The 42,221-nt window shown below is 41.8% G+C and carries 31 protein-coding genes, 1 rRNA gene and 1 pseudogene; 2 read left to right on the top strand and 31 right to left on the bottom strand.

Annotated elements, in window-relative coordinates; genetic code table 11:
- The 23 genes from ABD014_RS03810 to ABD014_RS03700 form a co-directional block, all read right to left on the bottom strand.
- Positions 1-63: ribosomal RNA gene (locus tag ABD014_RS03810) — 16S ribosomal RNA — on the bottom strand; the annotation flags it as partial.
- A gap of 492 nt (positions 64-555) precedes the next feature.
- Positions 556-2,007 (bottom strand): extracellular solute-binding protein, encoded by a 1,452-nt coding sequence (locus tag ABD014_RS03805; RefSeq protein ID WP_343857663.1) that lies wholly within the window; start codon positions 2,005-2,007, stop codon positions 556-558.
- A 241-nt stretch (positions 2,008-2,248) separates the two neighbouring features.
- Positions 2,249-3,703: an ABC transporter substrate-binding protein gene (locus ABD014_RS03800; protein ID WP_343857661.1), complete on the bottom strand. Its 1,455-nt coding sequence runs from the start codon at positions 3,701-3,703 to the stop codon at positions 2,249-2,251.
- 114 nt (positions 3,704-3,817) lie between these two features.
- Positions 3,818-5,305 (bottom strand): ABC transporter substrate-binding protein, encoded by a 1,488-nt coding sequence (locus tag ABD014_RS03795; protein WP_343857659.1) that lies wholly within the window; start codon positions 5,303-5,305, stop codon positions 3,818-3,820.
- A 271-nt stretch (positions 5,306-5,576) separates the two neighbouring features.
- The gene (gene ligA / locus ABD014_RS03790; protein ID WP_343857657.1) at positions 5,577-7,601 is read right to left on the bottom strand and encodes an NAD-dependent DNA ligase LigA; all 2,025 of its coding nucleotides are present in this window, start codon (positions 7,599-7,601) and stop codon (positions 5,577-5,579) included.
- Positions 7,602-8,337: 736 nt separating this feature from the next.
- Entirely contained in the window at positions 8,338-10,704 is a 2,367-nt protein-coding gene (pcrA, locus tag ABD014_RS03785; RefSeq protein ID WP_343857655.1) for a DNA helicase PcrA, read from the bottom strand.
- Between the two features lie 614 nt (positions 10,705-11,318).
- Positions 11,319-12,017, bottom strand: a complete 699-nt coding sequence (pcrB, locus tag ABD014_RS03780) for a heptaprenylglyceryl phosphate synthase (protein ID WP_343857653.1) — start codon at positions 12,015-12,017, stop codon at positions 11,319-11,321.
- Between the two features lie 513 nt (positions 12,018-12,530).
- On the bottom strand, positions 12,531-13,424 hold the full coding sequence (locus ABD014_RS03775; RefSeq protein ID WP_343857650.1) for a phosphatidylinositol-specific phospholipase C/glycerophosphodiester phosphodiesterase family protein: 894 nt from the start codon (positions 13,422-13,424) through the stop codon (positions 12,531-12,533).
- 82 nt (positions 13,425-13,506) lie between these two features.
- Positions 13,507-14,913, bottom strand: a complete 1,407-nt coding sequence (locus ABD014_RS03770) for an undecaprenyl-phosphate glucose phosphotransferase (protein WP_343857648.1) — start codon at positions 14,911-14,913, stop codon at positions 13,507-13,509.
- Positions 14,910-15,848 (bottom strand): glycosyltransferase family 2 protein, encoded by a 939-nt coding sequence (locus tag ABD014_RS03765; protein WP_343857646.1) that lies wholly within the window; start codon positions 15,846-15,848, stop codon positions 14,910-14,912. The genes ABD014_RS03770 and ABD014_RS03765 overlap by 4 nt, the downstream gene beginning before the upstream one ends.
- 141 nt (positions 15,849-15,989) lie before the next feature.
- Entirely contained in the window at positions 15,990-16,919 is a 930-nt protein-coding gene (locus tag ABD014_RS03760) for a glycosyltransferase family 2 protein (protein WP_343857642.1), read from the bottom strand.
- A 122-nt stretch (positions 16,920-17,041) separates the two neighbouring features.
- Positions 17,042-17,914, bottom strand: coding sequence for a dTDP-4-dehydrorhamnose reductase (gene rfbD, locus ABD014_RS03755; RefSeq protein ID WP_343857638.1), 873 nt, complete (start codon positions 17,912-17,914; stop codon positions 17,042-17,044).
- Positions 17,911-18,933 (bottom strand): dTDP-glucose 4,6-dehydratase, encoded by a 1,023-nt coding sequence (rfbB, locus tag ABD014_RS03750; protein WP_343857635.1) that lies wholly within the window; start codon positions 18,931-18,933, stop codon positions 17,911-17,913. The genes rfbD and rfbB overlap by 4 nt, the downstream gene beginning before the upstream one ends.
- Positions 18,934-18,945: 12 nt before the next feature.
- Positions 18,946-19,494, bottom strand: a complete 549-nt coding sequence (gene rfbC / locus ABD014_RS03745) for a dTDP-4-dehydrorhamnose 3,5-epimerase (protein WP_343857631.1) — start codon at positions 19,492-19,494, stop codon at positions 18,946-18,948.
- 43 nt (positions 19,495-19,537) lie between these two features.
- Positions 19,538-20,281 (bottom strand): sugar phosphate nucleotidyltransferase, encoded by a 744-nt coding sequence (locus ABD014_RS03740; RefSeq protein WP_343857629.1) that lies wholly within the window; start codon positions 20,279-20,281, stop codon positions 19,538-19,540.
- Between the two features lie 73 nt (positions 20,282-20,354).
- Positions 20,355-21,968: an aldolase catalytic domain-containing protein gene (locus ABD014_RS03735; RefSeq protein WP_343857627.1), complete on the bottom strand. Its 1,614-nt coding sequence runs from the start codon at positions 21,966-21,968 to the stop codon at positions 20,355-20,357.
- A gap of 10 nt (positions 21,969-21,978) precedes the next feature.
- Positions 21,979-22,629: an acylneuraminate cytidylyltransferase family protein gene (locus tag ABD014_RS03730; protein ID WP_343857624.1), complete on the bottom strand. Its 651-nt coding sequence runs from the start codon at positions 22,627-22,629 to the stop codon at positions 21,979-21,981.
- A gap of 35 nt (positions 22,630-22,664) precedes the next feature.
- On the bottom strand, positions 22,665-24,380 hold the full coding sequence (locus tag ABD014_RS03725; protein ID WP_343857621.1) for a polysialyltransferase family glycosyltransferase: 1,716 nt from the start codon (positions 24,378-24,380) through the stop codon (positions 22,665-22,667).
- Positions 24,381-24,394: 14 nt separating this feature from the next.
- Positions 24,395-25,762 (bottom strand): class I SAM-dependent methyltransferase, encoded by a 1,368-nt coding sequence (locus ABD014_RS03720; protein ID WP_343857618.1) that lies wholly within the window; start codon positions 25,760-25,762, stop codon positions 24,395-24,397.
- A gap of 36 nt (positions 25,763-25,798) precedes the next feature.
- Positions 25,799-28,921, bottom strand: coding sequence for an HAD-IA family hydrolase (locus ABD014_RS03715; protein ID WP_343857615.1), 3,123 nt, complete (start codon positions 28,919-28,921; stop codon positions 25,799-25,801).
- Between the two features lie 49 nt (positions 28,922-28,970).
- Positions 28,971-30,977, bottom strand: coding sequence for an HAD-IA family hydrolase (locus ABD014_RS03710; RefSeq protein WP_343857613.1), 2,007 nt, complete (start codon positions 30,975-30,977; stop codon positions 28,971-28,973).
- A gap of 30 nt (positions 30,978-31,007) precedes the next feature.
- On the bottom strand, positions 31,008-31,748 hold the full coding sequence (locus ABD014_RS03705; RefSeq protein ID WP_343857611.1) for an ABC transporter ATP-binding protein: 741 nt from the start codon (positions 31,746-31,748) through the stop codon (positions 31,008-31,010).
- A gap of 18 nt (positions 31,749-31,766) precedes the next feature.
- On the bottom strand, positions 31,767-32,543 hold the full coding sequence (locus ABD014_RS03700) for an ABC transporter permease (RefSeq protein WP_343857609.1): 777 nt from the start codon (positions 32,541-32,543) through the stop codon (positions 31,767-31,769).
- A gap of 126 nt (positions 32,544-32,669) precedes the next feature.
- Here ABD014_RS03700 and ABD014_RS03695 point away from each other — a divergent pair, with 126 nt between their 5' ends.
- On the top strand, positions 32,670-35,126 hold the full coding sequence (locus tag ABD014_RS03695) for an O-antigen ligase family protein (RefSeq protein WP_343857607.1): 2,457 nt from the start codon (positions 32,670-32,672) through the stop codon (positions 35,124-35,126).
- Positions 35,127-35,157: 31 nt separating this feature from the next.
- Here the strand turns inward: ABD014_RS03695 and galU are convergent, their stop codons facing one another.
- The 6 genes from galU to ABD014_RS03665 form a co-directional block, all read right to left on the bottom strand.
- Complete coding sequence (galU, locus tag ABD014_RS03690; RefSeq protein ID WP_343857605.1) at positions 35,158-36,042, bottom strand: UTP--glucose-1-phosphate uridylyltransferase GalU; 885 nt, start codon at positions 36,040-36,042, stop codon at positions 35,158-35,160.
- Between the two features lie 155 nt (positions 36,043-36,197).
- Entirely contained in the window at positions 36,198-36,392 is a 195-nt protein-coding gene (locus ABD014_RS03685) for a hypothetical protein (RefSeq protein ID WP_343857603.1), read from the bottom strand.
- Positions 36,393-36,657: 265 nt separating this feature from the next.
- Positions 36,658-37,881 carry an FAD-dependent oxidoreductase gene (locus ABD014_RS03680; RefSeq protein ID WP_343857600.1) on the bottom strand — a complete coding sequence of 408 codons (1,224 nt, stop codon included), beginning with the start codon at positions 37,879-37,881 and terminating at the stop codon, positions 36,658-36,660.
- An 81-nt stretch (positions 37,882-37,962) separates the two neighbouring features.
- Positions 37,963-38,511, bottom strand: coding sequence for a YeeE/YedE thiosulfate transporter family protein (locus ABD014_RS03675; protein WP_193556407.1), 549 nt, complete (start codon positions 38,509-38,511; stop codon positions 37,963-37,965).
- A gap of 35 nt (positions 38,512-38,546) precedes the next feature.
- Complete coding sequence (locus ABD014_RS03670; protein ID WP_127003148.1) at positions 38,547-38,774, bottom strand: sulfurtransferase TusA family protein; 228 nt, start codon at positions 38,772-38,774, stop codon at positions 38,547-38,549.
- 174 nt (positions 38,775-38,948) lie between these two features.
- Positions 38,949-39,638 (bottom strand): YeeE/YedE thiosulfate transporter family protein, encoded by a 690-nt coding sequence (locus tag ABD014_RS03665; RefSeq protein ID WP_343857595.1) that lies wholly within the window; start codon positions 39,636-39,638, stop codon positions 38,949-38,951.
- A gap of 172 nt (positions 39,639-39,810) precedes the next feature.
- Between ABD014_RS03665 and ABD014_RS03660 the strand changes: the two genes are divergently transcribed.
- On the top strand, positions 39,811-40,698 hold the full coding sequence (locus ABD014_RS03660) for a LysR family transcriptional regulator (RefSeq protein WP_343857593.1): 888 nt from the start codon (positions 39,811-39,813) through the stop codon (positions 40,696-40,698).
- Between the two features lie 118 nt (positions 40,699-40,816).
- On the opposite strand, the gene ABD014_RS03655 is transcribed toward ABD014_RS03660, so the two are convergent.
- Positions 40,817-41,044, bottom strand: coding sequence for a sulfurtransferase TusA family protein (locus ABD014_RS03655; RefSeq protein ID WP_343857591.1), 228 nt, complete (start codon positions 41,042-41,044; stop codon positions 40,817-40,819).
- 198 nt (positions 41,045-41,242) lie between these two features.
- A pseudogene (locus ABD014_RS03650) lies at positions 41,243-42,221 on the bottom strand (U32 family peptidase); the annotation flags it as partial.

Below are 42,221 nucleotides of genomic sequence, written 5' to 3'. Positions count from 1 at the left end.
GACTTGCATGTATTAGGCACGCCGCCAGCGTTCGTCCTGAGCCAGGATCAAACTCTCCAATAAAGTGGTTACTCATTGAAAGAGCGATTAGCTCATTTTGAATCTGACGATTATAATAATCGTTGATAAATTGACGCGTTCCATTTGTTCAGTTTTCAAAGAACTTATCGTCCGTTTCAAACCAGTAAGTTTTTGTCGAACGTTTATATATAATACCAGGTTGTTAATGCTGCGTCAATAACTTTTTTCGTCATCATTTTCTCAGCTTCGACAACCGCCCTTTAAAAGCGGCAAGGAATAATTTATCACGTTAACAATGATAATGCAACACTTTTTTTTAAAATAAGATTAATCATCATAGTATCCCGTGCTCACATCTGTTTATTCAATGGCACTCACCTTCACAAAATAATAAAAGAGACCCCTTAGCTCTCCGTGTAAACATGGACGTGCAATCAAGCACTTTACACGAAGAACAAGGTTGTCTCTTATGATGTTTATTAGCAAGTCATAATGCCGAACTTCATTCCTGATAAGGAACTATTAACAATATTTCTATTCTCCAGATGTACCATCTGTAATACTAACTCCACTATCCCCACCCGCACTATCGGTGCTAGTTCCTTCTTTGCCTTTATTGGCTTCTTTATCCTTCAGGCCTTTGTCGAGGGCAGCTTGTGCCTCGGACTGAATGGTCTTAAGCGCTTCGTCCAAGGTCTTCTTATTATCCTTCACCAAACCAATTTCTCGGGTCAAGATTGAATTATACTCGCCGTAGAAATTATCAGGGAGCTTCTGCATACTGTCATAACTCTTGTTCGCCTTAGGCTTCAAGGCATAGAACGGATCCAGGCTTTGTCCTTCGAAATCCTTCTTAAAGCCCATCCGGGTCATTAGATCACCACCAGATCTTGACTTAACACGGGCATAGTCCTCACCATTAATGAACTTAACGAACTCCCAAGCTGCATCTTTATTAGGAGAAGTCGCACTAATAGCGAAAATCTCACTCAAATTAGCGTTATAAGTTGATGTAGGATCCGAAGGATCGACCGGTCCGGAGACAATGCCAATTTCAAACGGCTTATAATCCTTCAATCTTTCCTTAGCATCCTTCATATTTTGAAGCATATAAGGATAACCTACCGTCATCGCAGCTCGTCCCATCAGGAATGGTTGGCTTTGATAGTACTCTTCCATCGAACCGCCCATAAAGCCATCACCTTCTGGATTGTAGACGGCTCCGGATTTCCCGGCATCAATGGCCAGCTGGAATACTCTTTTCCACGAATCCGTATCTACCGTTACCTTCATCGTATCCGGGTTCACATACATCAGACCTTCTGAGCTCGAGATCATGCTGATCATGTTATCCATCGAGATAGGATAGTTATCGCCATACCCGTATACGCGAGTCTTCTCATCACCCTCTGTTGGGAAGCGGCGGGCCAGGTCGAGAATATCCTGCCAGGACATTCCGTCATGCGGCAAATCCACCCCATATTTATTAAACAGATCTTTGTTGTAGAACACCGCATTTCCATAGAAGGATGGAGCAAGGCCGTATAACTTATTTCCGCCCATCTCCTTTAACATTTCGATTAAACCGGGATAAATCCCCTCAAGGTTGTATTTTTCTTTCTCAATGTAAGGGTCCAGCTCCACAAGCTTGCCATCGCCAACATACTTCTCAAAATTGCTGGTGCCCAGCATCAGCACGTCTGGCTTCTCCTTCTCAACTAACTCATCGAAGGCCTCCTCGTAAGTCTTGCCTTCCGAATTGTTGTACAAGCCTTGAGTAGAGACGACTTCGAACTCGATGTTCTCTCCATTCTTCATGGTGAACAGGTCGCCATATTGTTGGTAGAACCAGCTCTCATCATTATAGAGCACTTTCAAAGTCGATTTGGTATTTTCCGTTTTCTTACCTGGCCCGCTCGTACAACCAGCCACAAGCATACAACTCACAGCGAGCAAGGCTATCTTTTGCCACGTTTTCCCCCGCATCTTTTCCTCCTATGGTTCATGAATTTTTTTAATCCAGACATTGTTAATACGTATTCATTGGATGTAAGGTTACATATTTACTGAAATTACAAAGATTTTCTGCAATCCATAAATTAGAAAAAGGCATCCCTGCTCTCAATGTAATAAAGTGCAACTTACCACTCTACACCGGAAGAGCAAAGGATGCCTTATATCCGTACTTTGAAAAAATGAATTTAACGTTGAATCTCAGCTGCCTTTGCTACTCTCCCGAAGTACTCTCTTCTGTAGCAACGCTCGAGTCCCCACTAGCACTGTTAGTACTGGAGCTCTCTTTGCCTTTATTCGCTTCCTTGTCCTTCAACCCTTTGTCGAGAGCCGCTTGAGCTTCCGCCTGAATCGTCTTCAGGGCTTCATCCAAGGTTTTCTTGTTATTTTTAACTAAATCTATCTCTTTCGTCTTAATCATATTGTAATCACTGTAGAAGTTATCGGGAAGCATATCCCAGCTGCGATAGCTCTTGCTAATTTTCGGTTTCAACGCATAGAATGGATCCAGACTTTGACCTTCGTAATCTTTGTTGAAGCCCATTCTGGACATCATATTGCTGTCGGATCTGGACTTAACACGGGCATAATCCTCACCGTTAACGAACTTAATGAACTCCCAGGCCGCATCTTTATTAGGCGAATCCGCATTGATCGCAAAAATTTCACCCATACTCGTATTATAAGTTGAGGTAGGATCTGCCGGATCAACCGGACCAGAGACGATGCCCAATTCAAACGGCTTATAGTCCTTCAATCTTTCCTTCGCTTCCTTAAGATTGCGAATCATGTAAGGATTACCGACAGTTAGCGCAACTCGCCCCATCAGGAATGGTTGGCTTTGATAATACTCTTCCATCGAACCGCCACTGAAGCCACCATCCCCTTCTGGATTGTAGACAACCCCGGATTTGTCGGCATCGATGGCCAGTTGATACACTCTCTTCCATGAATCTGTGTCTACCGTTACCTTCATCGTGTCCGGATTGACATCCACCAGTCCTTCCGCGCTAGAGATATTACTCACTAGAGTATCCAGCTGAACCGGATAATTATCGCCATACCCGTATACGCGAGTCTTCTCATCACCCTCGGTTGGGAAGCGGCGGGCCAGATCGAGAATATCCTGCCATGACATTCCGTCATGCGGCAAATCTACTCCATACTTGTTGAATAGATCCTTATTGTAGAGCACAGCATTTCCGTAAAAGGACGGGGATAGACCGTATAATTTACTGCCACCAATCTCCTTCAACATATCGATCAAACCAGGATAAATGCCCTCTAGATTATATTTATCCTTCTCGATATACGTGTCCAACTCTACGAGCTTGCCATCGCTAATATACTTCTCTAAATTACTGCTATCTAGCATTAGAACATCTGGCTTCTCTTTTTCAATGAATTCATCAAAGGCTTCCACATAGGACTTGCCTTCCTGATTGTTGTACAGGCCCTGCGTAGAGACAACTTCGAACTCTATGTTCTCACCATTCTTCATAGTGAACAGATCGCCGTATTGTTGATAGAAGTAGCTCTCATCCCAATAAACCACTTTCAAGGTTGACTTTGCCTGTTCTTCTTTCTTGCCAGCTCCACTCGTACAACCTGCAACGAGCATGCAGCTAATAGCAAGCAGTGCAATCTTATACCCTATTTTCCCCCACATAATAGCCTCCTTGATTAACTTTTTTTAATTTACTCACTAGGCTTAACGAATTAACCCGTTAAAAAGTTACGCTATTGGCAGATATCTTCCAAACTAAATACAATCTGCTCAAAATTAGTTGCTAGCGCCGGATTCTACGGAAATAACAGCGTCACCGTCCGTACTCAGATGTTCTTCATTACTATCCGTTGATTCTGGTGTCCCGGCTTTCGATGAGTCCTTTGCTGCTTTGTCCTTGAGAGCTTGATCAAGCGCAACCTGTGCTTCTTCCTCAATCGTCTTAAGCGCCTCATCAACTGATTTCTCCTTACTCTCTACCAATCCAATCTCACGAGAGTAGATGGAATAGTATTGACTATAGAACTCGGCTGGAATCTTGTCCTCAACGGAACTGGCACTATCATCAATTTGAGGTTTTAGTTTGTAAAAAGCATCCAAATTGATACCGCCGTATTCCTTCGTCATTCCCATACGGGACAACAATCCGTCGTTCATCGACCTTGACTTGATCTTGGCGTACTGCTCACCATTAATGAATTTGATCAATTCCCAGGCTGCGTCAGCATTCGGAGAATTCGCCCGAATAGCAAATATGTTGCCTAGGTATACGTCGCGAGAAATCTCCGGATTGGCAGGATCAACCGGGCCCGCGGCAATTCCCACCTGGAACGGTTTATAATCCGGCAATCTATTCTTGATTTCCTTCAACTCACGTAGATAATAGGCGCTATTGATTGTCATTGCCATGCGTCCAGTCAGGAATAACTGACTCTTATAATACTCCTCCATAGTGCCCCCTCGGAAAGAATCCTCCTTCGGATTATAGAAGGCATCCGATGCCAGCGCATCTTGGGCGAGCTTGAATACCTGCTTCCAGGCATCTGTATTGACGGTGACCTTCAAAGTATCTGGATTCACTACCTTCAATCCTTGCGGAGATGCGATGGTGGATGCCATATTATCCAGAGTCATGCCACCATAACTATCTCTACCAAATCCATATACCCTGGCATCCTCGTCCCCATCTGTCGGAAACCGCCTTGCCGTATCTATAATATCCTGCCAGGTCATTCCATCATGAGGCGGTTCAATACCATGTTCAGCGAACAAATCTGCATTATAAAAAATAACATTTCTATGAAAGGTAGGTACCAAGCCATACAGCTTCCCCTCGCCTTTCTCCTTCAAAATATCAATCAATGCGGGATAGATCGATTCAATATTATATTTATCTCGCTCAATAAGTGAGTCAAGCTCCGTCAATTTGCCTTCTGAAGCCATCTTGCTGTATGTACCCATATCCAGCATCAAGACATCGGGTTGCTCCTGATCAATAAAGTCTTGCAATGCCTTCTCATAATCTTCGATTCCACCATCATTGTACATTTTCTGCGTATTTACCAGCTCAATCTCGATGTTCTCATTTTGTATGGAGAATAAATCACCATAAGTCTGATTGAAAGAGTCCTCGCTGTAGTACATCACTTTCACCGTCATTGGTGTTTTTACATCATTCTTACCCGGACCGCTAGTGCAGCCTGCCAATAACAATCCCACCATCGCCAGAAGTACAAACTTTTGAATCCATTTGTTTCTCATCATTACCTCCCTATGATATGAATCCTACGAACATAGCAGCAACACAAAACCCAGTATAGTTATATATTGGGTGTTTGTGTTCCCAAATATTATTACATAGGATACTCGATTAATCTACCATAATCAGGAAGTTTATAGATTTAACATCGTAACTACATGGCGAATATTGCCGATTATTGTTTGCGTAGCGCAGGATCGAGCTGAATAAAAAAATCCCCAGGCAGCTCTCCATAGTACGAAAGTAGCTGCTTGGGGATACATTCGATTTCTTTGTTTAGGAACCAGATCCTCCTTCTAACAGACGGATGAACTCATCTTCATCCTCGATGACCATAATTCCGAGTGCCTGGGCCTTAGCCAGCTTGCTGCCAGCCTTCTCGCCGGCTACGACAATATCGGTCTTCTTCGACACGCTGCCGGTTACTTTCGCGCCAAGCGCCTCCAGACGATCGCCTGCTTCGTCCCGAGTCAGCTTATGCAGTGTACCTGTGAGAACAACGGTCTTGCCATTAAAGAAAGAATCTACCGGCGGAGCTACCTGCTCTTCAGGAGGTGTCGCTTTAACACCAAGCTCCAGCATTTTATCAATGCCAGCCCGGTTGAGCGGATCCGCAAAGTAGGAAACGATGCTCTCGGCAACAATGCCGCCAATATCCGGCAAAGCCGTTAGCTCCTCAACCGTGGCACTCATCACGGCTTGCAGACTGCGGAAATGATCAGCCAGCACCTTAGTGGTTGATTTTCCGGTATTCGGAATCCCTAGCGCAAACAAGAAGGCCGCCAGGTCACGTCCTTTACTCTGCTCGATAGCCTCCAGCAGGTTATTCGCTTTCTTCTCGCCGAACCGCTCTAGCTTGATCAAGTCCTCAAAAGATAATGTATAAAGATCGGCCGGCCCATGAATATGCACCTCTTCATACAACTGCTCGGCAGTCTTCTCGCTAAATGTCTCGATGTCCATCGCATCACGCGAGGCAAAATGCGTAATCCGACTTACAATTTGCGGTTTGCAATCCAGCCGATTGTTACAGAACAGATGAGCGCCGCGCTGCTCCAAGGTAGAGCCGCAGGCGGGACATTCAGTAGGGAATAGAATCTCCCCGCCATCCTGTTCATCCGTTACTTTCCCGAGGATTTCCGGGATCACGTCATTGGAACGGCGGATAAACACCCGGGTACCCAGCGCGTATTTCAAGTTCTTGCGCTCAATATCGCCGACATTGTTCAATGTACAGTTCTGAACAGTAACCCCGGCTAACTCCACCGGTTCCACCTTGGCGATTGGAGTCACCTTACCGGTTCGGCCAACATTCCAGCTGACCGATTCAAGAATCGTGGTCGTCTCCTCCGCCTCAAACTTGAAGGCCACGGCCCAGCGTGGAAATTTATCTGTATATCCGAGCACTTCTCGTGTACGCATATCGGTAATCTTGATAACCGCTCCGTCTATAAGATAATCCAGCGTCGGCCGCTGCTCTACGATTTGATGCAGCTCCTCCATAACCTGAGCAAAATCCGTATGGTAGGTGACGTAAGGATTCACCTTGAAACGATTTTCCTTAAGAAAAGCCATCATTTCACGATGATCCGCAAATCGAATATTGTCCGAATACCCGACATTATAGAAGAACGCGCTTAATTTGCGCTCAGCGGTCGTCTTCGGATTCAGGTTGCGTAGGGCGCCTGCTGCTGCATTACGGGCATTCTTTAGCGGCTCAGCAGCTGTCTCATTGTATTTGTTCAGTACAGACAGGTTCATAATCCCTTCGCCCTGTACTTCGATCGTCCCTTCACGATACGGAATCGTCAGCGGCACCGACTTGATTGTCTTCACCTGCGCCAAGATGCCTTCACCGACGACGCCGTTGCCCCGCGTAGACGCCTGTACCAGCTTACCGTCACTATAGGTCAGATTAAGGGTCAGTCCATCGAACTTCAGCTCAACGACATAGGTCGGGTCCGGGAGCGGATTATTCGGGTTCTTCGTGTTGTAGTCAGCGATTAACCGTAGCGCCCGAGCATTCCAGTTCAGAAGCTGTTCTTCGTTCTGCGCCTTATCCAAGCTCCATAGCGACGCCAGATGACGATGCGGCTTGAAGCCCTCGAGCAATTCACCGCCGACGCGAAGCGTCGGGGAATCCAGCAAGGTTACTCCCGTCTCCACCTCAAGTGCAGTCAACTCATCATAGAGTACGTCGTACTCTTTGTCACTGATCAACGGTTCATCCAACGTGTAGTAATGATAACTATAGTGATTCAATTGCTCCACGAGCTGTTCCATTCTTTGCCTAGCGTCCATGCAGGGACAACCCTCCTTATATATAAAAAAAAATTAAGATTAAACTTCGTTCAGATAACAGTGGTTATCATGCTTATTCTAGCGGCTTTAGTCCGACTTATGAATAGTTCACAAGTAATATTACACCCAACATACCGGATAACGGCATAACGGAGTCCTCTTCACAAGAACATTTATGAGAAATGTCTTTATAACGCGGACACTACTCTTGAGAAAAGATATGTTTGCTCATAGCACACAAACTATACATATAGTACTTAATAGCAGATTGTTATCTATATATTGATTAAAAATCTGATTCGTAAATATATCCCTAGTGTCCACTTTTAGGTGGACACTTTGTGCATTTGTGTGCGGTACAGAGACACCAGATTCCGCGCGATTCACGCAGTACATAAAAAAATGAGTATTCCATTTGACCGTTACACCATGTATATAAAGATATACATCATTTATATATCAATTCAGTTTCTTAATATATACATTTCAAATCAATCTCTTATATAGCATTCTACACAAAACCGCTATTCCCCATACTAGATCAATCGAGACCATTCGCCGCCTGGGTTCATGATCTCGATTGAAAGGGAATATATGATTCTATTGCATATATTAATATGAAATGATGCCTGTGTGGAACGTATATGCTATGCAGTGCCTCACTACATTGTAGGGACTACTGGCGCGGGCAAGGCTTGGGGCGCGGCGTCCATCGCGTGGCGCCTGGCGAGCTTGCTTACTCGATCACCTTGGTGATTGGAGCGAAGCTGGCGAGCAGGCGCTTCACGCCGACCGGCGCCGGAAAGGCGATCTGCAGCTCCGTGTCATTACCGGAGCCCTTGATCGACACGACGGTGCCGATGCCCCATTTGCCGTGCGACACCTTGTCGCCGGCACTGTAGCCGCCGGGGGCTGCGCCAGCCGCCCCCGCGGCAGCGCCTGCCGCACCGGCTCCGCCCGGTGCAGGGCGCGTTCCGCCAGCGGCCCCTGGCACGCTGACGGTCACTCCGCTGCGGCCGCTAGGCGCCGCAGCGCTTCTGCCTTCGGCCCCACGGTGGCCGAAGTTGCTGCCGCCGCTGCCGCTAGTGCCGCGGCCGCTGTAGGCGCCCCCGATACCTGCCCCACGGCGGTATCGGTCGCGGGCGACGACGGTGTCTTCCTTCAGTTCCTCCGGAATCTCGTCGAGGAAGCGTGACGGCGGATTTGAAGTCGTCCGCCCGTACAGAGTACGCATCTGCGCGCAGGAGAGGAACAGCTTCTGCTCGGCCCGAGTAATGCCTACATAGGCAAGACGGCGTTCCTCCTCCAGTTCCATATCGTCCTGGAACGCTCGGCTATGCGGGAATACTCCTTCCTCCATCCCGACGATAAATACAACCGGGAACTCCAGACCCTTGGCACTATGCATTGTCATCAGCACGACCGCATCGTCCAATGCACGTTCCTCATCGCTATCATTCATCGAATCGATATCCGCGATCAACGCCAAATCCGTCAAGAACGCCACCAGCGTCTTATCCTCGCTGTTCTTCTCAAATTCCATCGTTACGGACAGGAATTCATCGATATTTTCCAGACGCGAGCGCGATTCGATCGTATTCTCCGTCTGCAGCTCCACGCGGTATTCAGTGAGCTCAAGCATCTTCTCCGTCAATTCCGTAACAGACAGATATTCCAGCATCCGATGCAGGCCGTCAATCATATCAAAAAACTCAACCAACGCATTCCGCGTCCGTCCAGCAAAGCCCAGATCATCCACGGTCTCGAGCACCCGGTAAATTGATGTGCCCCGCTCAGCAGCAGCCGCTGCCAGCTTGGCGACCGTCGTATCGCCGATGCCCCGCTTCGGTACATTGATTATCCTTGTCAAGCTAATATCATCGTCCGGATTGGACAAGAGGCGCAAGTAAGCGAGCATATCTTTAATCTCTTTACGATCATAGAACTTGATGCCACCTACGATCTGGTACGGGATGTCTGACTTGATCAACACTTCCTCTATGACCCGGGACTGAGCGTTCGTACGGTACAGAATAGCATGATCGTGGTACGATTTGCCTGCTTTAATATTGTTCTGAATTTCCGAGGTAACAAAATAACCTTCATCATGCTCGGAATCGGCGCGATACACCTTGATCTTGTCGCCTTCGCCCTTATCCGTCCACAGCTTCTTCGGCTTGCGTCCCGCATTGTTGGCAATGACGCCGTTGGCCGCATTCAGAATATTCGAAGTCGAGCGGTAATTCTGCTCCAGCAGAATCGTCTTCGCTTCCGGATAATCCTGTTCGAAGTTAAGGATGTTGCTGATGTCAGCCCCGCGCCAGCGGTAAATCGACTGATCGCTATCGCCGACGACGCAAATGCGGTGGTGATTGTCCGCTAGCATCCGACACAGCATGTACTGCGCCCGGTTCGTATCCTGATACTCATCGACATGAATATATTTGAACTTGTTCTGATAGAAATCGAGCACCTCAGGCGCTTCCTTGAACAGTTGAATCGTCTTCATGATCAGATCGTCGAAATCTAGCGAATTGTTGCTGCGCAATCTTTTTTGATACATCGCATAGACCTTGGCAACAATCCCTTCAAAATAATCACCGATCTTCTGTTCATACTGCTGCGGTGTAACCAGCTCATTTTTCGCCGCGCTGATCATGGACAGAACGGCCTTTGGCTCGAATTTCTTCGTATCGAGATTCTGCTCCTTCATACAGTTGCGAATGACCGAGAGCTGGTCGGTCGAGTCCAGGATCGAAAAATTCGAAGTAAAGCCAATCCGTTCAATGTCTCGCCGTAAAATACGCACGCACATGGAGTGGAAGGTCGAAACCCAGATATCGCGCCCATCCGTTCCTCCAACTAACCGGGATACACGCTCCTGCATTTCGCGGGCAGCCTTGTTGGTGAACGTAATCGCCAGAATGGACCAAGGTGCGGCCTTGCGTGTCGCTATCAAATAAGCGATGCGGTGCGTCAGCACGCGCGTCTTGCCACTGCCTGCACCAGCCATAATGAGCAGCGGTCCCTCTGTCGTCTCCACAGCTCTGCGCTGCTCGGGATTCAGGCGGGCTACCGCCTCTTGTATGTTAACAGGTTGCATAGATAAATCATGCTCCTTTCTAATAGCTATAACGTAAAGTTCCAGCTCCCCATCCGGTTGAACTAATAATTGTACGGATGAAGGCGGCCGAGGTCCTTGAAGATGCTTGTAGAATAGATGGGGATCGTATAGTTGTAAATTGTACACTTATTTTCCGGAGGTTAACGAATGCTCCCCTTGCAAGTGTATTTTGTACAGTTAAAATTCCTCGTTTCCAAGGAATCCCGAAATAACGGTATTTTAAGTGTAGATTTTGCAATTAAAAAGAGGCCCGAGCTGATCTGAGCAATTTTAGTTGTACTTTTTGCAATTAGGTTAGGAGATCATCGAGTCCTCCTGTAATGGATCATTTGTCAGGGCCAAGTGCAGACGAATAAGTGCTTATATGCAACTATCGAAGGCCTTGATGCCCGGAACAGGCAATATAAGTGCGATTATACAACTATTCGGAGCCATTCTCCTTCGTTCACTTCCAAAACAAGTAAATAATTGCATCATCGCAGTTATTTTGAAATTTCAAGCTGATTATTCGAGAATAAGTGTATTTGTGCAATTACTTATAAAATAAAGCACGGAAACGCATCCTCTTGCCTAATCACTGTCCTTCTTTAGATCTAGATACTACTATTCTTAATAACGGCCACGGTCTCCAGAGCCTTGTCCAAATTGCTGTAGATAATGTTACCCACTACAACTGTGTCACAGGCGGATGCGGCCAGACGTGCCATCTCTCCATCCACAATCCCCCCACCGTAGAAAAGACGGGAATGCTCTAACCTGCGACCCACTGCCGAGACCAGCTCCATATCACCAAAGGTTCCACTATACTCCACATAAACAATCGGAAGTTGGAACATCCTATCGGCGATTTGTGCATATGCAGCCGCTTCAGAATCGGTCAATGAGGTGTTGGCTTCTGTTCGCCTCGCTACCGTCGAATCGGGATTCAGAACGATATATCCTTCCGGAACAAGCATGTCCCAAGGTATCATCTCACCATATATATCCGCAGCCTTCGCCTGGTTCCCGATCAGCCACTGCGGATCACTGCTATTGAGCACCATCGGAATCAGAAAAAGATCGAAGCCCGGCACTATCGCCTCCAGCGCGGATACCTCAAGCACACACGGAATTTGAAACTTACGGATCCGCGACAGCAAGCTGTCGGTATTGTCATAGGTCACACCACTGGAGCCACCCACCATGATAGCATCCGTCCCGGAACTACAGACCGCTTCCAATGTCCGATCATCGATAGGCCGATCCGGATCCAATTTGAACACATGTTGCCATGCTTGTACAATTTGCTTCAACACTGATTCCTCCAGTTTAATTGTTCGAAGGTTGTTCAAAAAGTCCACTTTTGATCACGAAGTAGATCAGGAAGCTATTCGGCATCGAATCTTGAATTCACCCGGGCCTAAGCGGATGCTTACGAAGTCATGTTTCCTCCGGAAACATCTCAGGTGCTCACGTACAAACTACGTACGCTGCGCTCCTCAGGCCCTAGCTTCATCCAACCTTCTCGGTGCTGAAAACCGGACTTTTTGAACTCTCACTAGTAGGTCCTTATTCCATAAAAAAAGGGGCCTATCTCCGCCCCGGCTGTCGTATAGTGTGTGTTCAGCCTCTTACCGTCTTCATGCCAAATAGCCTGGTCTAAATTCAGGGTGGAAACCCGGCTATTTCCTTGGAAGAATGCGGGTTCATTATGCCTTGTTCTTCTCGCACTTCTTAGTCTAGTTTACCATAGAAAAGCTGTCAACGTTCGCATAAAAGGCGAACAAAAAAAGATGCCCTTCCTCCAATTGGAAAGGCATCTTGTCTTATAACCCTAAGTAATTACGCAACCATGAACGATCAGCGTCAGCCTCGGCCAGAAAGTCCGTGTAGAAGCCATATACGCCCATATTCTTAAACTTCTGCATCTTCTCCACATCATTAATGGTATGGACATAAGAAGGTATTCCCAGCTTATTCAGCTTCGAGACCAGATTCTTGTTCGCCCGGGCCTCTGACATCGTAATCGCCGCTAGTCCCTTCTCTTTGGCAAACTGCAGCACTTCATCATCGGATTCATGGGTCTGATACAAGGTGAAAATCACCGATTCAAACGGATAAATCGCTTCGATCTGATCCCACATGGGGTGATTATAGATCTGCGGTACAATTCTCGTCAGAATCTCCGGGTCACGCTGCGTGGCGCCATCTACGATTTTGGAGAAAATTTGCTCGATCTCTTCCGGCTTAATCTGCTTCGTATCCGTTACCAGGTACATATCGGGATAGTCAACCATCAGATCGAGAACATCATCCCAAGTCATTGGCTCATACCGGCCCATAATCTTCGCGTCCTTGAACTCTTGAGTGGAGAATATAGCTCCATAACGCTCCGGCTTTAGTCCATCCTCTTGCCCCATCATTTTGGTGAAGCTCTCTCCCCATTCATGACGGGCGATCAGATCATCATCTGCACTAAGCAGGAAATCGGCCTCAAATACGCGCAGCCCTTTCTCATAATTGGCGATAAAAGCTTCATAACTGTTCGTATACGTCTGCCCGCCGATCCCGCCCATAGCATGAGCGATCATACGGTGAGTCTTGAAGCCTTCTTGCTGCTCCGACGAGCTGTTGGACTTGTTAAAGAAGAAGATTAAGGAAATAAATATTGCAACAAGTATAATGATTAATAATGTGAAGTATAGCCATTTTCTTTTCATTAATATTTTCCATCCTAATTTTGTTCTGCGAGTCTATCTATTATTTTAACTTAATAAGGTTAAGAATCCAATTATATTCATTTCAATAGGCGTTTTTATTTACAAATCCTTGGAGAACAGTCTTGAAAATAATTTTGATATCGAGCAAGATCGACCAATTTTCTATGTAGAAAATGTCATGCTCAATCCGATCCTCAATCGACGTGTCCCCGCGCAGGCCATTAGCTTGAGCGTACCCAGTAATACCGGGACGAACATGATGCTTCACCATGTATTTCGGAACCTCTTCACGGAACTGCTCCACATAGTAAGGTCGCTCAGGCCTTGGTCCAACGACGCTCATCTGGCCAGCTAGTACATTAAAAAACTGTGGAAGTTCGTCCAGACTCGTCTTACGTAGTAATGCACCGAACTTCGTCCGTCTTGGGTCATTTTCCGTCGTCCAGCCCGTATCCGTTACCCCCTCCGGCAAAACCTTCATTGAACGGAATTTGTACATGGAGAATTTACGACGGTTCAGTCCCACCCGCTCCTGCTTGAAAATAATGGGCCCCTTGGAGGTTAATTTAATGCCTATAGCGACTAGCAGCATAATCGGCGATGTAATAATGATGGCGAATAAGGAAAATACGATATCGAACATCCGCTTCACTAGACGATTTCCGGTCAGATCAAGCGGAATGTCGCGCACATTAATCATCGGCATGCCGGCAAAGTTATCGAAATAAGGCCGTGCTGGCAAGAAATCAAAGAAGTCAGGAATGATCAGCGCTCTGACCCCGGCCTTCTCGCAAATCGATATAATCTTGGCATATTTGGGATGCGCATATAGCGGCAATGCCAGAACAACTTCATCGATCATTTTTTTTCGTAAAATCTTCTCCAGTTCGTCCACCGCACCCAGGACTGGTTTGTATCGTTTAAGTTCATCAGGCGTAAAGGTACGATGGTCATCCAGGAATCCGATCACTTCATACCCGAGCTCCGGATACTGCCTTAGATTCTCGTAAAACTTGCAGCCTAGTGAACCTGCCCCGATAATGAGCACAAACTGCTTATTGAAGCCTTTTTTGCGAAAATGCTTAAGGGATTGCTTGAGGAAATAGCGGTAAAGCATAATCAGCAACAGATCAAAGCTTATATAGAGGGCTAAGTAATCCCGCGAAATATCGACCTGCTTCACAAAGAACATAATACTGAGCAGGACGAACAGACTCGTCATATGGACCTGAATCAATTTGAGAACTTCGTCGGAGAAGCGTTTTTTACGCTTAGGTGTATAAAGCGATACTAGAACACCAGTCACGATCGCAATTGCACCATAGACAAGACTCCAAAAAGCGTAGATTTCAACCGGCAGTGCTCCATCAAAATCCATCCACCCGCTCTTGAACTTTAGCCACCAGGCAAGTAAGAAGGATACCTGGATGCATAAGAAATCGACTAAGCTATATAGCTGTGCTAAGAAGCGCTGGTTCTTGCGAATCATGACCTCACCTCCAGTTTAGAATCGTTAGCAGACGGACGGCTGCCTGTCCCCTGACCTGTATCCTTGCCCCGACCTCGGGGAATAAGTTTATTTTTTATGAATGATAAAGTAAATTTCACAGCAATCCCACAAAAAACGGCCGTGTTCGTAAGCCAGGAGTAATGCTGCACATAATGCTTGCGGTGAAAGATCCACATCGAATGGTGAAACTCATATATAATCTTGAACGGCTTGCGCCGGCTGCTCGCTCCCTTATAGTGAACAATGTATGTGACTGGATGGTACCAAATGTCCCAACCTGCTTGCTTGATTCGGTAGCACCAGTCCACATCTTCTCCATACATGAAGAATGTCTCGTCCAGACCTCCTACCTGCTGCAGCGTCTCCCGCCGTACAAGCATAAAAGCCCCCACCAGACAATCGATGGCATAGCTCTCATTCGGATCGAGATAACCGAGTTGATACTGATTAAATCTCGGCCGATCCGGGAACAGCTTCGAAAAACCGAAAGCATAGTAAAAAGAAGCCGATGGCGTCGGAAATCCCCGCCGGCAGGCTTTATCTAAGGAACCGTCCGGAAGGATCACTTTGCAGCCTGAGGCTCCGACCTTCGGGTTCTCTTCCATAAAGGCCACCATCGTCTGCAACGTATCCGGCTGCACAATGGTATCAGAATTCAACAATAATATGTAACGGCCAGCGGCAGCTTCCATCGCTTGATTGTTAGCCTTAGCAAAGCCCGTATTCTCTTCATTCGCAATCATCCGCACCTGCGGATACTGCTCCATAATCTTCTCTACCGAGTCATCCGCCGAGGCATTATCCACCACAATCACCTCATACGAATAACCCGTCTCGGAATCATACACCGATCGCAGACAATCCAACGTCAACTGACGAGTGTTATAATTCACGATCAACACACTTAAATCCATGTACTACGCGCCCCTGACAAATATAGTAATCTATCGACTATCGTCAACATTATAGCATAATGTGGGGGAGGGAACCTGAAAGGAAAGGATTTCTTAAGGTTTGTAGCGGTCTATTGGGGAAAGTATAGAATTGTTTTCCTTTTATTTCTTCAGTTTCCCCTTAATTTCGTTTCTCTTCTCTTTTAAGCGCGGTAATTCCTTAATAAATTCTCTCCACGCGCCCAGCACTTTAGGTTCGCGTAACAGAAAGTAGCCATTAGAAGCTATTTCATATACTAGAAATTTGGGTAGTTTTTTTAGCCATGATAACCCTGATAGATTTTTATATATCATTTTATAGCGATTAATATAAGATTTTCTTCGAATAAATAGTGGCTGCGAACTTCTACCACCCTTTTTCCAGCCGCGTTTATGGTAGCCTACTGCTTCAGCACAATAATAGGATTCCCATCCTAATAGTTGGGCTCGCCAGGCAACATCCACATCTTCTTTATAAGCGAAAAAGTCCTCATCGAAAAATTGTCCTTGAACCGAAATATTCTCAATCATCGTACGCTTATACATTGCAGCAGCACCTGAAGGACCGAATATTGAACCTGATTGCTTCCAGTCCTTTGCTAACTCCCCTGCCCCTCGATCAAAAGCACGCCAGATGCTATTTATTACTAACCCTGTACTATCCACCGTGTCAGCCTCAGACTGACGCAATAGAAGCCCTGTTGCACTACCCACTCGAGGATGCTCTTCCATATAGGAGATAATCCTTTCAATATAATCAGGCTGGAGGCGAACATCTGGATTCAACACTAGGGCATAGTCGCTACTAGATAAAGAGAGTGCTTGGTTATGCGCAGGTGCAAAACCTGTATTCACAGCGTTTTCCACTAACTCAATAGACGCCTTCTCCTTCTTAATAAAGGACCTTACTTGCTCTACCGTATCATCGGCAGAAGCATTATCAATCACAATAATTTGTCCAGGTTTATAGGTTTGGGCCAATACGCAATTCAAACAATCTACTATATCAGCCGAGCTATTATATGTAACGATCTGTACACTTACGGTTGGCATTGGGAAAATCCCCTTCTGATAGTATTCCAAAAATAAAAGAACACCATTTAATAATAGTGCTCTTAATCGACTAATTACATTATAACAAAGCCTATATATTCATTCTATGCAAAGATAGATCATCAATCTGAACTGTTAACGAGGTATTCTTCTAAAAATCCCTTAAGTCCTTCCCGCCAATGCCGTAAATCCCGGAACCCATTAGTCCGTATGCTAAGATGCTCCATCACTGAATTGGCAGGGCGAGGTGCAGGACGCGGGAACTCCTCTGTTGTGCACGGATTGACCTGAACATTATAAGATCCGCCCTGAGAATTAGCCTCCTCAAAGATCGCCTTCGCAAATTCATACCACGTACATTCTCCAGAATTAGATGCATGATAAACTCCGTATTTCTCTGTTTGTACTAGATCAACCAAAAAGCCCGCTAAATCTACCGTATAGGTTGGAGAGCCCTTCTGATCATTCACCACATTAAGTATGGATTTATCTTGCCCCAGCCGTAGCATTGTTTTCACAAAATTGTTGCCATGAAGTCCATAAACCCATGAGGTCCGTACAATAAAGTAAGCTGAAGACAGGCTCTGGACAAGCAGTTCTCCAGCACGTTTAGATTTTCCATAGATACTCTGAGGGTTAGTGTTATCAAATTCATGATAGCCGTTGGTAGACTGTCCATCAAAGACATAATCCGTACTAATATAGCAAAACTTCGCGCCAACTTTCTCAGCAGCGACTACTAGATTTCTCGTCCCTACAGCATTCACTTGATAAGCCTGATCTACATCCGATTCCGCTTGATCCACAGCCGTATAGGCTGCACAATGGATAATTACATCGGGTCTAAACTCTTCAACTCGTCTCAGACAAGCATCAGAATCCGTAATATCCAAAGACTTACGGTCGCAAGGAAGCACTGCAAAAGATTGCTGCTCAAACAGCGTTACTACATCCCGTCCTAACTGCCCTGCTGCTCCAGTGACCAGAACCTTCATGCCCGATCCCCTAGCCTTGACCCGTACTGCTTGGCATAGTACTCCTGATACGCTCCAGACTGGATGCGCGTCCACCATTCTTTATTGTCCAGATACCACTTAATGGTCTCATGAATTCCTGTCTCAAAGGAATGCTCCGGCTTCCAACCAAGTTCAGTCATCGTCTTCGTAGGATCAATACCGTACCTACGGTCATGTCCAGGACGGTCCTGTACATAGTTAATCAACGACTCCGATTTCCCAAGCTCCTCCAGAATGGTTTGGACGATATAAAGATTAGTCCGTTCATTATTACCGCCAATGTTATATACTTCTCCTACTCGACCTTGGTGAATAACAAGATCAATCGCACTGCAATGATCTTCGACGTATAACCAGTCCCGAATATTAAGACCATCACCGTAAATCGGGAGCGGCTCATCCGCCAACGCTTTAGAAATCATCAGCGGAATCAGCTTTTCTGGAAATTGATAAGGTCCATAGTTATTGGAGCAACGTGTAATATTCACAGGCAACCCAAAGGTCTCGTGATAAGCGCGAACTAACAAGTCACCCCCTGCTTTACTGGCAGAATAAGGGCTATTAGGGGCAAGCGGAGTCGTCTCGCTAAATAATCCCGTCTCTCCCAAAGTACCGTATACTTCATCTGTCGAAACCTGTACGAACTTGCTAATACCATGTTTTTTTGCTGCATCCAGCAATACCTGTGTACCTAGAACATTCGTCTTCACGAATACATCCGGTTCCATAATACTACGGTCAACATGAGACTCTGCTGCAAAATTGACAACAACATCAATGCCTTGACCCATCAACTCATCCATCTTCGCTGTATCACGAATATCTGCTTTTACGAAAACATGGTTGGGATTGTTCTCTATTGATTTCAGATTCTCTAGATTACCCGCATAGGTCAGTGCATCTACGTTCACGATTTGGTAATCATGATACTTCTTCAGCATATATAAAACAAAGTTGCTGCCGATAAATCCGGCCCCGCCGGTCACGAGCAGTTTCATTGGTGAAACCTCCTAATCAAAGTTCAGTTCTGCATTCGCCAAGGTTGGGTGCTTCCGGTCCTTGTCCGAGAGCAATGGCTCACTTACGGGCCAATCTATGTCAAGCGCCGGATCATTCCATAATATGCCGCGATCATTCTCCGGCGAATAGTATTCGTCCACTTTATATAAAACTTGGGTGTTCGGAGTCAAGGTACAGAAGCCGTGGGCAAATCCTTTGGGGACAAGAAGCTGTCTTTTGTTGTATTCACTAAGAATAACCCCAACCCATTGTCCAAACGTAGGCGAACCCTTTCTGATATCCAGGACCACATCATATATCGCCCCGGTTAACACGCGAATTAACTTCGTTTGTGCCTTCGGGTTCAATTGATAGTGAAGTCCTCTCAGAACTCCGGGTTCAGCGGATAGCGACTGATTGTCCTGAATAAAATCATATTTCACACCTAACTGCTCCATTACCTGCTCATTATAGCTCTCCATAAAAAAACCCCGGTGATCACCATGTACCACCGGTTCGAGAATAGCAGCACCATTCAGCTTTAATGGTGATAACTTCATAGCTATACATCCTCCCTAATTAATCGTTCTAATAAACTCACGATTAAAGTTTGAGATTTCCGAATTCTTCACCAAATGTAATATCGCGCGCTAGCTCATTGGCCCTTGCCAAGGAAGCATGAGTACCTGCATCTGTCCACCAGCCTTGAAGTACATCATACGTAAGCTCTCCTCGTTCAATATATGCATTATTAACATCCGTGATTTCCAATTCGCCCCGGGCAGATGGCTGTAATGTCTTTATAATCTCAAAAACACTATGATCGAACATATAAATTCCGGTTACCGCATAATTTGACTTCGGCTGCTGCGGCTTCTCTTCTATGGATATAATTCTGTCTCCCTGAAGTTCAGGCACACCAAACCGCTTCGGATCCGCAACCTGCTGAATTAATATTTTTGCACCCTTCTGCTGATCGCGGAAATTTGAAACGTACGGCGAAATATCATCAGCAAAGACGTTATCACCAAGAATAACGACCATTTGATCTTCGCCTACAAATTGTTCGGCTAAACCAAGTGCTTGCGCAATTCCACCAGCTTCGTCTTGGACTTTATATGTGAAAGAAACACCTAAATCACTACCGCTGCCAAGCAAACTTACAACGTCGCCCATATGCTCCTTACCAGTGATAATGAGTAAGTCAGTTAACCCCGCCTGCTTTAATTTATAGACGGGGTGAAAAATCATAGGATATTTTCCAACGGGAAGGAGATGTTTGTTGGTGACTTTTGTTAAAGGGTAAAGGCGGGAGCCTGTCCCGCCTGAGAGAATGATGGCTTTCATAAGTTTCCCCTCTTTTTTATAAAAAAGCTCTGTCCAATACAGAGCAAATATCTCTTACTAAATTACAATTTCGTCATCTATTGATTAAAACTCTTGATTCACGATATAACGATTCAGTCAAAAATGATAAGTTCATTTTACTACTAAATTCTTCTACAACAATTGATATTTGACGATTCATTTCTAATAATGTTTCTTCTTCCAAATTAGTCTCGAGTTCATTTCCAACATAATTTTCAGGAGTATTAGGGTGAAAACCATCAAACCCTGCAATATTAATCACTTTAACTTCTAATTTGTATAAAAGTGATATCAACATTAATGTCGCATTATCATTAACTAATGGTTGCGAATTTAAATAATCACTATAATTAACTCTATAATCGAAATTATTAGCCGTCTTTACATTCGATGTGAATATAGTCCTAAACTCTCTTTTTTTATTTCTATACAAATTAATGTATTTTTGATATCTTTTATCATTGCTAAAGAAGCAATAATTTGGCGATATATAACCACCATCAAAATTAATAGAAATAACGATAGGATTATTTCTATTGATAAATTGTTCAATTCGATTTAAGTTCCTTTTAATACTATTCCCTGGAGCTAAGATTAGTATCTCCCGATCTTTAAGTATATTTTTCAGTTCGAGTAGATCCTCCGAATCATAAATATGATGCTTCTGATATTGAGTGTATAGCTCAGATATATATTCCCCATCATATAATTCTCTTTTATCTTGTGTAATATTATTTAAAATACTACTAATCGATTTTACAGTTAGAGTTTTACGATCCATCAAATATGTAGCATAGTTCGGATGGCAATTATTGATGGCTGCCAGGTAATACGGTACAGTATATCCCCATGAATAATTTTCCAATAGCCTATTTATAGTATCATCTATAATTTCCAAAAGATAATCTATCCTATAATTTTTATCCTTAGTGTGATTCAAATGCTGAGCTATTAGTTCAGTATTTAAATTTCCTGCTCCTCTTCCCATCCCATATACAGAAGAATCAATTAAAATAGTCCTTCGAGTATGGATGTCCACCAATTCCTGGGCATTTGAAAACGATAGTTGCAAGTTATTATGAGAGTGAAATCCTATAATAATATCTTTATCTAGATTATTATCAATGAGATAAAACATACGTAGTAAATCATTTCTTTTCATTAATCCAAGTGTATCCACAATATAAAATGCATAGGGTTTTATTCGATTAGCAACCTCTATAATTTTCAAAAGTGTATTATCTGTATAGCTTGTCGTACCTACAGGTTGGACATAAACTTTATATCCCTTCTCTTGAATTTTTTCACAGTAATTGATAGCCTCTTCAGCTTCATCTTCATGAAAAGTGACGCGAATTCCATTTATAGATTTCCCATCATAGTCTTTAAGATTGTTAATATCTAAAAATCCAAATCTAGCCATAGCAACATACTCAGTGTCTCCCCGCTCATTTGGAAGTAACTTCTCAATCTGATCAACATCACTATAAAAGCTTCTCTCTTGATTGTAGACTGAATCCTCTAGAAACCCACACTCAATAATATCTATATTCGCTTTTGTAAGGCTAGAGAGAACATCCTTAATATTTTGATTACCAAATTGCCAATCATTAATGTACCCACCATCCCTAAGCGTACAATCAAGAATTCGTAACTTACTAGTCATTTGAATCCTCCTAATTGATTGAATTAAACAAAGCATCTGCAACAATAAAATCTTCCTTATCATTGATGTCGATACTCTCTAATTTGGATAATTCCACAAAAAAAGGTTTTTCACCTACTCTACGATTTCTATTAATTATCAAATCTCTATTGTATATATACATCCCACAAGTTTCTGCGTAAATTCCAGGTAAATCTTGCGTGCGCGGAATATTATTCAAGTCGTAATTCAAAGGCTGTCCGTCTCTCCATAAAAACTCTTGAACTTTTTTAACTCCTAATGCGGAATCATAACCATCCATTACTTTTTCGATTCCTAGCTCTATACTACTCGGTTTTAAGAATGGTGAAGTAGCGTGAGACAAAACATATATATCTGCGTTTACATCTCTGGCAAATGAAGATAATACCTCATTAAAACTAATTGAAGAACTATCTAAATATTCTTTTCTTTTCAGAAATTTTATTGATGGATCATGAATATACTTTAAAATTTCTTCATTACTACAATAAACATATATTTCGTCTGAATTTCTAACTTTTAATAAAGTATCCAATATATAATAAATAAGTGGATTTCCGTTGGTAAACTTTTTGATATTTTTATTAGGCAGACGTTCATTATTCAATTTAATTGGTACAAATGAAACAACTTTAGGCATGCTAATACTCCCTTGTTAATAATGTTTTTTGATCATTAATTATCATTCTTTAATAATTCTCTCAACTTAAATTCATTAGCTCCGATCCTTGCTTCTAGCTTTCTATACTCCAACTTTTCATCTGAAATAGGGCTTACCATTATTTTGATTCCTGTTTGACCCAAAGTTTTTTCAAAATACATTTCTTGTATTCTCTTTCGTTTTTCTTCACTTTTACAGAAGACATAAATTACCTCATCATTTATTTTTGCAAGAGTATTACTTTTTAATTTCTTCTTAGAGATCACAACAGGTACAATATAATTCATCGACTCTATATCATTAATATCAAAAAAACAGTAATCATTATTCTGATTTATGAAAATTAGCATTCCTGTATCATCCATTTTTCTCATGCTATTTAATAGGTGCTTTCCAGAATCGCCTTTATCCCAATCGATATTATTTATTATTGAAATACTATTATTCGGAATAGAGTTTATAGGAAGCCAACGGCTCATATAATCATTACTTTCAGTATAAGAACCGGCAAAATTAATAATTTGTTCATTGTTTATACCAAAATGAAAAAGTTTCGTGTTAGCAACTCGAAACATTTTTATTATTTCAAATGCTGCACAGCATCGGTGAATTATAGACTTGAAATCCATGAAATAATAACCAATTGATCTTATATTATCAACATGATTCTTTAAGTTATTAATAGCAGTTGAGTTAATAGTGATTGCTTCTTGATAATTAGCGCCTGGTAGAAAAGGAAGTAACTCCGATGGAAATTTGGTTCTTATTACAAAGAGATTATCAAAATAATTTTCATATTCACTTTTATCAGCAGGATGAGGCTTGAAAATTATTTTCTGTTTCTTCGAATAATAATCTATTAATAATTGATAAGTTAAAATTGTATCAGCATTATTTAAATGTACTCCATTATGAAATAATTGTTGTCCTAGAACTAGTAGATTATTTTCACTAAATGGTATATTTTTAGGCGCATTAAAAAAATCTATCAAATAATTCGTGTCTTGTTTAGATAAATTTGAGATTTCACTAACAACTTCATAATTTCTAGCTTTCTCATCAATAAAATCAGGAACTTGTGAATCTAAGACACATCTTTTTTCGATTATTAAATCATTATCACCATTAAATAAACCAAAACTCTTTGTAACGCTATAATTAATAGGATTACGTTGTTTCTCATATCCTGTTATTCCAGAAAAATTGCTTAGAAGCCCTGCTGCCTCTTCATAAAAAAAGAAAGGTTTATTTTTCATACAGACATAGCTACCAAAACCATGATGTGCACCCATAATATGAATCTCGCTACATTCTTCAATAGCAATATTTGTTTTATAGAAAAGTTCATCAAAATATTTTATGATTTTTTGTTCGCAACTAGATATAGAATTTGCATCTAACAACTCCCGTATATCATATATAAGAATATAATCAAATATTTCTTTCCTTAATAAATCTTTATACTCAGGATAAATAGTAGACACATACTTCGATATAAGAAATATCCCCGTACTTTTTTTATTGTTTTTCATCTTATCAACAACACATTCCAGAAAATGATAGGCAGTCATAGCATGGTATACGACTACTTTCTTTGTTTGCCCACTTTTTTTGGGCTTAACGCTTTTAATTTTAATTGAAATATTTATTCCAGTCCTTTTTATTAAATTTCTAAATTTTTCTTTATAGCGGTCTGAATTAAGTTTAATAGAGGTGTAACTTTTCCCCATTTATAAATTCCTTCTTATCTAGGATTTTTTATTTTTTCTATTTTGTAAATTAAAGGGTTTATGTTATACAACAATATCTCAGGATTATCAAGAATAAACTTATCCGTATCAAAGTGTTCCGAAGGATTTCTACCTTCATAAGCACCATATACTAGATAGTGATAAATCGGACTCATACCTGATAATGCTACATCGGAATAATTTTCCAAATAATATTCTTCATCAAATAATTCAGAGTTTTTGACTATATTAATGAACTTGGGAGATTTAATTTTAAAATAAATTCTCCACCATAAACTTCTATGTTTTTTTATCATACTCTTTTTAAAAATAGAAAGAATAATATTATTTCTCTTTTCTTTATCAAGTATAACTTGTGCAACTTCTTCTTGAAGTTTCTCCAACTGATTCTTCACCAGGAGATAATCGAAAGAAAGCAACTCAATGTTCTCCTCACCTTTTTCAATACTAAATTCTATACATGAAATATTCTCATTAAGCTCATTCAATTTATTTTCTGAATGCTTCAACATTTTACGCTCAAATTCAATAAACTTTTGATTATAATCTTCAACTTGCTCTACCCAGTTGTAAAAATCAAAAATTCCATCACTTGAAGGAACAACTTGTAAATCTATTTTCTCAAGATTACATTTACATGCAACAACTTTCATATTTGGTGTAACCAATAAGTTATAAGTATCGGAACCAAACATACTAGTCATTTCCCAGCGTGCAAATGATTCATAAAATCGGGCACGATCAGATCGCTCTTGATCAGAAATAAAGGATTCCTCATATTCATAATCAATTCTCCGAGGTTTTTCTATAAGACTCTCATCCGTAATTAATATTTTTTTGAATCCTGCCTCTTCAACTAAGTAAGATATACTAGTAGGCGTAAATGATGTTTCATGAGTCCAATCTATATATCTAAAATAAGAACCAGCTGGCGAGGTTGCATTAGGAGTTATAATCAATAGGACTCCATTATCATTGAGTATTCGATATAAGTTTTCCAAAAAATTCGGAATCTCACTAACATCAAAATGCTCTAATACATCAAACATATATATAAAATCGAACTTTTTATCTGTTAACTTTACGTACTCCATAGCATTCTCGTTTTTTACCACCAAATCAAGTTTCCTGGTAATACTTACGAGTTCCTGATCTAATTCAATCCCTAATATATTATTGTATCCCATATCTCTCAAAGTAATAAGTGCCATTCCATTTGAGCATCCTATTTCTAAAATTGCAGCATCTTTTGATACTGGAAGGTATCCTTCAAATATCCTAGAAAATTTCTTTTTCATATACTCAACGTACTGTGGATCTTTGTGATTATGCCACTTACTATAATGATTAAAATACCCCACACGGTAACCTCCTTTCTATTTAGAGAATTGCTATGCTCAAACGGGTTTGAATATTCGTTTTATTTTTCTCATTGAACGATAAGTGACAGATAATGGCTTTAAAATTATCGGCTTATTCGAATATCTCGCTTTCACTTTACTTTTTAAAGTATTACGGTCAAACAATGCATAAAAGCAAGCCTTAACAAACTTACTTCGGTTAAATAAGAAATCAATTTCATTAATATTATTAGTTGAAGTAAGTATAGTTCCAGACGCATTTATTTTTAAACGACTTGTTTCTGTATTCCACCATCCAAGAACGCTATTTTTATCATTCGCGCTATGAACAGTATCATCCGCACTTGAATGCTTAAATATCATTCTATCAACAGAATTAGAAAAATGAAGGAAGCATTCGAGTGGTACTGACACCTCATTATTTCGTAATTTAAGAATATCATAATGCTCATTAAATAATTGCATTATATCCTGCGTAAAATCAATCGTACCTTTTTGTAACGTTGAGACTATGAGCTTATTTATTGGGTTATCACAATATTCTTCAAATACCGGATTAATGTCTCCACTACTTTCGGATTTCTCGAAACCAATACAAGATGGTCCTAGCTCCGCGAATAAGTGTTCTCTAAGTATTCCACTAATATTGGGTTTAAATTCATAAAATGAATTTATTTCAAAATTATTTCTATGTGAATAGCGCCAAGGAGTTTCTTTATTGGTATGAACGAAATATGTATCACACCTTCTTTGAATAATATTCACAATGATTGTCTGTAGTCGAGCAGAATACCCTAAATCGAAGGTAGCATCATTAGAACCAATCCTTGAGTTATAATATTGCAGTAGTATCTCTTTATAGTTTTCTACTTTTTCATAATCTATTCCGTATTGTATTAAGATATCAATAAACTTTTTAAATTCATATTGGGAATTGAATTTCTTTGTTAGTATAATCCCTTTTTTTTCAATGACTTCTAAATCCATATCGTCTTTTAAATAATCTTTTAACATTTCTAGAATACTCTTAGGCGAATGCGCGAAGATAGAAACAAATGACTCTAATCCATATATATTTTTAGTTGTTAATAAATAAGGTAATAATGATTTCCTTGAGGCATATATATAATCTGCAGTTGGAGTAGTATCTTGATAGCTTGTTATTATTTTATATACTTGATACGGTAAATAACCATCTCGAGCAATAAAATGGATTTTATCTATTCCTTTCTTATTGGCGTCTTCTAGTATCCATTTACTTAATCCAAATGTATGCATTCCAAGTGCATAATATCCAATGAAATAAGGATCAGAATTAAAATCTGATTCGGCGCAAAAGGAGATAAATGGATTGTCAAATAATTTATTTGCAACAACAGCTAGCATGCAGCGGGTTCCCATATAATCTAGTTTTTCATAGCTACTCCATTTACTTGGATTCCCTTCCAAAAAAAATTTCATGCTATTTCCGCTGTGTTTATTTGATAAATTATTTTTTAAAAGATCGATTGTTTTTGCAAAAAAGAAGGTGTTCCACCCATTCTCTTTCGCCTTTAATATATCGGAATTCCAATTATCTCCGATGTGTAAAATTTTATTAGGCATAATACCTAAATCATTTATAACATATTTAAACATATCTCCTGTATGTTTTAGCAATCGTGTTTCAGATGATACATATAATTTATCGTAATAGGAATAACCTGCTTCTTTTAGAATTCTTTCTATACTACTCTTAGATAGGTACATATCAGATACAAAAATAATTTTTTTCTTAAGATGTCTAGCTAATTTGTATAACTCATATACACTATCTCTTTTAGATATAAACTTAATTTCTAATTCTATTTCTTTTGCTTTTAATTTATTTAACACTTCAATTGGAAATTCATATTCATTATTAAGTTGCATATAGATTTCATCCAAATTTACATCTTGCCAGGATGGATTCCTAAAACCGTTTTGTTCCCTAGCTAGTTTCTCGGCTTCAATCCTTAATTTGGAAAATTCTACGAAACGACAATCTGGACAAATCTCATGAAAATAATCATCTAATAAATAAAATAAATCACTCGGGTCATAAAATGGTCTTACAACTAGAGTATCAAAAATATCAAAACTTATGCATTCTATATTATTACAGGAAATCTGTTGTTTTAACTCTTCATAATCGGGATCCCAAGGTATATTCATAATAGAATGGAAATAATCCTCTGACCTGACCTGTTTTATACCCTCAAAACGAAATTGTTGCTTTAATTCATTTAACACGCGCTTTTTATTTGAATAGGAAAATGAAGATGTTTCAATCCTTGATGCCCATAACCTAAAATAACTCCTCTTCCAATTAATCAAATTATTAATATAATTCTCATTTTCTCCACTGTTTTGTAAATACAAATTCACAAAATCAAAGGCAATGGCCATATCGGAAATTGCCTTCAAGAATTTATTAATGTCGGCATTTGATCCAGTGGCGGCTTCTGCTCGAACATAATAAAAATAACCGTCATACTTTATCGAACAGTATTTGGTAGCATTATAAAAAAGTAACGAAGAAAAAACTAAGTCTTCTGTCATAATCAGGTGCTTAGTTTGCTTTTTAAAGTAGGGGAGGCATTTATCCCATAACTTTTTTGAATAAATTTTATTCCATACAACATGCCAATGGTAGAACAAACCCTCTTGGGAAAAGAATTCTTCTTTTATAGTATCTCCTGTCAGCTCTTCTAATAATATATTATTAAAATGCTGAATGAACTTTTGTTTGTCCTCCTGTTCTCTTATAATCCTCCCCTCTACGATATCAGCATTTTCTACGATTGCTTTATCCAAAAGAAGTCTATAAAAATCTATCGAAATATAATCATCGCTATCAACAAAAGCTATATACTCCCCAGTAGCTTGTTCCGAACCAGTAACTCTTGCAGCAAATAACCCTTTGTTTTTTTGATGCTCAATATATTTTATTCTAGAATCCTTCTCCATAAATGTTGAAACAATGTTTCGTGCATCTCCTGGAGAAGCATCATTTACACAAATTATCTCCAAATGGGAATAAGTTTGATTAACAATGCTCTCAAGACATCTTTCTAAATATTGTTCCGTATTATATATTGGTACAATTACTGATATTATATGGTTTTCCGATATTTTCAATTCTTCCGCACCTCTTTATTACATTATTAATATATTTGAATTAAGTATTCTAAGTGATTCTTTTTATAATATAATGAAACAATTTACGCGGGTTTCTGAGTGCTTTAAAAATTTTCTCTTTTGGGAGTAAATTATTTATAAAGAAAAGAATCCCCTTAAAAGAAAAAGAGCCTTTTTTAAATTCCTCAGAGCTTCCTCTAACAATCAGAGCACCTTTCCATAAGTTTCTATTTGCCTTTTCCAAAACCTCTAATTTATTCTTGGAGTATTCTTCAATTGATACAATTGAAACATAATCTTGATGAGCCATAGTATCGCCAATCCCTACATCAGCGCTTAATTGACTGAATTCTATAAGATCTTTGTATTTTTTTTCTTCTATAAATTCAAAATAATCAGACAAGACATCTTCTACTTTTATTCGTTGGAGATATTCAAAATATTCTATATATTGATCAGCTATATCTAAGGAAGTAGAATGAATCTGCTTCAAATACTTAGAGTAGTTACTATTTTCATTTTTTAGTATGGGCTTAATCTGTTGATCCTCTTCAATGAAACCAATCAAAGTTCCGTGTGATGCTGAAAAAATAAATTCAAACATCATCACATTATCCATTACTTTCTTTGATACCGTGCTAGGTTTACTTAAATTGAATGCATATCCGTTTACCGCATCCTTAATATCATCATGGACATTATATGATGTTCCAAAATAATATCCTTCCACTGGAATACCTGTAATTTCTTGAATGGCTTTATGAGTTGACCCTCTCCAACCAACATCAACAATATTTATTTTATGAGAATCAAATACACCTTGTTGATTCAAATATTCTTTAAGCATATTCCTTTCGTAGCCCAAGGTGCTTTCAATATCATTAAAGACCAACTCTAATACTCTTTTTACTTTTTTTCTTTTCTTCTCACTATTAATTATCTCTTCATAATTTTCAAATCCATTTTTTTTAATTACTTCAAAGTACTTTGCTTGTTCTAAACCTAAGTTGCGAAATATCTCTTCTAATGTTAATTGCTGACCTAAGCTAGTATTGCTAGTGGTTAATACATCAAGTAGATCCTGTTTGTTCATTGATGAGAGTACGGGTATTTGATAAGCTCTTCTAGAAGCAAATAAATACGTTGGCTTGGGTAAACCTGCCTTATGCTTTATTATTTTTTTATAAAGCTTATATGGGAGGTACCCATCACGGGACAAAAAAAATACATTATCCTCTCCCTCTAAATTATTTGCTAACCAAGTAGTAAATCCAAAGTATATTGACGATACAAACATAACCCCAAATTTCTGCCAATAGCCTAATCTATTTTTAGTTTGACAATAATTGATTTGAAGGGCCTTCATAATGGACATCTCTATCGAATACTTTCCTTCTTTTATCTCGGATCGTTCTCTAATACTTTTATAATAATATGCTTTCAACCCGCACTCTTTAGCATTTTTATAATCCGAATTGATATTATCGCCAATATGTAACCAATTACCGTTACAACCTATGTCCATTTTGTCACTTACGTATTTAAACATTCCACTAGTGCATTTCGTTTTTTTTATCTGTCCAGAAATAAAAACTTGAAACGCATCATTATATCCATTTTTTGCGAGAATCCGTAAAATAAATGCATCTGGTAAATACATATCTGACAAAAACATGATTTTTTTTTGACGTGATTTTGCAAAATTAAACAAGCTAAGAATAAATTCATTTGCCTTGGTAAATTCCTCCTCCACTTCAAGTTCTATCCTTTTAAGATTACCACTTACATCAGCTCCTAGGTTTTCGCTAATAATTTGATAAATTTCATCTAATGTAATATCTTCATGTTCAGTCAGTCTTCTAGCTTTTTCTTCGGCCAAAGTTCTAATTTTCTTAAAATCTTTTATATTACTTTTTAAACTTACAATATCAAATATATCTGTAGGAAAAAGAACATTCCGTAATAAAGCTGTATCGTAGATATCGAACGATATAACATCACATTCCTCAATAAGACAACATAAATCTTCAAATTCTTTAATCAAATCGTAGTTCAAGAGCATTTCACCCTTCAAATATTCAAGTAGTTATTTGATACTCTTAGCATTTTTAAAGTTCTTACATACCTCCGCAGAAAGACCTATTTCTTGAATTCTGCCTTTATCCAACCACATAACTCGTTTACATAACTTTTGGACTTGTTCTAATGAATGGGATACAAACAATACTGTAGTTCCTGAGTCAATCATATTCATTATCTTTCGCTCACTCTTAGTCTTAAATTGGATATCGCCAACTGATAAAGCCTCATCAACAATTAAAATATCTGGCTCTACCACTGTTGCAATAGAAAAACCTAGGCGGGCTTTCATTCCTGATGAATAATTTTTCAGAGGAACATGTAGAAACTCACCTAGTTCTGAGAACGAGGAGATTTCCTCTAGCTTACTTGAAATTAGCTTTCGGGAGTGCCCTAACAATAAACCATTAAGGTAAATATTTTCTATACCGGTCAGTTCCCCATTAAATCCACCTCCTAGTTCAATTAATGGTGCTACTGACCCATATCTATAAACATTTCCCTCACTAGGTTTTATAATTCCTGCAATGATTTTCAATAAAGTACTCTTCCCTGCACCATTCATACCAATAATCCCAAATACTTCTCCTCTTTGTACTGAAAAATTAATATCAGACAGTGCAATAAACTCTTTATACTTTATTTCTTTTTTCGAACGCTTTACAAAATATTGTTTAAGTGAGTCCACTTTCTCACTATTAAGCCTATACTTCATTGAAACATTTTTTACATCAATTGATATCGTCATATATTTCTTCCTTCTTATTTATAAATAAAAAATAAAACGATCTTGCTTTTTATAGAACATAATCATTCCCGCTACTACAAAAAAGACAGCATATGCAAATGATACGATCAAATCAAAGTAATTAAATCTTTGTTGATAAATTAATACGTCTCTAAACATAGATAAGACTGGAAAAAGCGGATTAAATTCAATTAGTACTCGGTATTTATCTGGAATTATATTAGCTGGGTAGAAAATAGGCGTCATATACATAACTATAGTTAATAAAATTGAATAAAAATGCTTCAAATCTCGAAAAAATACAGTTACAGTTGATAAGATCAACCCGATCCCCATTGATATAAACATAAGAATCAACATTGGTATAAAAAAAAGTAAATTATAAAGTGAGAAGCTTACACCCGTAAATATCATTACTCCAACAACAGGAATCAACGAAATTAAAGATGTTACAAAAGATGAAATTACTCTCGATATTGGAAAGAAATACTTGGGAACATATACTTTTTTGATAAGCTGACTATTAACAATAATAGAATCCATAGCGAAGTTGGTTGCTTCAGCAAAGTAAGAGTAAACTAACCTTCCTGTTAAGAGATACAAAGGATAATTCGCAATATCATGTTTAAAAAGAGTTGAAAAGACAATAGACAGCACAATTACCATTAAAAGCGGATTTAATAAGCTCCATAAAACACCTAAATACGAATTTCTATATTTTATTTTTATGTCTTTTACAATAAGTTCAATAAGTAGGTCTCGATATTTAAAGAAGTTACTTATTTGAGTTTTCATAAAATCAGCCTCTTACTAAGTTTAAATTTTTTCAATGATACCAGTTATATCATTTCTCTATTCTAGCTCCTTACCTCTTATTATGCTAAAATTATACCCGTATCTACTAGCAAAGGAGAAAAATACGTGTCGAATCCAGTATACGGGAAAAAGACTGCGCAGTCGAGAAAAGGGGGAAATTTGTCTGCGGCGGTTTGGGTGTTGTTGGTTGGTTTAATTCTGTTTCTGGTGTGGTCCCCTTTCCAGGCCGGATTGTTCAATGGACTTGTTCTTAATTTTGAGAAACCGATTCTTTGGGCCGTTCTGATCGGCAGCTTGCTGATGATCGTATGGGTCTGTTCCTATTTTAAAACGATGAAGCTAGATGATCAGAGGGATTGGACTGCGGTCGCGGTACTGCTTATTCCCATTACGTATATGCTTGCGTTGATCTCAGCGGCTTCGCAATATTTCGCAGTGAATGCTGTATTGATTCAATGCCTGTACGCATTTATGTTTATCATTGCTCTTTATTTAATGCAAAATAATCAAGCTAACACAGCGATCGAGACGTCGATCATCACCGTTGCTTACATCATTGTCATGTTCGGCCTGTTCAACTGGCTTGGCCAAGGCAGAACGGTGTCGGCGATTGTCGGCTGGTTTACGCCAACCGTCATCGACGGGCAATATAATCAAGCGATTTGGATCGATTCTAACGGTCCACGGCTGGCCTCGGTGTTCCAGTATCCGAATACATACGCCGCATTCCTAATGGCCTTCTTGTTCGTAGCTATATTTGCGATTACACGCTCTAAGAGATGGTGGGTTCAGGCTATTCACGCCTTTATGCTCGTGCCGATGGCCCTATCGATTCTGCTCACCCTGTCGCGCGGGGGACTGGTCTTCCTGCCGGTCGTATTCATCATACTGCTTCTGTTCTTGAAGCCGGCTAAGCAGCTCCTGTGGATTCTGTATTGCATCATTGCTGGTCTGGGAACCTTGTTAATTGCTAAGCCTGTTACCGATCTGGGGCAGCAGTTTCACAACGGTCAAATTAATGATCCAGCCAAAGGATGGTTCTACGTCCTTGCGGCCTCTATCATTTTAGCAGTAATAGCTTGCCTGATTCAGCGTTTTGTAGCACCAGCACTCGAGAGATCTACTGACAAATGGGCATCCAAAAAGCTCGGTAATCTATGGTTGCCTGTCGGTTCCCTTGCAGCAGTTGCGGTGATCGTTGCTCTGTTCCTAGGAACGAACCTGAAGCATGTGCTGCCGGGTAATATCGGCGAACGTCTGGAGAACATCAACCTGCAGCAGCACAGTGTATTAGAACGCTTCACTTTCTATAAAGATGCTGTAAAGGTTCTCAAGGATTACCCAGTGATCGGTGCAGGCGGCGGTTCATGGGCTTCCATTTACGAGAAATACCAGAACAACCCGTACACCAGCCGTCAGGCACATAGCTTCATCATGCAATATCTAGTAGAAGTCGGTATCCTTGGCTTCATCATTATGCTAGGGTTTTTAATCTTTATTTTCTATAAATATATTCGCGGCTATATCCGCTCGGAAGAGCAAAAGCGAGATTCATACTTTATCTACTTTATTATTGTATTTTCGATTCTGATTCACAGCTTGATGGACTTCAATATGAGTTATGTCTTTATAGGAGTGCTCGTATTCATCGGTCTGGGTGGTATGGCGGCAACTATGGATAATCACTCAACAGATCGAGTGAAGCTGAAGGCTTCATCGATGCGCGGCATATACAGTACTGTTATGGTGATCGCCTCCATCTTCCTGATCTTCACCTCGATCCGCTATATTCAAGCTAACAATGCCATTGTCAAAGGGCAGACGTTAATGCAAACCAGTGGTGATTACCAGGAGATCAAGGCGCCGCTAGATGACGCGCTGAAGAAACGCAGTGGTCATCCTAATGCTATCCTTAACATGAGCGTCTTGCTCCAAGCTGGCTACGAACAAACGAAAGAAGATGCTTTCTATAATGAGGAATATAATCTTCTTACCAACGCTTTGAAAAAAGAGCCTTTCGACAAAAACATGTACGCCAAGCTCATGGCCCTCTATAAACTAAAGGGGGAGACCGATAAAGCCTATAATGTGCTTAAGGAAAACGCTGGCCGTTACGCATGGGATATGAATTGGTATGAGGAACTAATCAATCAATCCTTTGAATTGGGTTATCAGGCATTAGGCTCGCAGGACGTGGCTCTGAAGGATAAATACTTCCATGATGGGCTGATTGCTTACCATCATGTCGTAGATGGGGTCGAGCATCTTAAGACACTGCCGGAGGGGCAGATGCAAGGGAATCCGTTCGAGGTAACTCAGACGATGTCGCTAAATGCCGGTAAAATGCAGTACATGCTGGGCCAGCCTGAAGCGGCGGCTCCGATTCTGAAAGCAGGTATTAAGGAGGATCTCGGCGACTCCACTAGCCAGGAAATAGCCCGTTGGTATCTGGCTGCATTGCAAAAATCCGGACAGAATGATCCAGCGGTCTATGACAAATTAATTCAGATCGATCCATCTATGAAGGATCAAATTAGCCAATTGGCCGCGCTCAACTTCTAAAATTACACACCAAAGCAAAAATCGGTCTCTCCTAAGAGAGGCCGATTTTTTTATCTTCTACAATCTGTTTCATATAAGCTAATAAATCCTCACGCAGCTCCTGGTTCTCCAGAGCATAATGGAGCGTCGTCTTAATGAAGCCGAGCTTTTCACCGACATCATGACGGGTTCCCTCGAAATTATAAGCTACGATCCGTTCGTATTCCCCAAGCTTGGAGATGGCATCTGTCAGTTGGATTTCTCCATTGACCCCAACCTGCTGTTCTCCAAGGATTTCGAATATTTTCGGGGTCAGTATGTATCTGCCCATGATCGCCAGGTTGGACGGTGCCTTATCGGCAGCCGGCTTCTCTACCAATTGGTTGGCCAGATAGACGCGTTCCCGAAGCTCTGAAGCATCGACCACTCCATATCTGGACACTTCCTCCCAAGGAACCGGCTGAACGCCGACCACTGAAGCCCGTTCATAATCAAACACATCGATCATCTGCTTCAAGCACGGAACCTCGGATTCAACGATATCATCGCCAAGCAGTACAGCGAACGGCTCGTCGCCGATAAATTTACGTGCACACCAGATCGCATGTCCCAGGCCCTTCGGCTCTTTCTGGCGAATATAATGGATATCAGCCATCTCTGAAGACTTGCGGACTTCTTCAAGCAGATCCCATTTCTTCTTCTCGCTTAAGTTATATTCCAGTTCGAAGGAATTATCGAAGTGATCCTCGATTGCCCGTTTCCCTTTCCCCGTCACGATAATAATATCCTCAATCCCAGAGGCTACTGCTTCTTCTACAATATACTGAATCGTAGGCTTGTCTACAATCGGCAGCATTTCCTTCGGCATCGCCTTGGTCACCGGGAGGAATCTCGTTCCCAGACCCGCTGCAGGTATGATCGCTTTCCGAATCTTCATCTAACCCTATCTTCCTTTCCTCTAACTCCAACATGCTGCCATTATATCACAGTTCAGAAAGAATACAGATAAAAAAAGCCACCTCCGTGGCATAAATTCATGTCAGCGGAAGCAGCTGTATAAGTGGTAATCTACCTGAATTAAGTATAGAGCATTTAAAACCAGAATTTGCGTATTGTGAAGCGCTGAGATTCTTCCTCATGTCTTGCGTCGCGGTCCCACGGTTCCGGTGTATGAAGATGGCGTTCGACCCCGTACTCAATTTTATGGTACTGCTGATCGCCGTCTGCCTCAATGCGTCCATGAGCCTTTGTTACCAACGATTGCATCTCGAGGAATCCTTCCAACATCACATTCACCCTCCTACAAAATAGGCTAGCCATGTACTGAGCCCATTGCTTTGGCTACGCTTTCATTATATCATATTCATCTTTTTTTGATTACTGATAACTAGCCTTTATCGGTGCTTTACGATTTGTTTTCACACAGTGTACATATTTGAGATTTGTCTGTCTACGGCGGAAAAACAACCGTCTCCCTAGCAAATACTTCCTCATATAAAAGAACACGAACCCTTCCGGCTCGTGCCCTTCTCTTCTCTATACGATTCGTCTCTTAGGACAGAAGATCATTCAACTGTGCTTCGTTGATACTTCCGGTAATCACTTTTTTCATTTTCCCCTCATTGAAGTAAGCAATAGCCGGGACGCTGTCCACGCCCAGTCTGGCGGCAAGTCCAGGTGATTTATATACGTCCACCTTGGTCACCCTCAGCTCTGCGGCATGGGCTTGCTCGAACTTCTCGATCAGAGGCAGCAGCTCGCGGCAGGACGGCTCCGTAGCATTCCATAAATAGACGACCGAAGGCTTGCCGTGGTTCTGAATCTGATTCTCGTATACCTCACATTCGGATATATATTTCTCTACTCCGTAGCCGGCGATTGCTCCGTCCCCAACCGCTGTGGCCACCTGCTTAAGGAATTTATCGCAGACATCCCCTGCTGCGAACACGCCAGGAATATTCGTCTCCATTTTCTCATTCACAAGCACATACCCGTTCCGATTCAGCTCCAGCACGCCGGACAAAATTTCCGTATTCGGAATATATCCAATGAACAAGAAGCAGGTATCGACTTTTACAGGCTGCAGTTCGCCGGTTTTTGAATTTTTCAATACAACCGTCTCCAGACGTTCCTCTCCCTCAAAAGAGTCCACCATCGTATTCCACATGAACTCCATCTTCGGATTGTCGAGCGCCTGGTTCCGGGCAATCTCATTGCAGTCCATTTTGCCAGGATCATGCATAACGGAGACGATGACTTTATCGGCGAACTTGGTCAGGAAGATTCCTTCCTCAATCGCAGCATCCCCGCTGCCGATGACCATGACTGTCTTCCCCGTATTGGCTGCCGCATCACAAGTCGCACAGAAGGAGATTCCTTTATCGTATAAGTACTTCTCCTCATTCTTTGCCCCAGTCAGTCTTGGCTTCCCGCCGCTAGCGACGATCACGGCTCTACATTCGTAACGGATGCGGAAAGTCTCCACGACCTTCATCTCACCGCCCAGCGATACCGCTTTAACATCCGTCATTTTGAAGTCGACACCGAATTTCTTCGCTTGCTTATGAAATAAGCCCATCAGTTCCGTACCTGTAGTTCCCTCAGGAAAGCCGGGGTAGTTCTCGATCTCATTCGTATAAGTGGCAAGACCGCCAACCAGCGTCTTCTCCAGAATCAACGTCTTAAGCCGGGCCCGCCCACAGTAGATTCCCGCTGTTAGTCCCGCTGCCCCGCCGCCGATAATGACGACATCATACTGTTCCGTTCTCTTCTCCATATGCCTTAGCCTCCATTACAAATGATGATGTTCAAAGAAACAGGCTGACTTCCGTCAGCCCGATAACCCATGTACTCGCTCTTACATGAAAAATTTAGCCAATAATTTACCACCGATAAGCGCACCTATGAACAAGAACACCCAGAAAATCCAGCCGGACAGCGAGAGCGAGGAAATCGAAGTAAATAATGCCCCGATATTACAGCCGTTCGCAAGTCTTGCCCCATATCCCATCAGCAAGCCGCCAAGAATAGCAGCGAATACCTGCTTCATCGAGCGGATCTTCTTCAGCTTGAATTCAGAAGCGAACAGCGTAGCCAATAGCGCCCCGAGAATAATCCCTAAGTTGCGGATCGAACCGCCATCGTTCATAAATCCGCTAGACAGCGTCTTCTGCGCCTTCTCCGAGCTGAAATACGCCCAGTTATCGACATTGCCTCCCACAAGCTGATACAGCCAGGCGCCCCAATCCGCAAATGCACTCGTGACACCCCAGCCTTTAGAGAACACGGCGAGGTGAGCAGTTGCGAACACGCCGAGCAGCACAGCTCCGGTGACGTAAGTAAACGGCTCCTTCAATAACTTCTTATAAAAGCGGTTAGATGATATTTTTAACCAAAATGCATTCACCGTTCAATCACCATCCCTTTTATCATCCCACAGCCCTATTTGGCCTTCTCAATAACGATTTCCCATTCTCCATCATCGATTTCTTCGATCTCAACGTTATGACCCTGCTTTCTGGCCCACTCCGGTACATTCTTCATTGCGCAGCTATGGTCGATCGATACGACTAGCACATCGCCAACCTTCAATTCTGCCATCTTCTTCTCTGTTCTCATCAAAGGAACCGGACAAGCTTCTCCCATACAATCCAAAGTAAATTCTGCCATTTTGACAACCACCTTTAATTTATTTTTGTGATACTTATGATCATTTCTTCAATTCGTACCTTCAGATAGAGGTATAGTTACAAGTCGAATGTTGAATTATTGTGAAATATTTCACTTTATATTGAAAAAGTAATACTTGATCATGAAGCCTTCGGTACTTCCCCATCTTAACCATTACTCCGCACTGCCCATCTTCTTCTCCTGCCATTTAACAGAAGCGATATAGAGTAACAGAATAATCAGGAACTGAACGAGCAGAGCACCCAACCAGCCAAATACATCTGGCAGGAATACGGATGGCGCATCCTTGATGACATGTGCTCGCCACCAGCCCATATCATGCGCTCCCCATAGCGAACCGATTACAAAGAACAGCAAAGCGAGCATTTGCATCGTAAAGCCTTCCCCAACCCGCATCAGCGTACCAGAAGCACAACCGCCGGCAATAACCATCCCGATTCCGAAGATAACCGCACCAACGACCAAGGCCAGACTGATCTGACCAACATTATCCATGCCGGGGATTGGATTTCCTCCTGTGAATGCAGCGTATTTGATCGCAGTGAAGCCGATAGTAGCAATGGAGCAGGCGATTAATACAGCTCTTGTGACAGATGTACTCCCCGTAATCCACGGGTCTCTCATTGAAGCGGTGAAGCAAAATCTCGATCTTTGCAAAATCACGCCAAATGCAAGCCCAAACAACAGATAGACAACCATCTTGTCATTGTAATGATGCAGGTAGAATCCAAATCCAATGACGAGAGCCGTAGCCAATAAAGCAAAGGGCAGCTGACTCTTCTTAGGTTTTCTAGGTGCTCGGGTACGAGCGGATTTCGTTGCGGGACTAGCGTTTTGTCCCATTCGTGAACACCTCCAACATTTAGTCAATTGACTATGTGAAAATAATAACATTCTTTTTAACCCCGTGGTCATCTGCTTTTTTGATACTGCATAAGTTTTTCTTATGGCAAATTGATCATAGACAGGTATGATATACTTTGATCAAAGGTTGACAACAGGAGGAGCATATTCAATGAATTTGGAAACGCTTAAGTTATTTCTTGATATTTCCATGCTCAAGAGCATCTCCAAAGCAGCGCAAAAGTCGCATATTACCCAATCCGCGCTCAGTCAACAATTAAAGTCCTGGGAGACTTCACTAGGAACAGAACTGCTGCAGAGGAGCAATAAAGGTGCCAAACTCACAGAGGCAGGGGTGATCGCACAGAAATATGCCACTCAAATCTGCAAGCTGTATGAAGATATGGTTACCGAGATCGAGCGATTGCAGCCTGCTGAGTATCATCTATCGATTTATGCCATCCCCGAGGTATGCAACTATGCTCTGCCCTGCACTTTATTCGAAGTGAAGAGGCACTTTCCTCAATGCCGTATTTCATTAAATGAAGCGCTTAGCTCGCAAATTGAGGAGCATATTCTGCTTGAGGAAGGGGATATTGGATTCATCTCTGGGCCATCCTCCAATCCAGGGATCAGCTCCAATCTGGTATTCTCCGATCAGGTTATCCTCGTAACCAGCAGTTCCAGGCCCAGCCCCGATGAGATTGGGATCGAAGATCTGCACCGTTATCCCTTAATCTGGTCGACACAGCTCTGCTGCGTCCAGCGCACACTGGCCCGGACATTGATGGACGATCATGCGAAATTGAACATTCTCTACAATCTTGACTCGATTGAGGCCGTGAAGCTGGCAGCAATCAAAGGTCATGGTGCGGCGTTTCTGCCCTATATGTCCATAAAAAAAGAGCTCTATAGTAAGCAGCTCAAAGCGATCCATATTCGCGATTTCCAGGTACATAATGAGGTTCATATGATTAAGAAGCATGATCAAAAAGCGAACCGCGATACGAAGCAGTTGATCCAGTATATTGAACGGACTTTGATTGATACCTTGTGTTAAGGGTAGCAGTGTCGCAAAATATCAAATTGATCCAGGTCAACTTGAAGCTGTCAGGCTAAGTATGTATGGCTACTATCCTTCTACTCGTGCATTAAATTCAATTGGGTTAGGGCCATGTTTAATCTGGCAAGTTCGCTTCGATGCTGATCTCCCATACGCCATTGATTACTTCCTGTATGGAGCAGTGCAGATTGGCCTTATTGCAATATTCCGTAATCGACTTTCTCGCGCAGCTATGATCTGTAACGAGCAACACCTTCTCACCGCTTCGAATGGCTTGCTGATGCTTCTTCAGCATCATGACCGGAACAGGGCAAATTTCTCCCAGACAATCGATTTCCACCATTGGTACGCTCCCCTTTTCCTGTACTTCCCTTGTTAGGACCAGTATAGCTTGAGCCTTTCATCTATATTGTGAACTAATTCACAAATATATGTCACATAAATAAAACAGCCCCCTACTTATATCATAACTAAGTAGGGGGTGTTGGAGCTTAGAGAACCAGCATATATGAAAATTTAATGGGATTAAATATAAACCGTCTTATTTCACTAACTGGCCACGAGTGACGCCAAGCTGGTTCGTCGCTTTCAGCGTACGCCAGACTTGAGTACCGCTGATCTCTCCGCGAAGCGCACGATTGTACAAATCGATAACTTCATGGACTTTCTCCGGCGTCTCCTCCAGGAATTCTACGCGGTATTTGGACACGCCCAATTCAAGGAAGTGGGTCAAGTATTCCGCACCGGATTGCTCAATCGCGTTATAGACCGTATTGCGACAGCCTTCATCTACACGAACGGGGTGGGACATGCCGATCCGGTCCTGCAATGAGGCGCGATGCTCTTCGCACGGACGCCCGCAGTTTGTGTAATTGGTACCTTCGCTCAGGAAGGTACAGTATACGCAATGCTCAGTATGGAACATCGGTAGATGTTGTTGGATCACGATCTCCAGTTGATCGGTCATGCACTCGCCGAGCAGATCGACCATCTGCTGGATGTTCAAGTCATAGGACGGCGTCACGATGTCGCAGCCCGCTTCCAGGAACAGCTCCACCGATTTGTGATTGGCGATATTCAGTGAGAAATCGCCGATCAGCTGCGGGTGGAACGCATCCGGGTTCTCCTGGCGGCGACGCAAGTAGTAATAGAGCGCACCGGTATTGCGCACGAGAACGGCGTCCGGCTGTAGACGCAGGATGTTGTTATGATAGCCGTTCTCGCCCGGCATGTGGATGCGCGGCGTTGCCAGCGCGATTCGTTTGCCAGCGGCCCGAACGGCATCCACCGCTGCCGGGAACTGCTTGATGAACTCGAAGTCGGCGTAGATCATATCCACGCCGGCCTCGAGCGCAGCCTGCACCTGCGGCAGGCTGCGGCACAACGCGGTGAGCTGCGCTTCACCGCGGGCCACCGCGCGGCGCTGCAGCCGAGCCGCAGCAGCGCCCGCGCCATGCGGCCCCTCGCCACGCGCGGGGCCGCCTACAGCGCCGCCCAGCGAAGCGCTGGCGGCGTCAGCC

Origin of the sequence: Paenibacillus motobuensis, assembly GCF_039521865.1 — a bacterium.
Taxonomy (GTDB): Bacteria; Bacillota; Bacilli; order Paenibacillales; family Paenibacillaceae; genus Fontibacillus; species Fontibacillus motobuensis.
The sequence above is the reverse complement of the archived record's forward strand: the minus strand, read 5'-3'. Positions and strand labels throughout refer to the sequence as shown.

What these genes read in the sequence shown, in the direction of transcription:
- ABD014_RS03805 (WP_343857663.1), bottom strand. Translation starts at nt 2,007, where the DNA reads ATGCGGGGGAAAACGTGGCAAAAGATAGCCTTGCTCGCTGTGAGTTGT.
- ABD014_RS03800 (WP_343857661.1), bottom strand. Translation starts at nt 3,703, where the DNA reads ATGTGGGGGAAAATAGGGTATAAGATTGCACTGCTTGCTATTAGCTGC.
- ABD014_RS03795 (WP_343857659.1), bottom strand. Translation starts at nt 5,305, where the DNA reads ATGATGAGAAACAAATGGATTCAAAAGTTTGTACTTCTGGCGATGGTG.
- ligA (WP_343857657.1), bottom strand. Translation starts at nt 7,601, where the DNA reads ATGGACGCTAGGCAAAGAATGGAACAGCTCGTGGAGCAATTGAATCAC.
- pcrA (WP_343857655.1), bottom strand. Translation starts at nt 10,704, where the DNA reads ATGCAACCTGTTAACATACAAGAGGCGGTAGCCCGCCTGAATCCCGAG.
- ABD014_RS03775 (WP_343857650.1), bottom strand. Translation starts at nt 13,424, where the DNA reads ATGAAAAGAAAATGGCTATACTTCACATTATTAATCATTATACTTGTT.
- ABD014_RS03770 (WP_343857648.1), bottom strand. Translation starts at nt 14,913, where the DNA reads ATGATTCGCAAGAACCAGCGCTTCTTAGCACAGCTATATAGCTTAGTC.
- ABD014_RS03765 (WP_343857646.1), bottom strand. Translation starts at nt 15,848, where the DNA reads ATGGATTTAAGTGTGTTGATCGTGAATTATAACACTCGTCAGTTGACG.
- ABD014_RS03760 (WP_343857642.1), bottom strand. Translation starts at nt 16,919, where the DNA reads ATGCCAACCGTAAGTGTACAGATCGTTACATATAATAGCTCGGCTGAT.
- rfbD (WP_343857638.1), bottom strand. Translation starts at nt 17,914, where the DNA reads ATGAAGGTTCTGGTCACTGGAGCAGCAGGGCAGTTAGGACGGGATGTA.
- rfbB (WP_343857635.1), bottom strand. Translation starts at nt 18,933, where the DNA reads ATGAAACTGCTCGTGACCGGCGGGGCCGGATTTATCGGCAGCAACTTT.
- rfbC (WP_343857631.1), bottom strand. Translation starts at nt 19,494, where the DNA reads ATGAAGTTATCACCATTAAAGCTGAATGGTGCTGCTATTCTCGAACCG.
- ABD014_RS03740 (WP_343857629.1), bottom strand. Translation starts at nt 20,281, where the DNA reads ATGAAAGCCATCATTCTCTCAGGCGGGACAGGCTCCCGCCTTTACCCT.
- ABD014_RS03735 (WP_343857627.1), bottom strand. Translation starts at nt 21,968, where the DNA reads ATGACTAGTAAGTTACGAATTCTTGATTGTACGCTTAGGGATGGTGGG.
- ABD014_RS03730 (WP_343857624.1), bottom strand. Translation starts at nt 22,629, where the DNA reads ATGCCTAAAGTTGTTTCATTTGTACCAATTAAATTGAATAATGAACGT.
- ABD014_RS03725 (WP_343857621.1), bottom strand. Translation starts at nt 24,380, where the DNA reads ATGGGGAAAAGTTACACCTCTATTAAACTTAATTCAGACCGCTATAAA.
- ABD014_RS03705 (WP_343857611.1), bottom strand. Translation starts at nt 31,748, where the DNA reads ATGACGATATCAATTGATGTAAAAAATGTTTCAATGAAGTATAGGCTT.
- ABD014_RS03700 (WP_343857609.1), bottom strand. Translation starts at nt 32,543, where the DNA reads ATGAAAACTCAAATAAGTAACTTCTTTAAATATCGAGACCTACTTATT.
- galU (WP_343857605.1), bottom strand. Translation starts at nt 36,042, where the DNA reads ATGAAGATTCGGAAAGCGATCATACCTGCAGCGGGTCTGGGAACGAGA.
- ABD014_RS03685 (WP_343857603.1), bottom strand. Translation starts at nt 36,392, where the DNA reads ATGTTGGAAGGATTCCTCGAGATGCAATCGTTGGTAACAAAGGCTCAT.
- ABD014_RS03680 (WP_343857600.1), bottom strand. Translation starts at nt 37,881, where the DNA reads ATGGAGAAGAGAACGGAACAGTATGATGTCGTCATTATCGGCGGCGGG.
- ABD014_RS03670 (WP_127003148.1), bottom strand. Translation starts at nt 38,774, where the DNA reads ATGGCAGAATTTACTTTGGATTGTATGGGAGAAGCTTGTCCGGTTCCT.
- ABD014_RS03665 (WP_343857595.1), bottom strand. Translation starts at nt 39,638, where the DNA reads ATGGGACAAAACGCTAGTCCCGCAACGAAATCCGCTCGTACCCGAGCA.
- ABD014_RS03660 (WP_343857593.1), top strand. Translation starts at nt 39,811, where the DNA reads ATGAATTTGGAAACGCTTAAGTTATTTCTTGATATTTCCATGCTCAAG.
- ABD014_RS03655 (WP_343857591.1), bottom strand. Translation starts at nt 41,044, where the DNA reads ATGGTGGAAATCGATTGTCTGGGAGAAATTTGCCCTGTTCCGGTCATG.